Origin of the sequence: Effusibacillus lacus (genome assembly GCF_002335525.1) — a bacterium.
Classification (GTDB): Bacteria; Bacillota; Bacilli; order Tumebacillales; family Effusibacillaceae; genus Effusibacillus; species Effusibacillus lacus.
Window position 1 is genome coordinate 56,329 of the sequence record NZ_BDUF01000086.1, and the last position, 57,671, is coordinate 113,999.

The window sequence follows — 57,671 nt, forward strand, 5'->3', positions numbered from 1 at the left end:
GAGGCCAAGCAACGGAAAGTGTTCTTTATTGAACATTACAGCCGTCCCGTTCCACCCGCATTTGAACCGGTAGTCGTAAATGTCAACGGGTTGGATAATGAAGAATATGTCCGGAAGCGGAGGGAAACTTTGGCTCCGATCATGGGAGACAGCATTGAGCGGGGGGAGAAATGGTTTGCGTATTACGATCTGAATACGATATTTTCAGAACGCGGAAAAGAATATGTAATGAATTTTTTTGCTGAAGAAGCGGCCCGAGCAAGAGCGTATGGGATCACCGTTTTAGTATTGTGCAATTTTGCCGAAATCGGGGAAGCAACGGCTTCTTTCCTGGAACGGACATGCAGCGGGGTCATTCGTACATGGGTCGACGGTAACTATCAATACCTTCAGGTAACCAAATCGCCGAACGGCAGGATGTCCGAACCTTTTGTAGTGGAAAGCATACCTGAAAAACCGTTTATCCGGTTAGTATAAGGAAGGGGAAAAATGATGGACAATAATCAAATGTTTCCCCTGCGGATAGAGTGCACATTGTTCTTTCAAGAAAACCCGTATACTTTTGAGACGGCAGGGGGTCTTGCGTTGCGTTTGGGAAGAAAGCGGGAGCATATCGAACCGGTTTTGCAGCATCTTGTATCCCTTTCGATATTGGAAAAGATCGGTGAGGGGGAACAGGCCATTTATCGCTACATCCAGCCGGAAATTACAAGCGAGTTAGATACATCATGGCAAAAAGTTTAGATCTCTTGCAAGAATTGCAGGATGCCTATGCCTCTCTATGCAATATGACGATTACGATGTTCGATTCGGAAGGAAACTGGGTAACACATTTTTCCGGGATCAATTCGCTGACAAAGTTAATTTTGGAATATCAAAAACCCTCGCTGCAGGAGCGGGTTCGTAAAGTGATCGACATCTTTTCACAGATCACGAAACCCATAATGTATGAACACTCATTTCCGGGAATCAAGTTTATTTTGGCTCCCGTCAGAATCGGAGAAAAAACGGAGTATTTCATTTGGGCCGGAGTTATTGTGGAAGAACAAACCCGTGAATTGCTTCGAGAGTACTTTGATACCCACATGGAAGATCCTTCGCAGTGGATAAAAGCTCTTGCGACCGTGTCCGATACGACCGAAGAGGTGAAACAAGAGCTTCTGGACTCAATCGGAAACCTCGCCAAGATTGTGTCTGATTTCACGGCTCGTGACCGTATGGAAGCAGAACAGAAGCAAAAGTTTGACATCCTGCAAGAAGTGTCGGATCTTGTTGGGTCACCTGATTTGACTGTGCCCACGATTCTGGAGAGATTTCTGAAGGCAGCCCGGGGAATCGATTTTCTCGGAGCGGCGGAAAAAACAGACGAAGAATCTTTTTCTGTTACCCATATTCTCAGTACAACCGGCGGCCACCTGGCAGGAACCGCCTTTTCAACGGGCGAGGGCTTTCTGGGACAGGTGTCCGCCACGGGAACATTCGGATTCTGGGAAAATATTTCGCGGGATCCCAGAACTCTTTTTTTTACTCAAAAAAATCTTCATCCTCACAGCTTGTTCTGTTATCCGGTTCTCGAGCGGGAGGAAGTTATAGCGCTGTTGTTTGGAGGAAGTTTTTCCGACAACCGCTTAAAACAGGATGATATCGATCTCGGACGCATCATTGCACGGTTGCTGGCGATTCACAAGACTCAAGTATCATTGCAGCAGCGCATGAACGCTCAAATGCTGCGCCTGTCGGTATTGTTGGAAATCTGTCAGGTACTGAATGTGGTTCAAGACCTGAAAAGAATTCTTCTGATCCTTGTCGATATGAGCCTGAATCTGGTACAGGGACCGTTTTCATGCGTTTTGTTAAGAGAACGGGATGCAGATGGAACAACCAGGATTGTGTCGAGGGGATTGACAGCTGAACAGATTGACCAGTATCGCAAAGATTTGACGGAAAGATATTTTGCGACACAAAGCACGGACAATCCTCAATCCTGGGAAGCGGCTGTGCACGAAACCGGCTGGGGCACTCCGGTTGCTGAATGCCCGATTGTTTATGAAGGACAGATCCAGGGAATCTTAAGTGTCGGACTTGGCAGTAAAAAAGAAATGGCCGAATATCAAACCCTTCTGTCCGGTCTGTCCGTTATGGGAGGAGTTGCGATCCAGCATTTGCAGGACAGGAAGAACATGGACCAGATGGATCAACTTGTCGGCATCCTGCACCGGTCGATGGAACAGTGGGACTATGAAGCCTATAAATTGACGGCCGATGCAAAAGAGTTAGCCGTTTCGTTTGCAAAGTACTTTGGACTTTCCGTCGCGGAAATACGTAATCTGGCGCATGCTTGTTTACTATCCCGTTATGATTTTGATTTTCTGAAGGAAACCCTGCCGAGTCCTGAACTCCTCGCGATTTTGAAAGAGTATGAGGAATTGGTAAAAGAACCGGAAAAAGTGACAGCAGGCAGCACTTTCTACGGAAGCGTCTCCCAGATCGTCGCTCTCGTATTGACCTATTTGCTGCATAAGGAGTCAACGGAGATTCTGAGCGAATTGGTCTCCGTCAGTACTGTAATTCGCGAAAACTTTATTGTTTTTTTGGACACCCGAGAAGTGGCCAATCGTCAAATTTCCATTGACAAGCAGATATCGGAATGGCCGCTTACCTCACGTGAACAACAAGTAATGCATCTGGTTATTAAAGGGTTAAGCAATCGGGAAATCGCCGCAAAACTCTTCATCAGCGAACATACGGTCAAGAATCATATGTCCAATATTTTTCAGAAACTGGGAGTGTCTGATCGCACCCAATTAATTGCCAAGGCATACCGGAGCGGATATGCCCAGACACCGGATTCAAATATGTAACCTCTCTTCTGATCGAGCAGGAGGGAGGTTTCTTTTTTGTGCTGGGTTATAGTACTGGATTCCTATCCGGGTTCCTAACCAACGGAGACGAAAAATAGGAAGAGTCAGGGATAAAATTTTCATCCCCCATTCATCAGAATAGGTGAAGTGAGACATCATGAGAAGGCAAGAATGTGTTGAACGGGGGAAAACTGGAAATGCAATTTGATTTTTTTGATATTCCTGGGTCAATTATGCATTTTGCGATAAACGATCCATCGGCTTTCATCCTGGGGCGGCTAAAAGAACACCATTCCTATACTTACTTTCATTCACTTCGGGTAGCGCACTATAGTCTGGAACTTGCCAAAATGATGGGATTGTATAGACTTGAACAACAGGTACTGGTGAGGTCTGCATTGCTTCACGATGTGGGAAAACTGTTTGTAGCAAGAGAAATTCTTGATAAGAAAGAGCGGCTAAATGAAGAAGAATTGCGCATTCTACGACTGCACCCGCAATTCGGTTTTGAAATTGTACAAGAAATGGTCAACCCTGGCTTGGTCGATTTGGATGTCCTTCTTTATCATCATGAAAATCTTGACGGGACGGGTTATCCTTTTGGGTTGACCGGGAAATTTTTATCCCTTCCTGTCCGAATTGTGCGTCTGGCCGACAGCTTTGACGCCATGACAACCGTTCGCGCCTACAATCAGCCGAAAAGCTTGGAGCAAGCCATGAATGAGCTTGTTCGATGGAGCGGTGAGCATTTTGATCTGGAAGTGGTGAAAATTTTTGAACAATATATATATTACAGGAGTATGTGAGTTACAATGATCAATCCATTATTAAGTCAGGAGATCGATTCTCTTAGTATCCAGTACAATAAATTTCTACAAGCAGGGATATTTAGAAACAGCCGGTCCTTCTTAACGCAGGAATAACCGGCTGTTTTCTGTTTGAAGTAGTTACATTGAAAATTCCATTGAACATCGTGTAATTTAATCTCTAGAAACCATAATAAACAAACCGGAAATTGGGCAGATTGTACATTATTCGGGGAAGAATGAAAAGTTAGAAAGGCTATGTGGTGATTATCAAGTGAGGGTGCTTAGGGGTTATACATGTCGTACAAGACGGGTTGTTCGACATATTATTTCAAAAAACGACCAGAACCGACAAATAATTTTTCAACTTTTATTATACCTCAAAACATTACGATTGAATACGATTTTTATAATCTTGTCGTATTTAATTTCTAAAAGATATCCTTTAAGCAGTCTTCCACAAAATCGGGGGCCGCTTTTTTCATTTGTTCCACCGTATGCAGATAACGTTGGGTAGTTGTGATTTCTGAATGTCCAAGATTCTCTTGAACCTGTTGCAATGAAGCTCCATGAAGCAAGGCTAGTGTAGCGTTAGTATGCCGCAGCCAATGAGGAGTCACTTTTTTCTCCAGGTGGCTTTGTTCACGAGCTTTCTGAATAATTCGCTCGACTTGCCTTACGGAAATAGGGAAAAGTCGTTGATATGGATCTCGGTCTTTTCCTTGTTCTTGAGAGTTGACCGATAGTATACAGATTAAGTTCCACAATGTTTGAGGTACTTTGACTTCACGCTGTTTTCGTCCCTTGCCCTCCATCACCGTTAACCATACAGAAGTTTCCGCCGGATCGGTATGAAAATGTCCCCATTGAATAGACACCAACTCGGATACTCTTAATCCCAATAAAACAAGAGTTAGACCAATTAGGTAATCGCGTTGTCCTTGTTTTTTTAATTGATTCAATAGATGTGCAAGTTCTCGTTTGGTCAGATAGTGATTTTTGCTATTTATTGGCACTTTGGGAGTGTCTACAGAGGCGGTAGGATTGTGAGTAAAAATTCCAATATTTGGGTGGTTTCCCCATTTGTAAAGTGACCGTAATGGATCGATCAGACTGGCTACTGTTGCAGGAGCCAAAGACTTACGACTATTGCTGCAAAAACCTTGTTCCAAGGAAATTTTATACACCTGAATTTCACGCCATGTTACTTCCCGTAAAGGTTTGTAAGAAATGAACCGGCGAAATTGATCAATAGCTCGACTGTAATTTCGGCGAGTGTACTGGGAGCGATTAAATGTCGTCAAAAATATCTGGATGATTTGCTCATCCGAATATTCTCTTGGATACTCATTATAATTGGAGACCGGAAGCGACATGAGCCCTTGCTGTATCATCAATTCTTTTTCCTCCTTCTGAATGTCGAACAACCCGTCTTGTACGAACTCCATTTTACTCATCTTTCTTGACTAGTTAAATATGGAAACGAAGTAAAACGATCACCGAGCAAGTGATCGCAAAACAAGAGAGGAAATTAACGTGGATGATCAGGAAAATCTCAAACAACTGAAAAAGCGGATAGAAGCGACGCGCAGTCAACTTCATGTTGCTTTTCAAAACAAAAGGGCATTTTCTGATCCGGATGTGTATCGTCTAAGCCTGCATCTCGATGATCTGATTGTGGAGTACCAAATCCGTATCCGATCAGCTTATAGTCAGATGAAAACATTGAGGTGAGGCAATGAATAAAAACTCATTGAAAAATATTGAATTGTACCCTCTCTATCAACGGATTGTACGATTAACGGACCCTGCAACTGATTTTGCATATGAAGCTACAATTAGAGGAAGAAGAGCTAACGGAAAGGATCTTCCACCTTCCGTATTATTTCAACAACCTGAACAAAAACAGATGTTGTTAGATTACATAGCCCGGCATATCGCTGTTCGAGAGGCGGTTTCCTTCGTTAAAAACTCTCTCTTGTTTCTAAACGGTCACGCTCTGTCTTTACAAGCAGGATTTATTTTTGAAGATGTAACAAAGCTTGAAGTTCCGATTAATCAATTGGTATTAGAAATCACAGAACAAACACGCATTCATAGTGTCGAGTCATTGAAGCGGGAATTGGATACGTTACGAGCACAAGGGATGAAACTTGCACTTGATGATTTTGGTACAGGCTTTTCAAATTTTTGGTTAGTTGAAGCACTACAACCCGATTATATCAAGCTTGATCGATCTGTCATTGCTCGTGTAGATCAGTCCGATCAGGCTCGCAGGGTCATTGAAGGTATGGTAGCGTTTGCTGACAAAGTCAAAACCACCCTCATTGCAGAGGGCATTGAAAGAGAAGCACAGAGAGATATTTTAATAGAACTGGGCGTTCCGTATGGGCAGGGATTCTTTCTTGGACTTCCTTTCGCGCTTTCAAAAACAATGGCTCATATGCCAAAGAAACTTCGGGGGAAACCGTGATGCTGCCGCAAAACAGCGAAAGTTATACAGATGACGTGTGATACAAGACAAGTGAGAAAGTCCTCAGAAGCAGGGAATGCGTTCCGTGCTTCTTCCTTTTTTGTGGGGTAATTCAAGAGGGTGTGATGTCACATGGCGGGAAGTTGAAGTGTATAGGATTGCTTTGGAACAAGGATTTTGCAGCAAAAGTCGCAAATCTCTGGCTCCTGCCACAATCGCCAGTATGATTGCTCCGCTACGATCTCTATATAAATGGGGGAGTGATCCAAATGTTGGAATTTTTGCTCACAATCCGACAACCTCTTTACAAACCCCAAAAGTACCGGTAAATAGTAAAAATCACTATCTAACCAAACGAGAGGTTATTCAATTATTGAATCAATTAAGAAAACAAGGCTCCCGAGATTATCTCATTGGTATAACTCTCGTATTGCTGGGATTACGGGTGTCAGAATTGGTTTCAATTGAATGGAGACATTTTCATACCGACCCTTCAGAAACTTCTATTTGGTTAACGGTGATGGAAGGGAAGGGAGGAAAACAGCGAGAAGTCAAAGTGCCGCAAACTTTGTGGTATATGCTAAAACAACTTCCTCTTGACTCTCGGAAGCTAAAAAAACGCCAAGATCCAAACCAACGACTTTTCCCGTTTACAATAAGGCAAGTAGAACGCATTATTCAGCAAGCCCGTGAACAAAGCCACCTGGAGAAAAAAGTGACTCCTCATTGGCTGCGGCATACGAACGCTACACTAGCCTTGCTTCATGGAGCTTCATTGTAACAGGTTCAGGAGAATCTTGGACATTCACAAATTACTACAACCCAACGCTATCTGCATACGGTGGAACAAATGAAAAAAGCGGCCTCCGATTTTGTGGAAGATTGTCTTAAAGAAATATTTTAATCACTGAGTTTTAATAAATTTTTAAATGTCTTGTAAAGTTTTTCCTTTTAATCTATAATAAGAGTTGTTGGATCTGTCGAATTTGATAAAAAAATGTCGAACAACTCACATTGTACGAAATTTATTTTACTAACAGTTTTGATGACTAAAAAGAGGGGATATATATCAGACGACAACAGGTAGTAGTTTTTTGTCGTTGAACTATAGATCGGCCATGCGAAAGTGATCTATTGTTTTTGCTGAACGGAATATAATTTGGGCAAACCTGCCGAAAGGCAGGGACGCAAAGCTATGGGCCTAAAGTACCTTATCCGCTACGGTTGCCAAGCTGCACTTGAAAACCTTCTCTTGAGGCGGTCTTTGATTGCGCTTGACAGAGGGTTTTTATTTTTTTAAAAAAACAAGCCAGGAGGAGTTGTATGGGAATAACATTGGATGATTTTAAGACTGTCGTTTTCGGGTGGGAGACGAAGAATTTGGGTTACATATCAAGTAACACATGAATAAGTGAATGGGGCGGTATCGATGAAATTTACAATCGGCAAAAAATTGATTGGAGGATTCTTGACAGTTGCCGCTATTCTCGGAATTACAAGCGGTATCACCTACTACTCCATCAAAAAAGTGGACACTTCCTATTCGGAGCTTCTTGAGCGGCGTGCATCTGTCCTGGTTCAAGCAAAAGACATCCAGGTGAATGCTGTTCAACAGAATGCCAGTCTGCGTGGCTATCTTTTGACACAAGATCAAAATACATTAAAAAATTTACAAAACGCCAATGCCAAGCTAAATGACTTAGTGAACAAAACAATCAGTATGGTCAACAGTACCGAACAAAAGGAAGAGCTAGAAAAGCTAGGCGCTTTGAATCAAGAGTACAAGAAAAAGTCCGATCAGATCCTCGAATTGATGCAAACCAACCAAGCCGAAGCTAATAAACTGGCAAACACGGAAGTCGCCCAGTTGGGAAGAGACATGGGAACTCAGGCTGATGCGATTGCCGATCGCCAGCAGAAACTAATGGATGAAGGCAGACAGGCTAACACCGATCTGGTGCATTCCGTTACAATAACTGTTCTTGTCATCAGTGTAGTCGGGTTGGTTCTGGCAATCCTGATCGGATTCTTCATCTCCCGAATGATCTCCAAACCGATGGTTGCCATGGCAGGAATTGCCGAACTAATCGCATCCGGTGATTTGACCGCGGATGAGATCAAAGTCAAAAACCGGGATGAAATTGGTGATCTGGCCAATTCCTTTAATCAAATGGCAAGAAATCTCCGAAATTTGATCCGTCAAGTCGGGTCCAGTGCGGAACAGGTTGCTGCAGCATCAGAAGAGTTGACTGCCAGCGCCGAACAAACCAGCAAGGCAACCGAGCAAATTGCCTCCACTATTCAAGAAGTAGCGGTGGGTTCCGAGAAGCAAGTCCGCAGTGTAGACGAGAGTGCGAAAGCGATAAACGAGATGTCGGTTGGCGTGCAGCAGATTGCGGCAAATGCCCAAAATGTCTCTTCCACTGCCATTCAGGCTTCCGAAATCGCATCGGAAGGCAATCAAGCGATTCAGACAGTTGTCCGGCAAATGAATTCCATTAGCAGTACAGTCAATGGATTGGCAGATGCGGTGAAAGGGCTGGGTGAACGTTCCCAGGAAATCGGACAGATTGTGGAAGTGATTACTAGCATTGCCGCACAAACCAATCTGTTAGCCTTGAATGCAGCGATCGAAGCCGCAAGGGCTGGCGAACACGGACGTGGATTTGCTGTCGTAGCGGATGAAGTTCGTAAATTGGCTGAGCAATCGGCTCAATCTGCACAACAAATTGCGGATTTGATTACCAGTATCCAGGGTGAAACGAATAATGCTGTTCAAACCATGGAAACAGCGACTAAAGAAGTGGCTGACGGAATTAAAGTTGTAACCACAGCGGGTGAATCATTTAAAGAAATCCAGCGTTTCGTAAATGAAGTGGCAAGTCAGATTGAAGAAGTCTCAGCCTCTTCTCAACAAATGTCTGCAGGTACAGAGCAGGTTGTCAACTCCATTAATGTGATTACAGAAGCAGCGGAAACAGCGGCAGCTGGAACACAGAATGTATCGGCCGCCGCAGAAGAGCAGCTGGCATCGATGGAGGAAATCACTGCTTCCGCTTCTGCCCTGTCTAAAATGGCAGAAGAATTACAGACCCTTGTTGGAAAGTTTAAAGTATAAGATGTCCATCATTTTCTGATAAGCTGCGGGAACGAACATGCCCCTGAGAGCAATATTCGATTTCCAGGGGCATGTTTCCTTAGAAAATTAAAGCTCAAAACAAAGATAGCTCAATGTTCCAGCTTCATAACTTCGATGAATAACTTTCGCTTTTGTTTGCGAATCGCCACTTCCCATGGCAATCAAGAGTGGAACAAAGTGCTCCGGTCTTGGTACTGCCATTCGAGCATGGGGCGCCAATTTTTCATATTGGAAGATCGAATCCAAGTCCCTGTTTTGGATCTTGTCAATCAACCAATCATCAAATTCTACAGCCCATGGTTCCGGAGTGGTTTGTCCCCATTTGATGATTCGTAAATTATGAACCGTCACCCCGCTGCCGATGACTAAAATATCTTCCTTACCAAGACCTTGAAGGGATTGACCCATTTTAAATTGTTCGTTTGCGGAAAGATAAGGATTGACCGAAATCTGAATCACTGGAATATCTGCTTCCGGATACATGCGAGATAAAAGAGTCCAAGAACCATGATCCAAACCTCTGACTGAATCCTTTTTCACGTTAATTCCCTGGTTTTCAAATCTTTCTTCCAGAATCGAAGCGATTTGCGTTGATCCCTTTGCCGGATATTTGACGGTATACAGTTCGTCCGGAAAGCCATAGAAATCATAAATCGTTTCATATACATCGTCCCTCGAAGAAATTGTAAGGACTTCAGTTTCCCAATGAGCAGTAAAAATGACGATGGCTTTTGGTTTTATTCGTTGGCCAAGATTTGCAAGAAAATGAGTGTATTCATTGGTTTCAATGGCTAGCATAGGGGACCCATGCGCCAAAAATAAAGATGGAACCATATTTTTTCACCGCCACAGCAGAATTACTTACTTTTCGTAAGTTATTATATATAATTCTAAGCAAATAATCAAATGGGTCTTTTGGATGCGCTTTTTTCGGAAGCGCTTGGCTGGCAACGGAAAGCATTTTAACGAAAGTAGGAATTGCCAAGAGATACAATCTGAATGGAATTGCCCTCTGGCGGTTGGGGCTTCTTCCCGACGAAATGTGGAATTCCTTGCGGAGCACTGTTAAAACAACAGATTTCGGTAAGTGAAATGTAAGTCTTTTGTAAGAGGTTACTTAATATGATAAGGGTAGTCAGAATGTTTAGTTTGTGAAAATAAATCTTAGCTTGAATCTGAGGGAGGAATGTTCATGACACGAATAGACGAAATCGCCCCTGATATTTTTCGGATTTCTGTCTTCGTACCCCAAGCCGACATGCAGTTTAATCAGTTTCTGGTTCGAGACGAAGAGCCACTTTTGTACCATACTGGACGAAAAGGGCTCTTTCCGGAAATTCGGGAAGCTGTCGCCCGTCTTATCGACCCGACCCAACTGCGGTGGATCGGTTTCATCATAACGGTGACGTGGAACCTCTAACCGAAAACAGCATGGCTGAACGTTGCCGTGAGCTCCTGAAAAGCTACCAGCAAAGCCCGTTCGCCGACTATATCCCTTACAGCCCCGCCGCAGATCGAGTTCTACATGACCTTGCCGCTCTCCGTCCAAAAACTCTTGCCGTTATGCATGGTTCGTCTTTCTCGGGCGACGGTAAGAAGGCTATTGAAGAATTGGCTCACGTCTGGAAAGAAGTGCTGGGCTAAGAGAAACAAGTGGAAAACTTCGTTTTCAAGGACATGGAGATTTGTACTCCGTGTCTTTTTTGCTGTCGTTTTCAAAATTTATGTATAATAAAAAAATCTAATCAACGCCTGAAGAGAAAAAATGAGGTGCAATGGTTTATGGGGCATTTTTTGGTGTTCTTGTCGGCGACAGGATTCGGCCTATTGACTATCTTTGCGTCGTTTGCATATGAAAGCGGTGTAAGTGTAGCCACTCTTCTGTTTCTGCGTTTTGCATTCGCTTCCGTTATTTTCTTTGCCTATTTGTTTCTGAGAATCAAGAAATGGAGCATGACCAGAAAACAATTGCTGTCTCTGGTGTTCTTGGGATGCGTGCTTTACACTTTACAGTCCTCATTCTATTTCTTATCGGTCAAGTACATATCCACTGCTTTAGCCGCTTTGTTGCTTTACTTGTATCCTGTATTTGTTGCCGTTCTCTCTTTTTTTGTCAACAAAGAGAGGTTATCAGTGCCATTGGTGCTGTCCATAGTAATTTCGCTGTTTGGGATGGTGCTTGTACTCGGTTCTCCCGGCGGAAACAGTAATATAATTGGCGTTTTGTTAGCTCTTGGCGCTGCCGTTGTGTATTCGTTTTATATTGTGATTGGAAATCGGGTAGCGTTAAAGGTTCCTCCCATCATAACCAGCGCTTTTATCGCTTTATTTGCATCCGTGTCTTTTTTCATCTGGGGAGTATTTACAGATACGCTGAATTTTGAATTTGAAGCAAGCGGATGGCTGCCCATTCTGAGTATTGCGATATTTTCAACAGTGGTTTCCATGTTCTGTTTTTTTGCCGGAATGAATCTGACGGGCCCTACGAAAGCATCGATCCTAAGCATGATCGAACCTGTAGTTACCAGCGTTTTTTCCATTCTGCTGCTTCAGGAAAAAATGACATATCCCCAGATCTTTGGCGGGTTGATCGTTTTAACGGGAGCTATTCTGGTTGTTGTGGCCAGGGAAAAAGCCAAAAACGCAGAAACTGGGGAAAATTCACCCGTGAGAGCTGAATCCTGACGAAAGAGGTGTCGGGGATGGATGAAGAGCAACAAATCAAACAAAAAGTGAATGAGCAGTTCTCAAAGAACGCCGAGAAGTATGTCACAAGTGATTCCCACGCAAAGGGCGGTGACCTGTCTTTGCTGGTAGAGTGGCTGCAACCGGAACCGCATTGGATCGCTTTGGATATCGCGACTGGTGGCGGGCATGTTGCAAAAACTTTGTCCCCTCACGTTGCTCATGTTTTTTCAACAGATTTGACCAAACAAATGTTGGCAAATACTGCCAGGCACCTGAATCAATCCTGCAAAAACATCTGGTATGTACTGGCGGATGCCGAGTCACTGCCTTTTCTGGATCATACATTCGACATCGTAACGTGCCGCATAGCTCCGCATCATTTTCCAAATCCCCGAAAATTCGTTTCGGAAGTGGAGCGGGTTCTGAAACCACACGGCAAGTTTTTACTGATCGACAATGTTGTTCCCGACAAGCCTGAACTGGCAGAATTTATGAACACCCTGGAAAAATTGAGAGATGAAAGCCATGTTCGTTGTCTTTCCGTGAAAGAATGGAAAGACTTGTTCAACTTATCCAATTTGATCGAGATCAAATCGTTGATACGAAAAAAGACCTTCCAGTTTCCCGGCTGGGTGGAACGAACCGCCGGCAGTCGGGAGCAAATTGATCGGGTCAAGCAGTATATTTGCGATGCAAGTGAGGAGATCCATCAGTATTTTTCAGTAGTTATAGAGAACGAAGAGATCCAATCCCTGCAAGTGGATGAGTGGATGGTTCTATCCGAAAGACCGTAACACGCCGGCTTGCATCGTCTATACTGATAACAATAGGTGTCATTGTCTTGGGGATCTGGGGTTGAACCGGATGCCGACAGCCAGACAATCATGCCCCATTGGAATGATAAAAAAACGGTGGGACTGTCCACGTTCCCGTTTGCAGAGGAAGTGGAAACATCCAAATCAGAGAGAAAGATTCGTTTTGTCAGCGCCTGAGGATTGGAGATGCATGATGGATATTCTGGAAAAGATCGCAGAAGAGAAGATCCGGGAGGCCATCGAGAACGGGGAGTTCAAGAACCTGCCGGGCAAAGGAAAACCCCTGAATCTGGAGGACCTCTCTACCGTCCCTGAAGACCTTCGCATGGGCTATAAGATTATGAAAAACGCAGGGGTGGTTCCGGAAGAAATGCAGCTGCAGAAAGAGATTCTAAGTCTTCACGATCTGTTGAACTGCTGCCATGACGATCAAGAACGAGAGCTTCTCAAAAAGAAGTTGAGTGAGAAGATGCTTCGCTTCAACAGCCTGATGGAGAAAAGAAAGATGCCCGGCACCTCTGCGTTTCGGACTTATCAAAGCAAACTCTACGACAAATTCAATAGGTGAAAGGCTTCCCATCGGAATTCCAATCAAAATAGTCCTGCACACAATGGCCTCCTCTATACTATCCTCTGCTAACGTAGAAGGTAACACGCCCGCCTGACGGAATTGGCTTCCCGGCTTCCGGAACCTGCTTAAAGACTGTATTCTTTTGCTTGTCGGAAGCCTCAATGTAATACTCGTATCGAATGTTTAAACTCAGCAATAATTTTTCAGCATCCGGCAAAGTCATTCCTATAAGATTTGGAACTTCCCCTTTATTCACAGGTACTTCGGTTTGTTTGGCAGAGACTGTGGCAGCAGGTTGGGTAGACTGCGGAGGTGCTGCAGCCGTTGACGCATCTGTTTGCGGTTGTTTCAGCTTTTGCTCGGTAAGCTCGATCTTCCTCTGGACCTCAGGGCTTTTGGATTTGATGGTGGCCGCTTTTTTATAGAGTGACAATGCTTCTTCATAATGACCTGATGCAAATGCTTGATCAGCTTGCGCCAGCCATTGATTGGCCCGATCCGGGCTATCGGCTACCGTATAAAGCGCTCCCGCACCTATGCCTGTTAGGAATACGAGGATTGCTACCCAGATCCAACGTCGATTGTTCATTTGAATCTCCCCCTTACCAAAGAATATACGATAATCAATTTGATTGTTTGTCCGAGTTGGGGGGGAAGTTCGAAAGAATTCATGTTCGGTCGACAAGCCTTGACAATATTTGCATCCTCCTCCCGCTATAATAAAGTATTGGGGTAGGGACAAGGGGGTTGAAATGGCCATGGTCAATCCGGTTCGAATCTTCAAAATCAAGCAGGAATTATCGGAAAGAGATCGAATCCTCATGCCGATGATGGGGCGGGATGACATTTGCTTTTTCCGTTTTGTGGGCGGCAATTCCGGTGAAACAGAGAGATTGATGGAGCAACTGTACCGGTTAAAGTCAAGGGATGTACTCCTGGTGGGCATCTTCCGGTTTCCCTTTCGGTTTGAAGGAAAGAAGCGCCTGCAGAAAGCGATCAGCCAATATTACCAGATGAAAGAACTGTGTGACGCCATTACCTATCTCCACAGTGACGGAATGATGGAGATTCTTACCCCCGGCACCACCATCCAGGAAGCGAACCTGGTATTCGAACTTCTTGAGGAAGCCCCCATCCGCGCTATTGAGGAAATGATCCAGGTCACAGGTGAGATGAACATCGACGTCAAGGACATCCAAACTTTTTTGCGAAATGGCAGGGGGCCTGTTTACATCCGGACCTTTGAAGGGGATTCATTCGACGAACCTTTGAAATATGCCATTTCCACCCCCTATCTTCCACAGGATTACACGGAAGGAAAGCAAATGATCATCAACATTGGCTGCACCAAGGACGTCGACATGGTGTCCTTCCAGCAGATCAACCTGCGGTTGAATGATCTGTTCCATAAAACTGATTTGTTCAAGTTGGGAACCTATCTGATGGACGAGCCCGGTCCCCGCTTCAAGATCACTCTGATTGTCAACGGAATGAAAGATCCGTTCCCGCAACCGGAAAAAATGAAAAAGCTCATCACGCAACGTCTGTGGTTTAAGAAGAAGTGGGAACTTCTGACCGCGGCCACCCAGAAAACAGGCCAACTGCTGTCCAAGAAAACGCAGAAACAGGAAGCAGAACGCAAAACGATGGATGAAAGAAACGAGGGGCATACTACTGGAACTACTGCATAAGGACGAGGTGTACGGAATGCGAAAGCTTCTTTTGCTTGTAACGTTACTTGTCGGAATAGCCTTATCCAGTCCCACTTCACTGGCTCTGGCCGCAAACGTTGAAGTGTTTGACGTACAGGCAGGCAAAGTGGTGCATACCGTTCCCAATTCAGCGGAAATCCAGAAAGAGATTCGATTGTGTCTTGGCTCGATAACCGGTCTGTCTGAAAGAGTCAATGTCATGCCAAAAGAGGGAAGGGTCTGCAAGATTCCCATTGAACCCCCGGTGAAGGTTGAGAATGAGTGGGTCAACTTCCTGGTGGAGGAAGTGTATCTGATGGTAAGCGATTCAGAGAAGCCTTTGCTGCTTCTGTTTGATGACGAGAACAAGCCGTATTTGGTTGAATTCAGCCATGATATCGGAGTCTTGGTATCTCTTATGAATGCTTGGCCCCATACTTGGGGTGCTTGAAAGAGTTGATTGCGTATCAGGAATAGGCAGGATGTGGCCCGTTTGGAACGGGTCTTTATTGTGATTGTCTTCGGTTTCCCAAAGTTATGGAAAATCCGCTATCCCGACTTCCATTCATGAAGTACGGCAAGGACTCCGTGTCTATCAGTGGGCAAATCAGGTATACTTGTGTTGATAGGAAACGGAGGTTGTCTGGATGACGGAAATCTTGCTGGTTGCATCTGTGGCGCTAAATGTGATTGTGCTTTTGGTTCTGTTCCTGCGAAAGCAGTCGACCAACCTGTTGGATCCATTGCAAAACCAGTTGGTGCTGCTGGAAAAATCACAGGAAAAATTGGAAAAGGCTTTGCGCGACGAGATTGCCAAGAATCGGGAAGAGTCTGTCGTAACCGCCAAACTTGGCCGGGAAGAAATGGCCAATTCCATTACCGCCTTGGCTCAATCGCTGCTTACCAATATGAGCGAAATGTCCACTCAACAAAAGAACCTGCTGGACAGCTTCTCCAAGCAATTGAACGATCTGACGCAAATGAACGAACAGAAGCTGGAGAAAGTGCGGGAAACGGTCGAACGGAAGCTTACCCTGCTGCAGGAGGACAACAACAAGAAACTGGAGCAGATGCGGCAGACCGTTGACGAGAAACTGAACGAAACACTGGAAAAGCGTCTGGGTGAGTCCTTCAAACTGGTAAGCGAGCGGCTGGAATTGGTACATAAGGGCCTTGGGGAGATGCAAACCCTGGCAGCCGGAGTGGGTGACCTGAAGAAAGTGCTGACCAACGTCAAGACAAGAGGGACGCTTGGGGAAATCCAACTGGAGAACCTGCTGGAGCAGATCCTGAGCCCGGAGCAATACGAGAAAAACGTGGCGACCAGGAAAGGCAGCACGGAACGGGTGGAGTTTGCCATCAGACTCCCCGGCAAGGAAGACAGCCAGAAACATGTGCTGCTCCCCATTGACTCCAAGTTCCCGCTGGAAGATTATCAGAAGCTGTTGGATGCCCAAGAAGCCGGAGACCTGCAGGCGGCCCATGATGCAGCCAAATTGCTGGAAACAAAAATCAAGCAGGAAGCCAAGACCATTCAGGAGAAATACATCAATCCGCCCGACACCACTGATTTCGCCATTATGTTCCTGCCGATCGAGGGATTGTTTGCCGAAGTGCTCAGGCGTTCCGGACTGTGGGAAACTTTGCAGAGGGATTATCGTGTGATCATAACAGGACCCACCACCATCACAGCCTTGTTGAACAGCTTGCAAATGGGCTTCCGAACGCTCGCGATCCAGAAGCGATCGAGCGAAGTATGGCAGTTGTTGGGGGCAGTCAAAACCGAATTCGTCAGATTTGGCGACATTCTCGACAAGACCCAGAAGAAGCTGCAGGAAGCCAGCAACACCATCGAGACGGCCAGCAAGAAATCGCGCACGATCGAGCGGAAGCTCAGATCGGTGGAGGAACTGCCTGCCGGAGAAGCCAGTCTGCTGTTGGAAGATCTGGAATTGACGGTACCGGAATAAGAACGCAAATGAGCTGACGGGGAGCGAACAGACTTTGGATTACACAAACCACAGACTTGCGAGACAAATCGAATTTCTCATGGAGATTGATAAACTGAAGCAAATCTTTCGGCAATCGTTTCTGACGGACAAGACCCGAAACGAGAATGACGCCGAGCATTCCTGGCATTTGGCCATGATGGCCATTGTTCTTTCCGAATATGCCAATCAACCGGATCTGGATCTGCTGCGTGTGGTCAAGATGCTGCTGATCCATGACATTGTGGAAATTGATGCGGGCGACACCTTCGCCTATGATGTCAAAGGCTATGAAGACAAGGAAGAACGGGAACTGCAGGCAGCCGACCGGCTGTTTAACCTGCTGCCTCCTGACCAGGCCGAAGAAATTTTTGCTCTCTGGCGGGAATTTGAGGAGCGGAAAACACCTGAATCCAGCTACGCAAACGCTTTGGACAGACTCCAGCCCATGCTGCAGAATTACTTCAGTGAGGGTCAATCCTGGCGCAGGCATAACCTGACGAGCGACAGGGTGCTTGAGCGAAACAGCAGCATTCGGGAGGGATCCGAAACGCTTTGGGACTTCGCCCGGGAAATGATCCGCAGCGCGGTGGATAAGGGTTATTTGACAACTTGAAGCGCAGGGAGGGTATCTCAATTTGGCCATTTTAAAAAATGACTGGGCGCAGTTCCTGGAACCCGAGTTTGGAAAGCCCTACTATCTCAAACTGCGGCGGTTTCTGATTGAGGAGTACCGAACTCAGGTCGTTTACCCCGATAAATACGATATTTTTAACGCGTTGCACCTGACTCCTTTTTCCTCGGTTAAAGTGGTCATCCTGGGGCAGGACCCTTATCACGGACCTGGACAAGCTCACGGATTAAGTTTCTCTGTCAAACCCGGTATACAGCCGCCCCCATCCCTGCAAAACATTTTCAAGGAGCTGCAAACCGACCTCGGATGTCAGATCCCCAACAACGGGTATCTGGCCAAATGGGCTGAGCAGGGTGTACTTTTATTGAACACGGTTTTGACCGTGCGAAAGAACCAACCGAATTCGCATAAAGGCATAGGGTGGGAAATCTTTACCGACCAGGTGATACGGACGCTGAACGAACGGGAACGTCCGGTGGTCTTCCTGTTGTGGGGCAGCCACGCACAGAAAAAATCGGAACTGATCACATCGTCAAGGCACCCGATTCTGAAGGCGGCCCATCCAAGTCCTTTTTCTGCCAACAAGGGATTTTTCGGCTGCCGTCACTTTTCCCGCGCGAATGAATTGCTAAGGCAGATGGGGAGTTATGAGATTGACTGGCAGATTCCGAATCTGTAAAGGGTAAGGAGAAACGATATGCAGACCACTGTAGCGGAATCGCAGTTGATTTCCAGATACAAAGGATTGGCAATGGCTTTTCTGGGGGCCTCGTTGTGGGGACTTTCCGGAACGGCAGCACAATATCTGTTCCAACACGAAGGCATACGCCCGGGGTGGTTGGTGACAATTCGATTGATTATAGCCGGTGTGCTGCTACTCGCCCTGGGGTTGGCCCAAGTCAACAGGGATAACGTCTGGTCCGTATGGAAGAGCCGGCAGGACCGGATTCAGCTTATGATTTTTGGCCTTCTCGGGATGCTTGGGGTGCAATACACCTACTTTGCCGCGATTGAAGCCGGGAATGCTGCCACTGCCACGCTCCTGCAGTTTCTGGGACCCGTATTCATAACACTTTATCTGGCGCTCCGTTTCCGCCGGATTCCGGGGCTGCTTGAATTCCTTGCCTTGGGGCTGGCGCTTCTTGGGACCTTCTTGCTGGTGACAAACGGTTCCACGGAGGAACTTTCCATATCGGGAGCTGCTGTTGCCTGGGGACTTGGGGCTGCTGTAACAGCCGCTTTTTACACCTTATATCCTGTCAATCTGTTGAGAAAATGGGGTTCCCTGACAATTGTCGGGTGGGGAATGGCAATCGGCGGCATTGGGTTGTCACTGGTTAATCCGCCCTGGCAGATGGATGGCTTGCAATTGACCAGCCTTTCCTGGTCGTTGATTGGCTTCGTTATTCTGTTTGGAACTTTGATTCCCTTTTACCTGGTGCTTGAAAGTTTGCGTTATATATCCCCGGCGGAAGCGGGAATGCTGAACTCCGCCGAACCGCTTGCGGCGGTCCTTGCATCAGTTCTTTGGCTCAGCCTGTCTCTGGGTCTGTTTGAAGCCATCGGCGGGGTGTGCATTATCTTTACCGTGCTATTGCTGGCAATGGAGTCCAAAAAGAAGGAAAAGCGGCTCCTTGGAAAAGAGCCGCCCGTTACGAGTAAAAGCTTGGAGGGGTGAGAAAAGGATTTCACCCGTATAATTGAGAATGTGGCAGTCATCCGATTGACAGGGGGAGTTTCCATGAAAGCGATCCGTTTTCACCAGTATGGCAAGTCTGATGTGCTTACTCTGGAAGATATCGACAAGCCGGTGCCGCGTGCCAATGAAGTATTGATTGAAGTGAAAGCTTGCGGCATCAACTATGCGGATATTGCCCGCCGTTACGGGCGGTACGTGGTGCCGACCCCGCTTCCGTTTGTGCCCGGTGTCGAGATTGCAGGAATTGTCCGGGAAGTGGGTGAAGGTGTCGATGAAAAATGGGTGGGTCAGCCGGTCATTACCCTGCTGCATAAAGGAGGCGGCTATGCGGAATATGCGGTTGCGCACACCAACGGACTGATTCCCATTCCCTCCGGACTTGACTATACTCAAGCGGTGGCGATCCCGCTTCAAGGATTAACCGCCTATCATGTGCTGAAGACATCCGGCCAACTTCAGCCGGGAGAATCGGTGCTGGTACATGCGGCGGCAGGGGGCGTAGGCCTGTTGTCCGTACAACTGGCCAAGAAATTCGGTGCCGGATTGGTCATCGGGACGGCCAGTACAGCGGAAAAAAGGGATCTGGCAAAGCAAGCGGGTGCGGATATCACCATCGATTATACGCTGCCGGATTGGCCGCAGGAGGTGCTTGAGGCGACTGGCGGCAAAGGGGCGGATGTGATCCTGGAGATCGCAGGCGGTGATATGATCCAGCAGAATCTGAAGTGTCTTGCCGATTACGGACGGATGGTGGTTTTTGGCGCTGCCAGCGGAGAGCGCGGCACTTTGGTTCCTGTTCAGCTGATGGGCAAGAACCAGACGGTAACCGGATTTTTCCTCGGAAAGTTGATGGAACAACCGGATCGGTTCCTGCAAAGCCTGAAAGAATTGCTGACCTGGGCTGCCACCGGCCAGGTCAAGTTCCTCATCGGCGGCGTGTATCCATTGGCGGAAGCAGGTCTTGTTCAAGACCTGATGGAAGGCAGACAAACGATCGGCAAACTCGTACTGGTTCCGTGAGACGGACGAAAGACGGCCTTTGGGGCCGCTCTTTTCATAACTTGTTTTTTATGAAGACTCTGTTTAGTATAATAGGGAAGCCAAGTGCAGCTTCAAGATCGTTTTACCCCAGATAACGAAAGGGACTTTCATCCATGTTCATGATCATGCTGGCTGTGATTGTTTCGCTTGGGATTGACAACTTGGTGGTTTCCACCGCCATAGGACTCTCGGGTGCCCGCAACAAGTTTCGCACCGCTCTTGCCTTCTCGCTGTTTGAAGCGATTATGCCTTTATTTGGGTTCTTCCTCGGATCTTCGCTGGGGAATCTATTTGAGGAGTGGGCTTTTTACGCCGGTGTGGTTCTGCTCTTTGGAATCGGCGTCTATTTCCTGTTGGAAGACGAAGCAGAGGACGAGAGGTTGGTGCACAGGCTGGCTGGTGCCTTACGAGGTACCACTTTGCTCATTACAGGAATCCTGATCAGTCTGGATGAAATGTTCGTCGGATCTTCCTATGGGTTGATTGGTCTTCCCGTTCTTGAAACATCCATGATCCTGGGGGTTCAGGCGTTCTTCTTTACATGGCTGGGCATTTCATTCGCCCAAAAGATTCAACCCCTGCTTGGGAAGAAAGCGGAGAAAGTTCCCGGACTGATTCTGATTGTTCTGGCCGCAGGGTTGCTGATTGACCGATTTGTTTGAGGAGGGAACCACTATCATGTCTTTTGAGATGCTGAACTGGACCAGTCATATCATTGCATTGGTCCTGGTATTTCTGTTATGCTTGCCGACGTTTTGGATGGTCAAACTGCTTCGTCCGTTTGAAGTCCATAAAAAAATTGACGCTGCCAAAGTGAAAACCATTCGCGTATTTGAGAACAACACGGAACGGGAAGCCACCGGTCTTGAAAAACAGCAGTTGGTGGACTGGTACAACGAAGCCTCATTCATCCAAAAACGGGCATATGAAAATCCTCGCGTCGGCAAAGAAGGGATCGTACTGGAGTTGGATTCCGGCGATGAAATTTTGATCGTGCCAAGGGAAGAGGACTTCGACATCACGCAACGCCGGTCGAACCAGCAGGTCGTCACGTACTGGGCACGGCATTCCGAACTGGGGAGCTTCTTGGCAAAACTGGAAGGATAAAGTTTTTCATAAATAAACCTCCAACAAGAGGGTAACCATAATGCTGTATTCCATTTTTCTTTTGGGGTGCTTGCCGTTTTTTCTCAATTAGCATATAATGAATTGAGAATATAATCATTCTAAGTCAGGGTAATTCCAATCTAAGCCTGACTTCTTTCTTGGGAATATTCCTGACCAATTTACTCAGGAATTGGGAGGTGGATGGGTTGAAACTGTCTGCCCGTGGCCATTACGGACTGATTGCCATGGCATATCTTGCCCAGCGGGAGACTGATGGTCCGATACCGATCAGGACAATTGCGACCGCGGAACAGATTCCGGATCAGTTTCTGGAACAGATTCTGTTCGCCATGCGGAAAGCTGGCCTTGTGACTGCGGTTCGCGGTCCTCGGGGCGGGTACACGTTGTCACGTCCATCCGATCAGATAACGGCAGGAGAGGTTATCAAGGCATTGGAAGGGCCGATTGCTCCTGTTGATTGTCTGCATGCCGAAGTAGATGATGAATGCTGCAACAAATCGGAAACTTGCACAACCAAGTTTGTTTGGGAGAAATTGCGTGATACAATGGTTTCCGTGCTTGACAACATTACGCTTCGGGAAATTGTGGAACGGGGGAATCCCCTGATCCAATTGGAAAGCAAATAGAAATACCAAAGACTACAGTTGAAGGAAGGTTAGGGGGAAGCATCATGGCAGATTTGGTAGTCAAAGGCTTGCACGTGAACGTGGCAGGCAAGGAAGTATTAAAAGGATTCGACCTGACGGTGAAAGGCGGGGAAGTACACGCCATCATGGGACCTAACGGAACGGGCAAAACGACCCTTTCCATGACATTGGCAGGCCATCCCCGTTATGAAGTGACGAACGGCCAAGTGACCCTTGGCGGAAAAGACCTGCTGGAGATGGAAGTCGACGAGAGGGCGCGTGAAGGGTTGTTCCTCGCATTCCAATATCCTGCCGAGATTCCCGGAGTACCGGTGAAGAATTTCTTGCGGCAAGCCTACAATGCTGTCAAAGGTACTGAAATGGAAGTGTTCGAGTTCTACTCCATCATGCAGGAAAAGATGCAAATGATGAAGATGGATATGTCATTTGCGAACCGGAATCTCAATGAAGGATTCTCCGGCGGCGAGAAGAAGCGCCATGAAATTCTGCAGATGGCGCTGCTTGAACCAAAGATCGCCATTCTTGACGAGACCGACTCCGGTCTTGACATTGACGCTCTGAAAATTGTGGCAGACGGTGTCAACAAACTGCGCGGACCGGAATTGGGAGTGCTGATCATCACCCACTATCACCGTTTGCTTGAATACATCAAACCGGACTTCGTCCATGTAATGATGGACGGTCGTATCGTCCGTTCCGGCGGTCCCGAATTGGCCCTTGAGCTTGAAGAGAAAGGATACGACTGGATCAGAGGCCAAGTGTCCGTTGGCGGGGAGGTATAAAGCATGACGAAGGTCATCAGTTCTGAGATTGAGCCGGCTGTTCGCCAGTTGGCCGATCGTTTTCAGGAAACGGGTTGGGCCAAGGAACTTCGGTTGCAAGCACTGGAAGCTTACGATGTACTTGACCTTCCCAAACAGGACGAGGGATGGCGAAACCTTCGCCTGAAAGAGGTGCCGCTCGATTCTCTGATCCCGGTGGGCGGCAAGAAAGAAACACCGGAAGCGGTTTGCAGCCGGATTGATTCTGAAGCGGCCGGTGTAATTGTTCATTATAACAGTGATGTGACGGAGATCCGACTGAACCCGGAACTGGAAGCCAAAGGGGTCATTCTGACCAGCTTGCAGAATGCGATTGCTGAGTACCCGGAGAAAGTCGAGAAGTATCTCGGTAAACTTTACACCTATAAAGAAAGCAAATTTGCCGCACTGCATTACGCATTGCGGACCGGCGGGGCATTCCTCTATGTTCCGAAGAACGTAGTGATTGACGCTCCGTTCCAGGTATTTACCTACGGAGATATTCCGAATGTCGGGATTTTCAATCACACACTGATTGTTGCGGAAGCGTTCTCCCAAATAACCGTGCTGGAGTATTCCGGGTCTGATCTGCAGGGCGGAACCAATATCCATAGCGGTGCGGTTGAGATTTTCCCCCAGGACGGCGCAAAGATTACCTATATCTCACTGCAGAATTTCGATCTGGGAACTTACAGCTTCCATCCCCGTCGTGCCTTGCTGGGACGCGACTCGGAAGTGAAATGGGTTGCCAGTGAGTTTGGCGGAAAGATTGCCCGTTCCGAGAACACTTCCTATGTAGACGGAGACGGCGCCAATTCGGAAGCGGTGGTGGTGTTCTTTGGTTCCAACGAGCAGTCTCTTGACGTTTCCGCTTCGATGATTCACCAGGGGCGCAACACTACTTCTGATATTGTTGCAAAAGGTGTCATGAATGACAAAGCGAAGACGATCTGGCGGGGACTTGGCCACATTCTGCCGGGTTCGAAAGGATCTTCCACCTATCAGAAAGAGAACAGCCTGATTCTTTCGGAAAACGCAAAAGGAGATGCCATTCCAGGTCTCCTGATTGAGGAAACGGATGTGGCGGGAGCCGGCCACGCGGCAACGGTCGGTCGGATCGATGAAGCCCATCTGTTCTATCTCCAGAGTCGCGGAATCCCGTTGAAACAGGCGCAGAGAATGATTGTGGAAGGCTTTTTCGGCTCGGTCACGGAGCTGATTCCGCTTGAAAACGTACGTGCAGAGGTACAATCATTGGTTGATCGAAAGCTGGGGTGGTAACCCGTGTTGGATGTCAAACAGATTAAGCAGGATTTCCCGGTATTACAACAGAAAGTAAACGGAAAACCGATTGCCTATCTGGATTCTGCAGCAAGTGCGCAAATCCCGCGACAGGTTGTGGAAGCCATGTCTCAATATTATGCAACCAGCCATGCAAATGTTCACCGTGGTGTACACACCCTGGGGGAAAGAGCGACTTCAGCTTATGAAGAAGCGCGGGAGAAAGTTGCGCGATTTGTAAACGCTCCTGTTCCGCAGAACATTGTGTTTACACGGGGCACCACGGAAGCGATCAACCTGGTGGCGTACGCATACGGATTACACAATCTAAAGGAAGGCGACGGCATTGTTGTTACCCTGCTCGAGCACCACTCCAACCTGGTTCCCTGGCAGCAAATTGCCAAACTGACCAAAGCAAAGCTGTACATGGTGGAGTTGACTGCAGAAGGCCATCTTGACAGGGAGCAGTACCGTTCTTTCCTGAAACAGGGGAACATCAAGATTGTGGCTGTATCCTATGCTTCCAATGTGTTGGGAACCATTGTGCCTGTTAAAGACCTCATTGCGGAAGCACATGCGGTTGGCGCAGTTGTTATTGTCGATGCGGCCCAAAGTGCTCCCCATCTGAGAATTGACGTTCAGGATCTTGACGCTGACTTCCTTGCCGTATCTGGCCACAAGATGTTGGGACCGACTGGGATAGGGTTTCTCTACGGCAAAGGAAAGCTGTTGGACGTGATGGAACCTTTCCAGCTTGGCGGAAGCATGATAGGTCTGGTAGACTACTACGAATCCAACTGGGCGGAAGTTCCGGCAAGGTTTGAGGCAGGGACGCCCAACATTGTGGGAGCCGTAGGATTGGCTGCAGCCATCGGCTACTTGACCGATCTGGGAATGGACAATGTAAGAAAGCATGAAGAAGATCTGCTGGCTTATGCCTGGGATCGTCTGGATCAGGTGGAAGGCATCCAAATGTATGGTCCACGGGAACCGAGGACCGGACTGATTGCTTTCAACATTGACGACACACATCCGCATGATGTATCAACGGTCCTGGATGCGGAGGGAGTGGCGGTTCGGGCAGGTCACCACTGCGCGCAACCCCTTCACAAATGGTTACGCGTTGCCGCAACCAATCGGGCCAGTTTCTATATCTACAACGATGAACAAGACATTGACCGTCTTGTCACTTCCCTCCAAAAAGTGAAGGAGTTGTTCGGTTATGTCACTCGATAGCCTCTACCAGGATGTGATCCTGGATCATTACAAGAAGCCCCGCAATCAGGGGAAAATTGAAAATTACGACGTAGGTATGGAGTTGGCCAATCCGACTTGCGGAGATGTGATTGGGATCCATCTGAAACTGGATGAGACGGGGAAAGTGGCGGATGCGAAGTTTCACGGACACGGTTGCTCCATCAGCCAATCCAGTGCTTCAATGCTGACCGTGAAATTGAAGGGAAAGTCAATTGAGGAAGCTCGCCAGCTGATCGCAAGTTTCTACGACATGATGAAGGGCGTTGAGGGAAACTACAAAGACCTCGGCGAATTGCAAGCCCTGCAGGGAGTTTCAAAATATCCGGTGCGTATCAAATGCGCCACACTGGCTTGGAAAGCGCTGGAACAAGGCTTGGATAAAAAGGAGGGAATCCAAAATGGCTAAAACGCGAGAGGAAATTACCGAGAAGAATGCAGCGGTGGATATTGTCCAGGACTATAAATACGGCTTCTCAGACCCGGAAAATTATGTATTCAAGTCGGAGAAAGGGTTGAACCGTGAGATTGTCAAAAAGATCTCGGAAATGAAGAACGAGCCGGGCTGGATGACCGATTTCCGTCTCAAGAGCTACGACATCTTCTCCAAGATGCCGATGCCCTGGTGGACGAAGGATCTGGATGATCTGGATTTCGACGATATTCATTACTACGTTCGCCCGACTGACAAAGCGGTTCAAAGCTGGGAAGACGTCCCCGACACCGTAAAGCAGACCTTTGACAAACTGGGGATTCCGGAAGCGGAACGCAACTTCCTGGCAGGGGTTACCGCCCAGTACGAATCGGAAGTTGTGTACCACAGCATGCGCAAGGATTTGGAAGATCTGGGCGTGATCTTTACCGATATGGATACTGCGGTTCGCGAACATCCGGAGATTGTAAGGAAATATTTCAGCACGGTCATCCCGCCCTCAGACAACAAATTTGCGGCGTTGAACTCCGCAGTTTGGTCCGGCGGTTCCTTTATCTGGGTTCCAAAAGGCGTGCACGTGGAAATTCCGCTCCAAGCATACTTCCGAATCAATACAAAGAACGCAGGCCAATTTGAGCGGACGTTGATCATCGGGGAAGAAGGCTCTTTCGTCCATTATGTGGAGGGATGCTCCGCGCCGAAATATTCCAGCGATTCGCTGCACTCGGCGGTTGTGGAAATCGTTTGCCTGGCCGGATCCCGAGTCCGTTACACCACGATCCAGAACTGGTCGCCCAACGTATACAACCTGGTGACCAAGCGTGCCGTTGCTCATGAGAATGCGGTAATGGAGTGGATTGACGGCAACATCGGTTCCAAGTTGACGATGAAATATCCTGCTGTAATCCTGAAAGGGGAAGGCGCCCGCGCGGAAATCACATCCATTGCCTTTGCCGGTAAGGATCAGCATCAGGATGCCGGAACGAAGGTTTTCCACCTGGCACCCAATACTTCCAGCACCATTGTTTCCAAATCCATCTCCAAAGGCGGCGGGAAAACTACGTACCGCGGTTGGGTGAAGGTGGCGGACAACGCACAAGGCTCCAAAGTGAATGTCAAATGCGACGCGTTAATGTTTGATGACGGTTCGGTCTCTGACACGATTCCGTTTATGGAAATTAATGAAAACAACGTTTCCATTGAACATGAAGCTACTGTTTCGAAAGTATCGGAAGATATGCTGTTCTACCTGATGAGCCGTGGACTGTCGGAAGATCAGGCAACCAGCCTGATCGTATCCGGTTTCATTGAGCCATTCTCGAAAGAACTGCCTATGGAATATGCGGTGGAACTGAATCGTCTGATCGAGCTTGAGATGGAAGGTTCGGTGGGCTAATGAAAAAATGAAAGCACCCCTTATTTTACCAAGTGATAAGGGGTGTTTTTTTTATGTTATTCACCTCCTGCCTTAAGTCGTGATAGATCTATCACGACTTGTACCTGACTGTCACAAGGCGCCTGAACTTTCACGGTTGATTCTTTCGGCTGTTTTATATGCATCGTACATGCCCCAAATCCATAGAATTGGGGTCGTGATAAAGCCGATCAGGACAAACATCAGCAGTACGGATATGAAATAAGCAACGATAAAACCGATTCCTTTTCCGATCTGGCCGTTGTAGATCTGGCCAAGTCCCGCAAAAAAGAATGACAGCACAGCGGCAATACCCGGATTTTTCATGGAGATCCCCCTTTCTTCCTATCACTATATGGAAACGGCTTTTCCCTTATGACGGGGAGATATGGTACAATAAGCCGCGAGGTGATGGAAATGATCGATCCGGTCGCAGTTACGATAGGCCCGTTAAAGATCCATTGGTATGGGATCATTATGACGAGCGCTTTCGTATTCGGGGTTCTGCTGGCCCAATTTCATGCCAGAAAGTTCGGGATTGATCCGGAACATATTCTGAACATGGCCATGTATATAATTCCACTGGCCATAATTGGGGCCCGTGCATACTATGTGATATTCGAATGGGACAATTATAAGGACAACATATGGGAGGCATTCGCCATATGGCATGGCGGGCTTGCCATCCACGGAGGTCTGATTGGGGGAACCCTGGGCGGAATTTGGTATGTCAGCAGACACAAGATGCCCGTGTTGTTATTCGGTGATCTGATCATGCCAAGCGTGATTCTCGGACAGGCAATCGGACGATGGGGCAATTTCATCAATCAGGAAGCTCACGGGGGTGAAGTGCCCGAGGAATTTATGAACATGTTCCCGAATTTTATCAAGGAACAAATGTTTATCAACGGTGCGTACTATGAGCCGACGTTTCTGTACGAATCGTTATGGAACCTGCTGGTGTTTGGAATCCTGATGCTGCTCCTTCACAAGTTCAAGAAGTTTGACGGGCAGGTCATGTTCTCCTACCTGATCCTGTACTCGGTCGGACGGTACTTTATCGAGGGACTCAGAACCGACAGTCTGATGCTGGGACCGCTGCGTGTGGCGCAGCTGGTAAGCCTGATTCTGATCCTTGCAGGCATCGCGCTGCTCTATTGGGCATGGAAGAGAGATGCAGGAAGGAATGACTCGCAAGCGCAGGTTTAGTAAGTATTTTTCTATTGACTTGGTGTCTGTTCCTCCTGTAACATGATAATAACAAAAGCATATCCTCCAAAGGGGAGTAGCTGTACAGCAAAGTCGTCATTACGGGACTGCCGAACTCCGGTTGTCTCCGGCTTTGTTGGCAACGACACGTTGTTAGCAAGACCTTTGCCATAATTTGGTGAAGGTCTTTTTTCGTTCAAGGCGGCCTTCACCAAACTTGGAGTGAGGGTCGCTTTGTTTGAGGAGAAACCGGACAACTCTAAAGGGGGAAGATGCATGGAATTGTTTTCGGCCGCTTTCTTTTCGGCGCTCTTGGCTGTCATCATCATCAATCTGGTTCTTTCGGGTGACAATGCCATTGTAATTGGCATGGCTGCCCGGAATTTGCCAAAAGAGCAGCAAAAGAAAGTGATTTTGTGGGGGACCCTAGGTGCAATTGTGGTTCGTGCCCTGGCAACAGTCGCCGTGGTCTGGCTGTTGTTAATCCCGGGCCTGATGCTGATCGGAGGCCTGTTGCTGATATGGATTGCATACAAACTTCTGACGGACGACAATAAGCACGATGTGAAAGCCGCCCATTCCGTTATGGCAGCGGTTCAGACCGTCATCATTGCAGATGCGGTGATGGGAATCGACAATGTGTTAGCGATAGCTGGTGCGGCCCATGGAAGCTACCTGCTGGTGGTTTTGGGACTCTTGTTCAGTGTTCCCATAGTCATTTGGGGAAGTACACTGTTTATCAAGCTATTGAACCGTTACCCCGCCATTATTTATATTGGAGCCAGTGTGCTTGCCTGGACAGCCGCCAAGATGATTGCCGGTGAGAAGCTGCTTAAAGATTATTTTGCAAACCCCTTTTTGGAGTGGGGACTGGTAATTGGCATCGTTACAGGAGTGCTGCTGGCGGGCAAAGTCAAGCAATCCAAGCAATCCAAACAAAAACAGGTGGTCAGCAGTTAACCTCAGAAAAAATGTCACCGGTGATGCATCGGTGACATTTTTTTGTCTTAATGATATGATCTCATGGGGAGCAAGTCTGAACTGCTTTGATATTCTGAATGCCAATACCTAGTAAGCACGGAATAATAGGGAGGACTCTGAAATGGCAGGCCTCTTTACCAGAATCGACACAGTGATTCTCAGGGTGAAAAATATCAAGAAAGCGCGCAAGTGGTACGAGGAAGTGCTGGAGTTGACCCCGACCTTTGTCGGAGATGATGACTACCCGATTGTGATTTATAAGGTCGGCGGGGAGACACCACTGACTCTTTATCAGCTTGGATATGATGAAGTGCTGCCGGCCAAACGATTCTCCACTACCTACCCAATTTTTTTCGTTGAGAACATTGAAGAGGCACACTCCAAACTTCATGGCAGGGGCGTAGATGTGGAAGCGATTCAGGATGACGGGACTGTCCAGTATTTCGTCTTCCGGGATCCGGACGGAAACCGGATGGAAGCTTGCCATTGGGAATAAGACATACCTCAACAGAAAAGGTTGGTTTCACGAATGATTGATTTCAGGAGCGTTTCGAAAATCTATCCAAACGGAACTGTAGGATTGAAGGATATTAACCTTACCATCGGCAAAGGGGAGTTTGTCGTTATCGTAGGACTTTCCGGGGCAGGAAAATCCACCTTGCTTCGTTCCATCAACCGTCTGCATGACATAACCGAAGGTGAGATTCTGATTGATGGCAAATCAATCACCAAAGCGACCGGACAAGAATTGCGAAGGATCCGACGGGATATCGGGATGATCTTCCAAAACTTCAATCTCGTCAAGCGTTCTTCCGTAATCCGGAACGTATTGTCGGGACGTGTGGGTTACCATTCCACCCTGCGCACGTTGTTGGGACTATGGCCGAAAGAGGATAAGGAACTGGCGCTGAAAGCGTTGGAACGGGTTAACATTAAGGAAAAAGCCTATGCCCGTGCCGACGAACTGTCCGGCGGACAACAGCAGCGCGTATCCATTGCGAGAGCCTTGGCACAAGAGCCGAAGATCATCCTGGCGGACGAGCCTGTTGCATCGCTTGACCCGCTGACGACCAAACAAGTCATGGACGATTTGAAGCGTATTAACCAGGATTTGGGCATCACCACGGTTGTCAACCTTCACTTTATTGATTTGGCAAGGGAATATGCGACCCGAATCATCGGCCTTCGGGCGGGACAGGTTGTATTTGACGGTCCCGTTGCGGAAGCGACCGATGAACAATTTGCTGATATTTATGGCCGCCCGATCAAAAAGGACGAGTTGTTAGGGGTGGAGGCGTAATGAGTCAGGAAGCGTTAAAGCCGCCCGCCAAGACAAAATCGGTACTGACCGGGTTGCTTGTTTTGCTGCTGCTTTGGGGCAGTGCGGTCAAAACGGAAGCCAACTGGACCGAACTGGCAACCGGCATGCCTGAGATGTGGAAATTGCTGAAGGAGATGTTCCCGCCTGATTGGGGCTATCTGGACAAGATTTGGGTCCCGCTCGGGGAAACGATCCAGATGGCGGTGATTGGCACGACTTTTGGTGCCATCTTTGCAGTGCCTGTCTCTTTATTTGCTGCAAGCAACGTAACAAGGTCTCCATGGTTATACCATCCGGCCCGTTTTATCCTCAATCTGATCCGGACAATTCCGGACCTGCTGTTTGCAGCCGTCTTTGTGGCAATTTTTGGAATTGGCCCGGTAGCAGGTGTTTTGGCGCTTTCATTTTTTTCTTTTGGACTTATTTCAAAACTGCTGTATGAGTCGATTGAAGCGATTGACCCGGGACCGCTTGAGGCGATGACCGCAGTGGGAGCCAACAAGCTGCAGTGGATTCACTTTGGCGTGGTTCCGCAGGTGCTGGCGACATTCACCGCCTATTTTCTTTATACATTTGAAGTGAACGTGAGAGCGGCTGCCGTTTTGGGGTTGGTCGGTGCCGGTGGGATCGGTCTGTATCTGGACAGTACCCTTGGATTGTTCCGATATCAGCAAACCAACACTATCATTATTGCCACTTTGGCCGTTGTCCTGCTCATTGATTATGTCAGTACCAAAGCCCGGGAGAAACTGTTATGAAACGACTTCGCTATTGGATTGTTGCGCTGCTGGTTGTTGCTATCTACATCTGGTCCTTCACAGGCATTGAATTCACTGGAATCAAGGAAACTGCCGGCGAGATTACGGTAGCTATCCTGAAAGGCCTGTTCAACCCGGATTGGGGTTATGTGTATTTGCCTGAGGGCGAAGATTTGCTGCGAGGGTTGCTTGATACACTGGCCATCGCTTTTCTTGGGACATTTATCACAGCTGTCCTGACGGTTCCCTTTGCCTTCTGGGCGGCCAATAACATGAGCGGGCAATCATGGATATCCGGTTCCGGCAAGTTTGTCCTTACCTTGGTTCGTGTATTCCCCGAGATTGTGCTGGCCATCATGTTTATCAAGGCTGTGGGACCGGGTGCATTTGCGGGTGTTCTGGCTCTGGGGCTGCACTCCATCGGGATGCTTGGGAAACTGTTCTCCGAAGCCATCGAGAATATGGACCTTGGACCGACGGAGGCTTTGACTGCCACCGGCGCCAACCGTTTGCAGACATTGTGGTTTGCGGTTATCCCTCAAGTATTGCCCGAATTTATGTCCTTCACCTTGTACCGTTTTGAGATCAATGTTCGTTCCGCCGCCATCCTGGGGATTATCGGGGCAGGCGGCATCGGTACCCCTCTGATCTTTGCCCTGGAGGCAAGGTCCTGGGATCGGGTAGGCATTATTCTGCTGGGGATCATTGTAATGGTCACTTTGATCGATATCATTTCCGGGTACATTCGCAAAAAGCTTGTATAAACACAAAAATTAACCACGGGATCTATTGCCCCGTGGTTTGTCGCGTTTACTTTCCGACTTGTTTGGAGTATTCACGGACGATGTCGAAGTTTTTGTCGGAGGACTCTACATACCCTTCGTGGGTGTAAATATCCTTGATGATTCCCTTGCCTGCCGGATCCTTGCCGATTTCGATGAACGCTTTCTGGATCTTGGAGATCCATTCCTTGTCCATGTCGGAACGCACGCTGATGGTATCGTTCGGAATCTTGTCGGTGCGGTGGAGAACGGAAACTTTTTCGAATACGTCCGGTTTGTCTTTCTTCACGGTGTTGCGGGCATCTTCGAATACGAATGCGGCATCCGCGTCACCGTTCAGAACGGCCAGAATTCCTTTGTCATGTCCTTTTACTTTTACTGCCTGAATGTCCTTCTCAGGGTCAACACCGGCTTTCTTCAGTTCAACTGCCGGCCATACATAACCGGCGGAAGAGGTTACATCCTGTACAGCCACTTTCTTGCCCTTGAGGTCTTTCAGTTCTTTTATCGGGGAGCCGGCTTTTACAACAACCATCGCACGGTAGAAATCCACAAGATCGCTGCTGCTGGAACCATCCGGGTTCACGCCAAGGCGCTGGGCTTGCAAAATAACTTCGGCCGCGCCTTTTTCTTTTGCCAATACATAAGCGGTCGGCGGGAGGAATCCGACATCCACTTGCTTGGAAGCCATGGCTTCAATGATGGTGTTATAAGTAGTGGAGACGCTTACTTTTACCGGGATACCCAGTTTGTCCCCAAGCAGCTTCTCAAGCGGTTTTGCTTTTGCTTCCAGTGTTTCCGCATTCTGGGAAGGCACGAATTGAACCTTCAGTTCCTTTGGAACGTACCCTTTTGCGGCACTGCCGCCACCTTGCCCCTGATTCGGAGCGGTTTGATTCTTGCCGCCACCGCAACCTGCCAGCAGTCCTGCGGCCAGAACCATGGTCAAACCTGCCATTACCGCCTTTTTTAACATGACATAACCTCCGTTTTGTGCCTTTAAACGGTAGGCACTTTTTTACTAAATCCATTCCATACTATAGCATAACGCATAATTACTTTCATGTTAAACTTTAGTAAGATTTGTCGCAAAAATCGGCATTCGGTCAATCTATTGGGGCCGATCGTTGAGTTTCGACAGGAGTGTGTTACTATGGTAAAGCAAACAGGAACTGAGAGGAGGAACCGACTATGACAGATTCCGGCAGCGGTTCCATTACCATTGGCATCCTTGAAACGAGCGACGTTCACGGCAACATCTTGCCGATCAATTATGCCAACAATCAGGAAAGTGAACTGGGACTGGCCAAAATATCGACACTGATCCGCAGGGAGCGGGAAAGACACCCCAACCTGCTGGTCATTGACAACGGCGACTTGATTCAGGGAACTCCTTTGGCCTATTACCATGCGAGAATTGACAATGAACCGGTTGACCCGCTGGTAAAAGTGTTGAATTACCTCCAATATGACGCTGCGGTATTGGGAAACCATGAATTTAACTATGGACAGGACGTGCTGATGAAAGCGATCCGGGAATCGGATTTTCCCTGGATGTCCGCCAATATTGTAAAGTCCGGAACGACAGAGCCTTACTTCGGGAAACCCTACTTGATCAAAGAGTTTGCCGAAGGAGTGCGGGTGGGTGTTCTGGGCTTAACCACCCAGTATATCCCGAATTGGGAAAACCCCAGACATATTGAGGGGACGGAGTTTCTGGACGCTGTGGAATCGGCAAAAAAATGGGTTCCTGTTCTCCGCGACAAGGAACAGGCCGATCTGGTGGTTGTCTCCTACCACGGGGGTTTTGAACGGGATTTGGAAACAGGCACCAGGACTGAGCAATTGACGGGGGAGAATCAAGGATTCCAATTGTGTATGGAGGTTCCTGGTATTGATGTGCTGCTGACCGGCCATCAGCACCGGTCTATCGCAGGGATGACGGTAAATGGAGTAGCAGTTATACAGCCTGGACACCAAGCCAGAGCGCTTGGCAAAGTGACTGTTACTCTGGTGAAGCATGACGGACGATGGCGTGTTGTCAACAAGAAGTCGGACCTTCTTTCGGTTGAGAACATTGAGGCTGACCCGGTGATCCTTGAAATGGTCAGTGCTTATGAGGAGAAGACCCAGATCTGGCTGGACAAGCCCATTGGCAAAATCAAAGGGGACATGCGGGTTACCGACCCCATGGCCATTCGTCTGAGAGACAATCCGCTCATTGAATTCTTCAACAAAGTGCAAATGGAGTATGCACAAACGGATATCTCCAACACTGCATTGTTTGACAATCACTCGCCCGGGCTGGGCACTGATGTGACCATGCGCGACATCGTGGCCAATTACATATATCCGAACACACTACGTGTCCTGCGAATTACGGGGCAAGATATCAAAGACGCGCTTGAACAAAGCGCTTCCTATTTTGCAACCTATACAGGCGGGGATATTCAGGTCAATCCGGAATTTACCACACCGAAGCCCCAGCATTACAACTATGACATGTGGGAGGGAATCGAATACAGGATCAACATCTCCCGCCCCTTCGGGGAACGAGTTGAAAAATTAACTTACAAGGGACAACCGGTACAAATGGACCGACTGTATGAAGTGGTAATGAACAACTACAGGGCAGGCGGTGGTGGGAATTACTTCATGTTCCAGGGAAAAGAAGTGGTACGTGACGTTCCGACCGATGTGTCGGAGTTGATCGCCAACTATATCCTGGAACGGGGAACCATTGAAGCCACTTGCGATCATAACTGGGAAGTGGTTCACAACTGATTGGGCCATACAGGGGGGACGGTATGACGGAAACAGGATATGTATTGTCTTTCAGATTGGAGAATGAGACGAAAGTGGCGGCCGTATTTGAGTCGGAGAACGACCGGGATGGCTGCGAGATTTCCCTTGGAATGTACCGCTCCAATCTCGGACCCATTACAAGGGAAGTCTGGGAGCGGATGGTTGGCAAGTTCAACGGAAAGTGCCTTGAATAGGGCGCAGAACTCTGACAAACCCTAACCGGCAAAAGGAGGGTTTGCAAATATGCCCGACATGAACTACAACGCAAGCCTCCCGGGAACTCCCAAATCACTGTCCGGGTTTGACAACAAAGGGATGCAGCGGATGGACTGAACTGTCGTTTTGGCTGAAAAGGGCTGTCCCATCAGCTCTCGTAGGGACTTCCTCATAAATAATGTAACCGATGGGGAAATAGAACTGATTTTCAGCCCTATTTCTGACTTGTTGATTGTGATCTCCGGAATAGAACTGATTGTCAGTCTTATTGGGAAAATTTCGAGGTGAACAAGTAAAAAGTAGCATTTAGGACTGAAAACCAGTCCTCTATTGGGGGCTGCCTTTGATTCGATAAGAATAAGCCTGAAATACAGTCCAATTTTTTTCTTACCTCTGCAGATGGCAGCTTCTGTGTCGGACCTCGCGGCTTCAGATCCTTCAATTTGTTCCTATAAGGGGAATCGGGTGTGAAACTTGATTAGATAAATAATAAGGGGCAGCCCTCTTCGTATGCCCAATTACTAATTTCTCCCGGACCATCGAGAGTCGTTTCTCGAGCAGCTGAATCATTCGATGCGGTGTTGACGTCTGCATCCGGTTGGCCTACTATTCACATGTTGGATAAGTATTGGAAGCTAAGAAAGGGAGGAGCCGGTATATGAAGAGCAACGCGTTTCATGCATACGAAGAAGTGGAACAAGCCGTAATGGACAAGGTGAGGGAGCGGATTATCGAAGGTCCGTTCCTGACAGCCCTTCTGAACGGGGAATTCAGTGAACGGCAGATTGCGGAATTTGCCCTGCACTATAGTTATTACAGCCGAAATTTTCCAAGGGTGCTGGGGGCGGCGATTGCGGCTATGGAGCCGCTTGACAAATGGTGGGTCCCGATTGCGGACAATCTGTGGGATGAGGCGGGCAGGGGCAATCCAAAAGCATACCATTCCCGTATGTACCGGACTTTCCTGGAATCGGCCGCACCGGATATCGAAATCAATGAAGAACATGTGCCCAACTACCCGGATTCCCCGGCAGCCAAAAAAGCGGTGGATACCTTTATCCGTTTTCTGCAATCCGCCACTCCCCTGGAAGCCATGGCGGCCGTGGGGTTAGGTTCCGAACTGTTCGCGGGTGAAGTTATGGGGTTGATCGGGAAGGGGCTGAAGCATCCCAACTACAACAGGGACAGGAACCTGAACGTCACCTTCTGGATGGCACATGCCGATTCGCATGAACCACGCCACTACCAACTGTGCAAAGACATCCTGATTCAGCATACCGGTTCGGATGACCTGGAGACCATCTACCGGGCGGGCGTGAAGATCGCCATGTCGGAAGCCGATTTTTATGATGACATCTATCGTTCGATCGCATAAGACAGAAGAGAATTGGGAATCCTAGCGCTGGATAAGTAAGGTTTTCCCATCACCAGATCAAGGAGTGAACCCAGATGCCCTTTGGCGCACACGAAACGATGGAAGTTCATGAGATCCTGTCGGAGAAGAAGTGCATGATTGAACATTTTTCGATGTATGAAAGGCAGTGTCAGGACCCCACTTTACGGGAAATGCTCCACCGTCACATCCAGACGGCAACTCAATCCTACAATCAATTGGTATCGTATACACACGATTACCATACTGCCCAGACCAAGATGATGCCGATGCATACGGCCCATACTTATGATATCAAATACGGACTGCATAACCCTGCTCCGTCTGCTCCCCAGACGGATATGACCAAGATGAATGACCAATCGATAGCTTCCGCGATGCTGTTGGCACACAAGAATTCGGCAAAGAATCATATGGCGGCAGCTCTGGAGTGCGCAGACCCAAATGTTCGCCAAATGCTGGTTAACGGGTCGGTAATGTGTACCCATGAAGCTTACGAAACTTTTAATTATATGAATCATCGCGGCATGTACCAAGTGCCTACCATGAGTGATCATACCGCCAAGACCATGCTTCACCACTATCAGCCAATGGCCCAGGGCATGACCGGCAGTATGGAAGCAACCGGACAAGCGGCGTATGGAACTGGGCAGAACGGGATTCAGGACGCTCCCAAAATGTAAAGAATAAACCTCGGTCGGGAAGACCGAGGTTTATAATTATTATTACGTTTAAGGAACGATCCTCTCTCTGAACAGCAGAGTTGTACACCATATACCTGCCACACCAACAAGGGTATAGACCACCCGGGGCAACCAGGCAGCCGGGTTTCCTCCGCCAAGCACTGTTGCCACAAGATCAAATTGAAACAGTCCGACCAGCAACCAGTTCAGAGCTCCAATGATAACAAGTGTCAAGGCAAATTTGTTCATTTGCTTCCCTCCTTTCTCTACCTATTATGTCCACTGCCAGATATAGGTAAACACTATCTGGGCTTTGACACATAAGGGTTTCCGGCTATCCAATAGCGCCAGGGATACTCCCTTGCCTCTTCCGCATATTCAATTCCAATTCGTGGTCCCGATCTTATTTGGTCTGCCGAAAGCTTATTCCGACGCGGGAGAATGCGAAGAGATGAATCTTTCAATCCAAGACCGTATTGGTCTTTCGAAATGCCCATGGCCTGAGCCAGTTTGCCAGGTCCGTTGGTCAACAATTTCAACTTGTTTGTCGGCCAGGACCCGTCAGGCAACTGCCGGATGTCCAACCCCCTTCTTCGGATCATCAGAGGGATGCCTACGACCGGTTCCAATGCGCGAATCAGGATGGCTTCCGGAGCTGTCTCTTCGCCGCTTACCACATTAAAGCAATAATGCATCCCGTAGATCTGATACACATACGCGAAGCCGGGAGGTCCAAACATAACCCTTGTTCGCTCCGTAGGTATTCCGCCATAAGAATGGGCCGCTTTGTCCTCGGGACCGATATAGGCCTCTGTTTCCACAATGATTCCGGAAGTGGTTCCTTCCATAGTTTCATGCACAAGTATGGTTCCCAACAGTGCTTTCGCCAAATCCAAAGTGGGCAAATGAAAGAAGATCTCAGGCAAAAGTTGGGATTTCATCTTCATTCCTCCGTTTACTAATTTTTTATATTGAACTTAAATTTTAAAACTTATCAGACGCCCAATCTGATATAATAGCAGGCAGGGGTGTATTCTAAATTTGGGGTAGTAAAGAAGGGGACCTAAATTGAACCAGGTTGAGATGCGCATCACCAATCTGCTGTTTCGAATATTCATGAATACAAACCAGCTGGACTCTTTCCTGCAAAGGGTTGTACGGATCGGTACCGTAATGCTGAGCGCCGGTGGGGGCTGTTTCTATATGGTCGATAAACGTTCCGGTCAGTTGGTCATGTCCGGTGGCTCCGGAAAAACCTTAGCGACGGGTATTCCCCTGACCGGAAACGAACTTGTTGACGTCTGCAACCAGGATGGGAACCGCTGGGCACGATACGGGAACCACATCCTGATCCCTTTATACGTCAATGATACTGTACAGGCAATGATTTGTTTTTTTGATGCGGCTCGCCCTCCTGGCGGGGATATGACGGCTGCCGCCGACCGGATCCTGGACATGCTCGGCAAACTGTATGAACAGAAGACAACAACACTGATGAAAGAGCTTTACCACAAAGCTTTGATTGATATCTCACAGGTCATTACACAATCGGATGACTTTGATGACGTTATTACGACCTCCATGCGGATGGCATCCGAAGTGACAGGCGGTAGCTGTGCCATTATGCTTTTGACCAAGGACGAGCAGTACTTGATCCCGTCATACGCCCACAATATTGAGATGTCGGATTACAACAACATACCGATGATCCCCCAAATGGGGCTGGATCAAACCTCTTACGAGGCGATTCGTGAACGTAAAGCCGTTATCGTGGAGGACGTTCCCGCAGATCCCAGAGCCGATCAGGAGTTCTGCAAGAAGTACGGGATCCGGAGCTATCTGACCATGCCGCTGATTTTTCTTGACCGGCCTATCGGGGTCATGTTTGTCGACTACATTTACAAGCACCGTTTTACGGACATGGAACTCCGTTTTTTTTATGATCTCGGACATCAGATCAGCCATGTGATCACCACTCTTAAGACCCAATTGGAGTTGTTGGAGACCAAACACATCCAGGATCGTCTGATCGAGATGATGCGTGAAATGACAAACACCACAAGACTGAAGGACGTCTTGGATGACATGGTATCGAAGACCCATGACCTGCTGGAGGAAAAAGTGGGCGTTTCCGTCTGGCTGATCAATGAAACGTCTGATCGGATCGTTTTGTCGACTTGGAGGGGGGACAAAGTAAACCTGCTCCAAACGGAGTCAGTGACTTTCTCGTTGGAGGAACTGGGCAATGCGGCAGTGCTGCAGGATCTGTTTCTGGAAGTGGACAGCCATTCCACAATCGGTCAATTTTTCTTGCGATCCGGGGCCTTTTATTCAATGGGCACACCGCTCATGGCAGGCAAAGATCTGATCGGAATCCTGTTCTTGCACGCGTATGACGGTCATCAATGGACCGACCGGGAAAAATTAACCCTTTCCACTATCGGGATCCATGCCGGCCCCATCATTCGAAACACCCAATATATCCAATTGCTTGAAAAAGAATCCAAGCTGGACGGTCTAACCAAGGTCTTTAACCGCCATCACTTCGAGAAAACATTTCGGGACTACAGCAGGCAGCACGTCGAAAGCAACAAACCGTTCTCATTGCTGATGGTTGACATAGACAACTTTAAACAGATCAATGACCGATACGGGCACACAGTTGGAGACAGGGTCGTGAAAAATGTTGCCAGCCTGCTTCAGGAGACCACTCGCAGGGGAGACATGGTGTTCCGTTACGGAGGTGAGGAGTTCTGTTTGTTCTTGCCTTATACGTCAAAAGTGCAAGCGGAGCAGGTGGCCGAAAGAATCCGGGTTACCATCGCAGAGGCGGATGTGGAACCCAGGGTGACCGTATCGATTGGAGTTGCCACCTTCCCTGAATGTTCGAAAGATCCTCGCCTGGTGCTGGAAATGGCCGATCATGCACTGTACAAAGCGAAAAGAAACGGGAAAAATTGCGTAATATCTGCCGACTGAGAAGCGGGTCCGTTATAAAGGGCCCGTTTTTTGTGACAAGATTGTGATAAGATAGCAAAAAAAGCTTTTCACAACAGGAGATTGGATATATGGATTTTGAACAGCTCAAGCCAAAACTGAATGAGTTGGAAACAAAATTTGCGCAGGCTGGCGATAGCCAGAATGCCCGCAAGATCAATCAACTGATCAATAAACTTGAGAAAGGGACATTCATCATCGCGTTCTGCGGTCACTTCTCCGCAGGCAAATCTAGTATGATCAACCGTTTTATGGGACACCAGGTACTTCCATCAAGCCCCATCCCGACAAGCGCCAACGTGGTAACGATTGAGCGCGGACTATCCGGTGCAATGGTAACGCGCAGGGACGGTACCTCCTTTTCTATGGCCTTGTCAGAGCTGAACAAGTTGCGGGAATATGCAGCAGATGGCCAGGCAATCGAGACGATTCAGATTCAGCACGAATCGGATTTTTTGCCTGAAAGAGTTCAATTGATGGATACTCCCGGCATTGATTCCACTGATGACGCCCATAAAGTGGCTGCGGAAAGCGCGCTGCACCTGGCAGATCTGGTGCTGTACGTAATGGATTACAACCATGTGCAATCGGAGGTCAACTTTGGTTTCACGAAGACCTTGAAGGACCGCGGCAAGGCGGTTTGGCTGGTGGTCAACCAGATTGACAAACACAATGAGTTTGAGCTGCCTTTTGCCAGCTACGCAAAAAGTGTGAAAGAGTCTTATGCCGCTTGGGGAATTGAACCGGACGGGATCTTCTTCACATCTTTAAGGGAAACCGAACATCCGCACAACCGGTTTGGCGCCCTGCAAGAAGCGCTTCACAGCCTGTTTCCGGAGAAAGATTTGCTTTTGCGGAGCAGTATCATGCAGTCTGCGCTGCACCTGATCGAAGAGCATGTTCAGGCTCAGTCGGAACAACTGGAGCCGACAAGACAGGAATATCTGCAAGTTCTTGCGGAAACCGGAGGTGATGGGGAGTCTCCAGGGGAACTGGACGTAGAAGCTTTACGGGAACAGGTTATCCGGCTGGAGAAGACAATGGGGGAGAAACAGGCCCTCCCTGAGCGTCTGCGCGAAGATATGGAGCGGCAGCTGCAATCTTTGATCGAGAATGCCACCCTGACCCCGTTTCAAACAACGGAACTATGCGGCAAATATTTGGAAAGCAGAGGACCCAGGTTTCGGGTGGGGCTGTTCTTTGCCGGAAGCAAGACCGATAGGGAACGGGAACGCAGGCTGCAGGATCTCCACAACGATTTCACCGGCAAGGTGGCGGCAAATTTGGACTGGCATTTCAAGGATCTCCTGGTTACACTTCCCGAATCCTATGGGGTAAAGAATGAGGTCTATGCCAAATCTGTCTATGACATTACCATAGAGATTACACCGGAAATGTTGGGTGCCTGGGTGAAAGAAGGGGCATTGGCTTCAACGGAATACATGTATCAATATGCAAAGGACATCTCGGCGGAAGTCAAGGCGATGTACCGGCGAATCGCCGCCGAATTTGTTGAAAAGGCCGTAAAAATGGCTCAATCGTTTGGCAGCATGGAGGCAGAAGGGGACGCAATAAAACTCTCTACCCTAAAGAAACGCTTGCAGGCAGCCGTTGGGCTTGAGCATCTGGAGAGGAAGATTGCATCCTATAAGTCCGAACTGATGGATCTGTTCAAAGAGGAACAACATTTGTCTGAGCAAGTCAGTTTTTTGTACAGGAGAGGCTCCGGGGATCTGCACTTTATGCAGTCTACCGGTGTCGAAACGAACCGGGGACGATCCGGGGATACATTGGGAATGGCTGATGGGTATCCGCCATTAACCGTAACTGAAAGCGCAAGACCGGTCCACTTTAAAGCATCGCTGATCGATGCGGCAGGCAAACTCCGGCAAGCGGCCGAACGGATCCGGGACATTCCGGGCATGCAGGTGATGTCATCGCATATGCTGGCCCGGGCGGAACGGCTGGAACAGAACCTGTTTACAGTCGCTTTGTTTGGCGCGTTCTCCGCAGGCAAATCTTCCTTTGCCAACGCCATGATGGGAGAACTTGTACTGCCCGTCTCACCCAACCCGACTACGGCGACCATCAACAAAATTTTGCCTCCGACAAGTGATTGGCCCCATGGCAGCGTCCGGGTAAAACTTAAGACGAATGCCGATATTGCGGCTGACATTAGAGGATCTTTAGCGGTGTTGGGACATCACATGGAAGGTTCCTTGACGGATGCAGAGGACCCTGAAAACGCCAGGGACAGGTTTTTTGCAGAAGTGCTGCAATTGACGGCTGGATTGGAACCGGTAGAAGTTCCGCCCAACGCCAAACCTCATTTTTCATTCCTGAAAGCGGTCGAGATTGGATATGCTGCCATACAAGACCAGTTGGGCATGGAACTTCACGTGGACGTGGACACCTTCCGGGAGTATGTGGCACGGGAAGAGAAAGCTTGCTTTGTGGAATGGATTGAACTGTATTATGACTGCCCGCTGACCAGGGAAGGCATCGTGCTGATCGACACTCCCGGGGCCGATTCCATCAATGCCCGCCATACGAAAGTGGCTTTTGAATACATTAAGAACGCGGATGCTGTATTGTTTGTAACCTACTACAACCACGCTTTCTCAAATGCGGACAGGGAGTTCCTGATCCAGCTTGGCCGGGTGAAAGACACGTTTGAGATGGACAAGATGTTCTTTCTGGTCAATGCGGCCGATCTGGCTGCCGACGTAGAGGAATTGGCGGATGTGGTTTCTCATGTAAGAAAGAACTTGGTTTCCTGCGGAGTGTCCAAGCCCCGGATCTACCCTGTATCCAGCCAGATGGCGTTACTTGCAAGACTTGCTGAAAAAGGGGCCCTGCCTGCTTCTGCGGAACGGGTCTATCGGAAGTTGACCGGCACATGGAAACAGAATCTGGCGCCTTCTCCTGCTGAAATTGTGAATCGATCGGGCATACGAAAGTTTGAAGACGACTTTCTCTCTTTCACGATCGAAGAACTGACGGAAGTGGCGGTCCAAGCCGCGGAAGCTGAGATCCGCAGGGCGTCGGCAAGCCTTGGGGAATTGATCGAGAATGCACGGGCGGACGATTCGGTTCGTCGACAGAAAATTAAGGATCTGCAGGACTCGTTGAAGAGGGTGCGGCTTGAGGCGGAATCGGTAGAGTACGATTCGGAAATCCGGGCCATTGAAAAGGAAATTGACGAGTTGCTTTACTACGTCAGACAAAGGGTCTTCCTTCGCTATTATGATGCGTTCAACGAATCCTTCAGTTCGTCGGTTCTCCGGGATGACGCGAAGAATATCAAACGGGTGCTGGCCGGGTGCCTGGAAGAGCTGGTTCGTTTTCTGGCATTTGATCTGGGGCAGGAGATGCGAGCCACTTCCGTCCGGGTTGAGAAGCAGGTAAACCAGGGAGCGAGCCGTATTTATGACAAATGGGCTGCACTCGTACAAACCCATCTTCATGGCTGTCAGTGCGAACCCTACCAGAAGAGAAGTTTTCCCATACCTGAATTCGCGGCTGAATTGGCTGGAACAAGCAGCGACCGGTTTAGCGGCGCCCTTGCCATCTACAAGAACGCCAGGGATTTCTTCGAACGGGACGCCAAGTCAACGATGCGGGAGGAAATCGAAAAGTTGCTGCAAGAACCTGTTGCCGCTTATCTTGAGGAAGGTTCAAGGATCTTGAGAGATCAATACCTGGCGGCGTTTCATACGGTAGTTGCCGAAACGAAGCAGCAACTCATCGATGAGGCGACCGAATATGCGAAAGGTTTGTTGGCCGCATTGAGTCAGAACGTGGACATGGAAGCTTTGCTGCAAACCGAAAGATGGATAAGCCAGTTGGCAGGGAAAACTTCCGTACAAAGCGCTTGAAAGAAAAAACTCCGATGGGAGCCCTTTGGGACCGCCCACCGGAGTTTTTGTATGCTGCCATATGCCTCTACTTAAGATTACCTGGTACAGACTTGACGAGTTTGCCCTTATTGGCTGCAAGAACAGGCGATACAGGGGGACGTAATGTTTTCATTCGCTTCACCTCCCGGTCAAAGTATAGGTATGCCGGATCAGATCCAGTACTTTCCTGATATGACGTTTCTCATGAGGACAAGGACGCAATCCCGTTTTCATACGGTACAAAGGGCAATGGTTGCCTTGGCAGGCAGGCCGGAAAAAACAATTGCCACAGACAGGATCGGCATCATCCCCTGAACTGACCCAAACTGCCAGCTTGTCATGGTCCAACAGCAAAGACCCGTTCTCCGACAAGCTGCCGATTTGGTTGATTTCCTCGTCCAATGCACATGTGCATTTGTATAGCTTTCCGTTTGCTCCAATGACAAGAGAATGAGGTTTTGCCGCGTAGCACACGGAACAACCGGGCAACAGCGCATCCTCAATTACGGAAGCCAACGGGAGCCCCTGCTCCAACCCCAATCGGCTGAATTCCCATATGCTGTGCTCCGCCAGCTTTCTGTCACAGACGGGCAACCGCTCATCGTTCAAACCGCCCCACCGTCCAACAGGCCGGATAAAGAGTTGAAACCTTGTGTCACCCGCAAATCGATCTTTGAGTAGTCCGAGCAATTCGGGAACCGAATCCAGATTGTCCATGTCAATGTTCACACGCAAATGAATTTCGAAATCTCCATCCACCTGCTTGATCTTCTCCAGATTGGACAGAATCCGGGAAAAGGTATTTCCTCCGCCGCAAAGTGCTCTTCTCTTGTCGTGAACCGCTTCAGGTCCGTCAATCGTGATCATATAACGCCTGATTTCCCAGTTGAGCAGCCTTTTAAAAAGATCTTCCGTCATCAGGTACCCATTGGTGGAGATGTCGGCCGAATAATGAAATCCGTATTTTTGGGAGAGATTCAGGAAGGTGTTGGACAGATTCCCTATCATGTCGGACGCAAGCAAAGGTTCGCCGCCAAACCAACTGACCGACAGGCCATTCAGGAATCTCGATTTCTCTTCCGCCAATCGCCGGATCCCCGTTTGGATTCCAGCCGTCATGCCACCCTGGGGAAAAGTCTGATAACAATAGGTGCACCTGAAATTACAGGCTTCTGTTGGCAGAATGATCAAATGCAACAGATCGGTTCGATGTTGGGTCTGGTGCAAATACTTTGCCCGCAATTTTTCGTCAAGTTGATCCGGTACAAGAAACCCGGATTCAATCATTTGAAGTGCAGTCTTCGATGGGTTTCCACTCACGCCGGTTCTTTTGAGAGCGGCGAGAGCTTCTTCTTTTTCTGCAGGAGGTACCGATACAATGGCTCCCGTATAGCTGTTATACAGGATCAAGTCGCCCGAGTCTGCAGTAGAATACGCGTTGAAACGGGATGGAACCCATTTTTTGATTTGGTACGCCATAACACTCCCGCTTTCTTTGGTTTTATGTTCCAAATCTTAGAATAGGAGAGACAACTGCTTCTTACAATACTCATTGGCTGACCGTCACAAATTTGACATAACCCAAATTGATTATCAAGTAAAAATAAAATTGACCTACAACTTTTTCACTTTATCCGCTTGAAAGTCATATGAATATCCACAATTCCCCAAGGGAATAGTAACCAGAACAAACAATGGTTTTCCAACAATTTCGCAGGGGGAAGAAACATTGGACAGGATTACTTATCAACCTTCCGGATTTGAGGCCGGTTCATTTGCTTCAAAGGCTGCAAGGAACGCTTTTATTGCCTTGGTCATTCTCTTTTTGTCCGTCTACTTTGGTTCGGAGCGTTTCTATTACTACGATCCGGCTTTGTACGGATACCTTTGGGCAACTGTTGTCAGTATTTTGCTGATGGTCATCCGCATTACGGCCTGGACCCTTCGTCCCCCGGCCAGACGTTTGTGGCAGCAAGGGTTTCGGTTGATGAGGTCCGGAGAAGGACTCAAGTTTCTGTTTTCAACTTTTTGGAACAACATTTTTCAGCAGAAGTTTGTATTTAAACGGTCTTTGTGGCGGGGGATTCAGCATTTTCTGATCGCCTGGGGCGTGTTGTTGTCTCTTGCCATCACCTTTGCGCTTGTACTGGGCTGGATGCATTTCGAATTGGTTGACCCGAGAACCTACTCGGTAGTGTTCTTCGGTATTCCTTTGTTCCGGATGGGGGTAGACTCCTGGCTAGCGTTCATGATCTATCACGGCTTAAACTGGTCGGGGTTAATGGTGCTGGCAGGCTGCATCATGGCGCTGATTCGACGTGTTAAGGATAGCAAGGTATTAGTGGAACAAGGAAAAGAGCATGACATCTTTCCGCTACTTCTGTTGTTGGCGGTAACCGTGACCGGATCCCTGCTGACCGTATCCGCCATGTGGATGAAGGGTCACTTCTACCTTGGGATTGCAATAGCCCATCAGATTACAGTCATAGTCTTTCTGTTGTATCTTCCGTTCGGGAAGCTGTGGCACCTGCCCTTGAGGTTTTTGGCGTTGGTTGTGCCAATGTATCACGCAATGGAAAAGCAAAAACCATGTGCCCGGTGTGGCCAGACCTATGCGACTGCCACCCAGATTCAGGACGTGCAGTTTGCTTTAAGAAACCGGAATCTGTCAGTTCCGATTGAAAATACGGACTTTCATATGTCCGATCTATGCTCCGACTGCCGAAGGGTTGCCCATCGATTGGCAGCTTACGGAGCCAAGGTGGAATTGGGGCAATCTCAACTGGTTGTGAAAAACAACGGACGAAATGGCTTAACCTTGGCCCAGGAAGGAGGAAATGTTCATGCCACACCCACAGAACGCTGATTATTCCCAGCGAACTTACGCTGCAATTGAGAGGGAAGGGGAAGTGCTAATCCCCACTCACTGTTGCTTTTGCGGCATGCAGTGTGGAATGAACATTCGGGTCGATAAAGACAGCAACCAGGTCTTGGGAGTCGAACCGCGTTATGATTTTCCGATGAATGGCGGCAGGTTGTGTCCGAAAGGGGTGGCTGCCTATCGGCAGGCGATTCATCCGGAGCGGTTGCTTCGGCCGCTGATTCGGAAAAACGGACAGCTGGTTGAGTCCGCATGGGACGAAGCGATGGATTTGATCGTATCCAAAATTCGGGACATCCAAGGCAAATACGGAAAAGACGCCTTTGGCATTTATTCCGGATCCTCGATGACCAACGAAAAGTGTTATCTGGTAGGGAAATTTGCCCGCATTGGATTGGGTACCAAACATATTGATTACAACGGCCGGTACTGCATGTCCTCAGCGGCTGCGGGTTTCAATCAAACCCTGGGAATTGACCGCGGGGGGACCAATCCTTGGAGCGATATCAAATTTGCCGATGTGCTCCTGATTGCCGGTTCCAATACAGCTGAATGCCATCCTTTGTCGATGCCTTATGTCTGGGGGGCAAGGGACAACGGGGCGAAATTGATCGTGGTGGACCCGCGTCAAACCAAGACGGCACTGGTGGCCGACATTCACCTGAATTTGAAGCCCGGTACCGATCTGGCGTTGGTCAACGGGCTGATTCACGTTCTCATCAAGGAAGACATGATCAATCATGAATTTGTCAAAAACCATACGTCCGGGTTTGAAGATCTGAAAGCAATGGCGGAAAAGTACCCGCCTGAAGTCGCGGCCCGGATCACCGGACTGCCAAAAGAGCGAATCGTGGAAGCGGCAAGGATATTCGGTCAGGCCAAGAACGGAATGGTCTTGTTTGCGCGGGGTGTGGAACAGCATGCCAAAGGTTCTGACAGCGTATCCAATTACACCAATTTGTGCCTGATCACGGGGAAAATTGGCCGCAAAGGATCCGGGGTTGCCACCTTCACCGGTCAAGGCAACGGACAAGGCGGTCGTGAACACGGACAGAAAGCTGACCAACTCCCCGGATACCGTAAAATCACAGACCCGGAAGCCCGCAAATACATTGCCGGAGTTTGGGGTGTTGACGAGAGCGAGATCCCCGGTCCCGGCATATCCGCTTTCGAATTGTTAAAAGCTCTTGGCAAGGAGGTCAAGGGACTGCTTCTGATCTGCAGCAATCCAATGGTGTCGGCTCCCAGCCTCGGAGATGTGAAGCAATACCTTACAAGTCTGGAGTTTTTTGTGTGCATGGACTTCTTTCTCTCCGAGTCGGCCGAACTGGCGGATGTGGTTCTGCCCTCCACCGTCTGGATTGAAGACAACGGGACGACCACCAATGTGGAGGGGCGCGTCATTCGCATCAACGGTATTGACAAAACCCCGGGAGAAGCAAGACGCGATTGGGAAGTGTTGTGCGAGTTGGCGGATCGTTTGGGGAGAGGCCAATTCTTCCGGTACAATTCCCCGCAAGAAATCTTTGACGAGTTACGGGTGGCAAGTCGCGGCGGAATTGCCGATTATTTCGGCATCACGTATGAAAAAATCGAAAAAATGGATGGAGTGTTCTGGCCCTGTCCATCGGTGGAACACGAGGGAACACCGCGACTGTTTGAGGATCGGAAATTCAATTTTCCGGATGGCAAGGCACGTCTGCTGGCTTTTGAACATAAAGGCCCCAACGAGGATGTGGACCAGGAGTATCCCCTGCTTCTGACAACAGGACGAGTGGTGTACCACTATCTAAGCGGCAATCAAACACGCCGGATTGATTCCCTCCGGGACAAATGTCCCGACCCCTATGTGGAAATCCATCCCGAAACAGCAAAAAGGTATGGGATTGAGAACGGCCACTACGTCAAAATCAGCAGTCGACGGGGCTACATAGTGGTACCTGCAAAAATCACCAAAATCACCCGTCCGGACATGGTGTTTGTTCCTTACCATTGGGGCAAGACTCTGGCCATCAACAACCTGACAAATCCGGCCCTGGATCCGAAATCCAAAATTCCGGAATTCAAAGTGTGTGCGGTAAAGATAGAACCGACCAAGCAGCAGGAGGTGCGGCATGGCTAAGGTGCTCTATATCGATTTTGAGCGCTGCATCGGTTGTCGGGCCTGTATGCTTGGATGTGAGGAATGCAGCGGACACGATCACTTATCTCGAATGTTTGTCGATGAATTGAACCCCGGGGAAACAGTTGCGACTTCCCCCACCCCCTGCATGCACTGCGTTCAGCCCGCCTGCGCCGAATCCTGTCCGGTTCAGGCCATTCAGGTAACGGAAGATGGAGCGGTGCTCTCCGCATCCCACGAAAAATGCATCGCCTGCAAAAACTGCACCTACGCTTGTCCGTTTGGCATCCCTAGAGTGGATGAACAACGGAAAATCATGTATAAGTGTGATCTCTGTTACGACCGGACGTCCAAAGGAAGGCCGCCTATGTGCGTAAGCGTATGCCCGACCGATACCATACAGTTTCTGGACGAAGCGGAAGCAAAAGCAAAACTGGACAAACAGGTTCAGTTCAAGTGGGATTTTGGCGGAACGGTAATTGAAACCCGGACGGTCATCGGAATTCCTGACCTCCAAACCCACCGGTACGGCTATAACGAAGTGACGGAGGATGTGCTATGATCAAACGATTTGAGAAATACCTGCGTGATATATCGCTAAACATCAGACGGGAAACGGAACTGGACATGAACAGGCGGGGGTTCGTCGCCGCTTCCCTTGGACTGATCGCGGTTTTTTTCCTGAGTTCCATTCCCTTTGTTGCGCAAGCATACCGGAAGACAGTGGAGGAAAAGCCCGATCGCATCAAAATTGCCGGACCGGATGAACTCAGGGTGGGAGACAGCAAAACCTTTGCCTACCCCAATCCGAACGATCCCGCCATTCTGGTCAGAGTTTCGGAGAAAGAGTACAGGTCCTATCATATCAAATGCACTCATTTGCAGTGTCCGATCTATTGGGACAAAACATCGGGAAAACTGATGTGTCCCTGCCACAACGGGTTTTTTTCGGTGGAAGACGGTTCCGTATTGGCCGGGCCGCCTCAGCGGTCTCTCCCGTCCATTAAATTGTCGATTAAGAAAGACGGCATTTATGCGGTCGGTGTCATTCATGGAACTCACGGAGGGAAAACTGTATGAAAATGGCGTGGTGGGTTTTCATTTTTTATCTCATTGTCACAACCGTTTTGGTTCAGTATATGGTGGAAAGTTTTATGGCCCAGCATTATTCGGTTTTGCCCTATTACGGGGCTGCTTTGGCGTTTATGCTGGTGACTGCATGGCTTACCTACATGTTCTTTATGAACATGGAACAATCGAGGGAATAGTTCTTTCTTAGACAGGAGGATTATTATGGAAACAAAGGGTCGAGTATCGGCACTTGCCTTTTCAACGGTGGCCATGATCATGTCCTTTACGGTGTGGGCAGTGATTTCGCCTCTTGCCAACCAGCTTCAGGATATCTACGGGTTGACGGCGACGGAGAAAAGTATTTTGGTTGCCACACCGATATTGCTTGGGTCCCTGCTGAGAATACCCATGGGCATTCTGGCTGATCGCCTCGGGGGAAAGAAGCTTTACGCACTGACCATGCTGTTTCTTACGGTACCGTTGATTGGGGCCGGATTCTCAAAGTCATATGGGATGTTACTCTTCTGGTCCTTATTCATTGGTTTGGCGGGAACGACGTTTGCCATTGCCATTGCGTATGTTTCCCGGTGGTACCCTCCGGAGAAACAGGGATTGGTCCTGGGGATAACGGGAATGGGGAATTTCGGAACAGCTGTTGCGGGTTTCACAATTCCCACCATTGCCAATCTCTTCGGGATTTCTTGGGCGTTTTGGGGACTGGCGATTGCGATTGCGGTAACGGCAGCCCTATTCTGGACAGGTACCCGTGAATTGCCAAGGCCCAAAGTAGGGAAGACCTTCAGATCGGCTTTCTCCGTGATCCGGTATAAGAAAACCTGGGTATTGTCCCTGTTTTATTTTTTGACTTTCGGTGCATTCGTTTCGTTTGGCATCTATTTGCCCGTGCTGCTGCAAGATTTGTTCGGTTTAACATCGGTCGACGCCGGATTCCGGGCAGCCGGATTCGTGGTGGTGGCCACGCTGATGCGGCCCGTGGGTGGATACCTGGCTGATCGTCTGGGAGCGGGAAGGATCTTGATGTATGTGTTTACGGGTATCCTGGTGGGAGCTTTCCTCCTATCCTTTTTCGCAGACAACCTTTTCCTGTTTACTGTTGGATGCTTGGGAATAGCCTTGCTGGCTGGTGCCGGCAATGGAGCGATTTTCAAGCTGGTACCGGAAGTGGCTCCAGTCAACACCGGGGCTGTTACCGGAATCGTGGGTGCCGCCGGCGGCATCGGCGGCTTTTTTCCGCCCATTTTGCTGGGTGCTGTAAAAGATGTAACGGGTGCTTATTTCTTTGGTTTTTTACTGTTAGGAGCATACGCCCTTATCTGTCTGGTTGTAAACGCCGTTGAATTCCAGGGGCCTCAAATCAGAAGCATGAAGTGGACTGCAGGGCGAAAAAAGATTAAGGGAAAATAAGGTAAGCCGGAATGATCCATCGGATCATTCCGGTTTACTCTGCTTCTTCCTCTGTATTAATCATATGATGGGCAGTCTGTACCAGACGCTCCCAGACGTAGTCGCGAATCTCGCCTTCCAGTTTGATGTCATCCATCGCCTGCCGCATGCAGGACAACCAAGCTTCTGCCCGCTTTGGTGTTACAGGAAAGGGCATATGGCGGACCCGCAGCATCGGGTGTCCAAACTCCTGGCTGAAGAGAGGAGGTCCGCCGAGAAACTGGGTCAGAAACAGATACTGTTTTCGCTCCGTCTCTTTCCAATCCCCGGGAAAGATGGGAAAGAGGTCAGGGTGAACCCGGACACGGGCATAGAACGCTTTGACCAGTTGGCGAACCGTTTGTTCGCCGCCGATCATTTCGTACGGGCTAACGTTTGGGTCGTAGTTCATGGGGGTCTCCTTCACAAAAACATTTATGTATATCATTTCACCACATTCATTTTTTTATATCAATCCGATTTTCTGTAATATTACAGAATAGATTGCTTAATCCGCATACCTAATAGTATTATAGGGACGTATACCAACATAGAATGAGGGGGTCATTCAAGGCATGAACAAAAAGAAATGGCTTTTAGGGTTGGCATCTACTTTAACGTTGTCGCTTGCCCTTGCTGGTTGCGGCGGTGGCACCAACCAGGGGAATAATCAAGGGAATCAAGGCGGGGCCAAACCTGCTGAGAACAAACCTGCTGCCGGACAGCAAATGACTATTGCAACCGGTGGAACCGCAGGAACCTACTACCCGCTTGGCGGCGGTATCGCTCAAATTCTTAAGAACAAAGCGAATATTAATGCGAACGCTCAAACGACCGGTGCTTCTGTAGAAAATATGCGCCTGCTGAAAGACGGTTCCGTTGATATTGCTTTCACCCAAGGGGACATTGCTGAATATGCAGCCAAAGGAACCATGATGTTTGAAAAGGGTGGCGCCATCAAGAATTTCAAGGCTCTGGCTGCGTTGTATCCGGAAACCATTCAATTGGTCGTTCCTGCGAACAGCCCGATCAAAACGATCGCCGACCTGAAAGGCAAGAAGGTTTCCGTTGGCGCTCCGGGAAGCGGTACGGAAGCGAATGCCCAACAGATTCTTGAAGTTTACGGTTTGAAGTTTGAAGATCTGAAAGTTCAACGTTTGTCTTTTGCAGAGTCCACCAGCGGTTTGAAAGACGGAACACTGGATGCAGCTTTTGTAACCGCAGGTACACCGACCTCCGCTGTTTCCGAGCTTGGCGCAACCAAAGGCGTCCGGATCCTGGAAGTGGATGCAGACCATGCAAAGAAGCTCATTGACAAGTATCCTTATTATGCTGTACAAAAGATTCCCGGCAAGACCTATACCGGTCAGGATACAGATGTGAACACAGTAGCGGTCCAGTCCATGCTGGTTGTCCGTGCTGACCTTGATGAGAAGACCGTCTATGACGTAACAAAAGCTATCTTCGAAAATCTTGATCAGTTGGGCAATGTTCATGCTAAAGGGAAAGAAGTGAAGCTGGAGAAAGCGCTGAGCGGTGTAAGCATTGAAGTTCACCCAGGTGCGGCCAAGTACTACTCCGAAAAGGGAGTCAAGAAGTAAGACAACCGGGGGCCTGTCCCCCGGTACTTTTTCGTTTGACGGTATGATGGCTATGAAAGGCAGGCAATTCCTAATATGGCTTACTGGAATCATAGTAATTATATGGGCGTTGAACGTACCCTTCCTAACCTCATTGGCAATCAAAGACGGTAACAGTGGACAGGTGTTGCTGTCGCTGCCGATGAAACCTGATGACAGTTTTTCACTTCGTTACATTCATTCCATTCACCGGACCACCGTAATTGAAAAGTACTACATTGATGAACATTTGAATCTTGTTGTTGACGAGATGATATTTGATTCTTATGGTGTTGGAATTCCCTCCGAGCTTGAACCCGGACAGCAATTGGCAATGGAGAATGGAAAGTTTATCCTTCGGAACGTCAATCGAAAATTGCCTTATTTTGACCAGAGGATCGGGCAGGAGATTGCAAATCATGTTCTGATGGTGAAGGGAAGGGAAATTCCCTTGTCGTGGATCAGCCTGCCGGGTTCTTCTGTCCGTTTTCAGGCTATCAGGGAGACATCGCTGCAATATTTCGAAAGGGGGTTGTCGCAATGGCTGAACAAAAGGATCCTGAAACCATGAATCAAGCTGAAATCCAGAAATTGATCAGTGAATACGACCGGGAATCCTCATTTCGGGAAGTTTCGGGGGCGGTTCGCTGGTTTGTTACCCTATTTGCCATTGCCTTCACTTTGTACCAACTCAGTATTTCAACGTTTCTTCTGGTTCCGGACCAGATTGCCCGAGCCGTCCACTTAGCTTTCGGACTGGGTCTTATTTTCCTGCTGTTCCCTTTCCGGAAAGTTACCAGCCGGCATAGCATCCCGATTTGGGATTGGATCTTGGCGCTGCTCGGTGTGGGAGTAGGCCTGTACTGGTTGATTGAGTATGAAGGATTGGTCCAGCGAGTGGGCGATTATACCAACACGGACTTCATCATAGGCGGTTTGACCATTCTGCTGGTGATGGAAGCGGCCCGTCGGGTTGTAGGCTGGCCGATCGTTATTATTGCAGGCACATTTTTGCTGTATGCCTTGTATGGTAAATATCTTCCAGGCTTCTTTACGTACCGGGGAGTAACCATTGAACGTCTGATCAGCCATATGTATTACACCACCGAAGGGATTCTGGGGGTGCCGCTGGGGGTTTCCGCCAGCTTCATCTTCCTGTTCATCCTGTTCGGCGCATTTCTGGAAAAAACCGGTGTAGGGGATTATTTTAACGACCTGGCTTTGGCCATCGCCGGCAAGCGCATTGGCGGACCTGCAAAGGTCACCGTGTTTTCCAGTGCACTGCAGGGAACAATCAGTGGAAGTTCGGTTGCCAATGTGGTGCAGTCAGGTGCCTTTACCATTCCTTTGATGAAACGTCTGGGTTACCGTTCCGAGTTTGCCGCAGGTGTGGAAGCTTCCTCTTCAACAGGTGGACAGATCATGCCTCCGATTATGGGAGCGGCTGCCTTCCTGATGGCAGAATTTATCGGAGTTCCTTATTGGGACATTGCAAAAGCCGCGGCCATTCCTGCTATCCTGTTCTTTGCGGGCATCTGGATGATGGTGCATTTTGAAGCTCGCAAAACGGGATTGCGCGGACTTACCGAGGAGGAAATGCCAAACCGCAAAGAAGTATTCAAGAAAATCTATCTGCTGCTTCCGATTGTGGTCATCATTGTGGCTTCCAGCGTAGGCGTGACACCGATCCGCTCTGCATTATACGGTATTGTCTCGACGGTATTTGTGGGAGCTTTCCGGAAAGAAACCCGTATGTCGTTAAAGGATATCCTGATTGCTTTCGAAAACGGGGCCAAAGCGGCCCTCGGTGTTGTAGCTGCAACTGCATGTGCCGGTATAATCGTCGGTGTAGTTACGCTGACGGGGCTGGGACTCAAGTTTGCCAACGGACTGCTTGACCTTGCGGGCGGTTTGATCATTCCGACCCTGATCTTGACGATGATTGCATCGTTGATCTTGGGGATGGGGGTTCCAACCACCGCCAATTATATTATTACATCTACAATTGCGGCACCAGCCATCATCGCTTTGGGTTATCCTGCTTTGTCTGCCCACATGTTTACATTCTACTTCGGGATTGTGGCGGACATCACGCCGCCAGTGGCTTTGGCTGCCTTTGCCGCATCGGGCATCGCGCGAAGCAAGCCAATTCGGACAGGTGTCGAGTCAACCCGTCTGTCGATTTCAGCCTTTATCATTCCTTACATCTTCGTGTTTGCTCCGGAAATTCTGTTGGTTGACACGACCTTCGGAGAAGCGACATGGATGTTTGTGAAGGCATTCATCGGGATGCTGGGCGTCAGTGCCGGCTTAATCGGGTTTTGGTTGCGGCGTATGCCTGGATGGGAGCGAATTATTACAGTAGCAGCCGGTCTGCTGCTGATTGTTCCCGGCTTACTGACGGATATCATTGGTCTTGGCACCTTGGCTCTTGTGTTATTGGTGCAATATTTGCAGACGCGCAACAAAGAAGCAGGCATAAACAATTAGGAATTGTTCATATAATAGGAGGCCAGCAGGGCCTCCTTATTTTTTGCTATAATTGGAAATACCGCAATAAACCGAATGTGGCAGGAGGGTAAATGATATGTCAGATGCTGCAGCGATCAAAAGACTTCCCAAAAGAAACGAAATTCCTGATGAAATGAAGTGGAAACTTGAGGACCTTTATGCTTCCACTGAAGAATGGGAACGGGATTTCGAAGAAATCAGGAATCTGGTTGTAAAAATCAGGGGATTTGAGGGCAAGGTGGGGGAATCGGCGCACAATCTGCTGGATTGCCTCAAGACACAGGATCAATTGTCGGAAAAAATGGGGCGGCTTTATGCGTTTGCCCGCATGCGACGCGACGAAGACAACACCAATGCGGTGTACCAGGCTTTGACCGATCGGGCGGCCACCTTAAGTGTGCAGGCATCCAGCGCAACAGCTTTCATCATTCCGGAAATTCTGGATATACCTGCCGAGACGCTGGAACAATACATGCAGCAGGAGTCAGGTCTTGCTCTTTACCGGTTTGCCCTGCAGGAAATCCTGCGTACGAAGGAACATATCCTGTCACCCGCCGAAGAACAGCTGCTGGCGGAAACAGGGGAGTTGGCCCACGCACCGGGCACAATTTTCGGCATGCTGAACAATGCGGATATCAAATTTCCCTTTATTGTGGATGAGAACGGGCAGGAAGTGGAACTGACCAAAGGGAGCTACATCCAATTTCTTGAGAGCAAAGACCGCAGAGTGCGCAAGGATGCATTCGAAGCGCTATATGCCACATACAGCAAACAGAAAAACACCTTGGCGGCCATCCTGCACGCCAGCATCAAAAAAGACGCATTCTACGCCCGAGTCCGCAAGTATGAATCGGCACGTCACGCAGCGTTGGATTCGGACAATATTCCGATTGAAGTCTACGACAATCTGATTCAGGCAGTACACGAATATCTGCCGGAAATGTACCGCTATGTCCGTCTCCGCAAAAAACTGTTGGGCGTGGAAGACCTTCATATGTACGATCTGTTTGCCCCGATCGTAAAAGACGTGGAGTTTAAGATCCCTTATGAGAAAGCGAAGGACATGGTTGCCAAAGGACTGGCTCCGCTGGGAGAAGAATACGGCAGAATTCTGCAGGAAGGGTTTACCGCAGGATGGATTGACGTGTTCGAGAACGAAGGCAAGACCAGCGGCGCCTACTCCTGGGGTCCGTATGGGGCTCATCCCTTTGTGTTGATGAATTGGCAGGACAACATGAACAACATGTTCACCCTTGCCCACGAAATGGGACATGCGATCCACTCCTATTACACGAATACAACACAGCCTTACACATATTCGGATTACACGATCTTTGTGGCGGAAGTCGCATCCACCTGCAACGAGGCGCTGGTTCTTCACCACCTGCTGGAGACAACCACTGATCCCCGTGAACGGATGTATCTGATCAACCATCAGTTGGAGGCATTTCGCGGCACGGTCTTCCGGCAGACGATGTTTGCGGAGTTTGAGAAGATTACCCATGAGAAGGTGGAAGCGGGCGAACCGCTGACACCGGAACTGCTTTGCGAAGTGTACCGGGAACTGAATTTGAAATACTATGGACCCGACATGGTGGTGGATGAACAGATTGATAT

At 48.7% G+C, this 57,671-nt stretch carries 57 protein-coding genes, 1 pseudogene and 1 riboswitch (2 of these 59 only partly in view); of the genes and pseudogenes, 49 read left to right on the plus strand and 9 right to left on the minus strand.

Annotated features, from left to right (window positions below):
• The 4 genes from EFBL_RS15075 to EFBL_RS15090 all read left to right on the plus strand — a co-directional run.
• Positions 1–477, plus strand: the 3' portion of a protein-coding gene (locus EFBL_RS15075; protein WP_096183049.1) for an RAD55 family ATPase. 951 nt of this gene lie to the left of the window's left edge; 477 of the gene's 1,428 nt are visible here — the last part of the coding sequence; its start codon lies beyond the left edge, outside the window; its stop codon occupies positions 475–477.
• Between the two features lie 108 nt (positions 478–585).
• Entirely contained in the window at positions 586–744 is a 159-nt protein-coding gene (locus EFBL_RS21405) for a hypothetical protein (protein WP_231705824.1), read from the plus strand.
• Positions 729–2,861 carry a LuxR C-terminal-related transcriptional regulator gene (locus EFBL_RS21700; protein ID WP_096182909.1) on the plus strand — a complete coding sequence of 711 codons (2,133 nt, stop codon included), beginning with the start codon at positions 729–731 and terminating at the stop codon, positions 2,859–2,861. Before EFBL_RS21405 ends, EFBL_RS21700 begins: the two co-directional genes overlap by 16 nt.
• Before the next feature lie 173 nt (positions 2,862–3,034).
• Complete coding sequence (locus tag EFBL_RS15090; protein ID WP_096182910.1) at positions 3,035–3,667, plus strand: HD-GYP domain-containing protein; 633 nt, start codon at positions 3,035–3,037, stop codon at positions 3,665–3,667.
• Positions 3,668–4,098: 431 nt separating this feature from the next.
• Here the strand turns inward: EFBL_RS15090 and EFBL_RS15095 are convergent, their stop codons facing one another.
• Positions 4,099–5,061 (minus strand): tyrosine-type recombinase/integrase, encoded by a 963-nt coding sequence (locus EFBL_RS15095; protein WP_165912430.1) that lies wholly within the window; start codon positions 5,059–5,061, stop codon positions 4,099–4,101.
• Positions 5,062–5,203: 142 nt separating this feature from the next.
• On the opposite strand from EFBL_RS15095, the gene EFBL_RS15100 reads away from it, so the two are divergent.
• The 4 genes and pseudogenes from EFBL_RS15100 to EFBL_RS15115 all read left to right on the plus strand — a co-directional run bounded on the left by EFBL_RS15100 (position 5,204) and on the right by EFBL_RS15115 (position 9,258).
• The gene (locus tag EFBL_RS15100) at positions 5,204–5,401 is read left to right on the plus strand and encodes an aspartyl-phosphate phosphatase Spo0E family protein (RefSeq protein WP_165912416.1); all 198 of its coding nucleotides are present in this window, start codon (positions 5,204–5,206) and stop codon (positions 5,399–5,401) included.
• 4 nt (positions 5,402–5,405) lie between these two features.
• Positions 5,406–6,140, plus strand: a complete 735-nt coding sequence (locus EFBL_RS15105) for an EAL domain-containing protein (RefSeq protein ID WP_096182913.1) — start codon at positions 5,406–5,408, stop codon at positions 6,138–6,140.
• Positions 6,141–6,264: 124 nt separating this feature from the next.
• Positions 6,265–7,044: pseudogene (locus EFBL_RS15110) on the plus strand (tyrosine-type recombinase/integrase); the annotation flags it as partial.
• Between the two features lie 248 nt (positions 7,045–7,292).
• Positions 7,293–7,380: riboswitch (cyclic di-GMP riboswitch) on the plus strand.
• 189 nt (positions 7,381–7,569) lie between these two features.
• Positions 7,570–9,258, plus strand: coding sequence for a methyl-accepting chemotaxis protein (locus EFBL_RS15115; protein WP_096182914.1), 1,689 nt, complete (start codon positions 7,570–7,572; stop codon positions 9,256–9,258).
• A gap of 87 nt (positions 9,259–9,345) precedes the next feature.
• On the opposite strand, the gene EFBL_RS15120 is transcribed toward EFBL_RS15115, so the two are convergent.
• Positions 9,346–10,113: a DODA-type extradiol aromatic ring-opening family dioxygenase gene (locus tag EFBL_RS15120; RefSeq protein WP_096182915.1), complete on the minus strand. Its 768-nt coding sequence runs from the start codon at positions 10,111–10,113 to the stop codon at positions 9,346–9,348.
• A 358-nt stretch (positions 10,114–10,471) separates the two neighbouring features.
• Between EFBL_RS15120 and EFBL_RS20960 the strand changes: the two genes are divergently transcribed.
• The 4 genes from EFBL_RS20960 to EFBL_RS15140 all read left to right on the plus strand — a co-directional run bounded on the left by EFBL_RS20960 (position 10,472) and on the right by EFBL_RS15140 (position 13,350).
• A complete protein-coding gene (locus EFBL_RS20960) occupies positions 10,472–10,699 on the plus strand; it encodes an MBL fold metallo-hydrolase (protein WP_207907549.1) in 228 nt (75 codons plus the stop codon).
• Between the two features lie 362 nt (positions 10,700–11,061).
• Positions 11,062–11,964 carry a DMT family transporter gene (locus EFBL_RS15130; protein ID WP_172899721.1) on the plus strand — a complete coding sequence of 301 codons (903 nt, stop codon included), beginning with the start codon at positions 11,062–11,064 and terminating at the stop codon, positions 11,962–11,964.
• Positions 11,965–11,981: 17 nt separating this feature from the next.
• Complete coding sequence (locus EFBL_RS15135; protein WP_096182916.1) at positions 11,982–12,761, plus strand: class I SAM-dependent methyltransferase; 780 nt, start codon at positions 11,982–11,984, stop codon at positions 12,759–12,761.
• Between the two features lie 214 nt (positions 12,762–12,975).
• On the plus strand, positions 12,976–13,350 hold the full coding sequence (locus EFBL_RS15140; RefSeq protein ID WP_096182917.1) for a DnaJ family domain-containing protein: 375 nt from the start codon (positions 12,976–12,978) through the stop codon (positions 13,348–13,350).
• A 58-nt stretch (positions 13,351–13,408) separates the two neighbouring features.
• Here the strand turns inward: EFBL_RS15140 and EFBL_RS15145 are convergent, their stop codons facing one another.
• Positions 13,409–13,942 carry a PASTA domain-containing protein gene (locus EFBL_RS15145; RefSeq protein WP_165912417.1) on the minus strand — a complete coding sequence of 178 codons (534 nt, stop codon included), beginning with the start codon at positions 13,940–13,942 and terminating at the stop codon, positions 13,409–13,411.
• Positions 13,943–14,105: 163 nt separating this feature from the next.
• Between EFBL_RS15145 and EFBL_RS15150 the strand changes: the two genes are divergently transcribed.
• The 15 genes from EFBL_RS15150 to sufB all read left to right on the plus strand — a co-directional run bounded on the left by EFBL_RS15150 (position 14,106) and on the right by sufB (position 27,345).
• Positions 14,106–15,044, plus strand: coding sequence for an FtsZ/tubulin family protein (locus EFBL_RS15150; RefSeq protein WP_207907550.1), 939 nt, complete (start codon positions 14,106–14,108; stop codon positions 15,042–15,044).
• 16 nt (positions 15,045–15,060) lie between these two features.
• Positions 15,061–15,495, plus strand: coding sequence for a hypothetical protein (locus EFBL_RS15155; protein ID WP_096182918.1), 435 nt, complete (start codon positions 15,061–15,063; stop codon positions 15,493–15,495).
• A gap of 196 nt (positions 15,496–15,691) precedes the next feature.
• A complete protein-coding gene (locus tag EFBL_RS15160; protein WP_096182919.1) occupies positions 15,692–17,014 on the plus strand; it encodes a DNA recombination protein RmuC in 1,323 nt (440 codons plus the stop codon).
• Positions 17,015–17,093: 79 nt separating this feature from the next.
• Positions 17,094–17,648 carry an HD domain-containing protein gene (locus EFBL_RS15165; protein WP_096183052.1) on the plus strand — a complete coding sequence of 185 codons (555 nt, stop codon included), beginning with the start codon at positions 17,094–17,096 and terminating at the stop codon, positions 17,646–17,648.
• A gap of 22 nt (positions 17,649–17,670) precedes the next feature.
• The gene (locus tag EFBL_RS15170; RefSeq protein ID WP_096182920.1) at positions 17,671–18,345 is read left to right on the plus strand and encodes a uracil-DNA glycosylase; all 675 of its coding nucleotides are present in this window, start codon (positions 17,671–17,673) and stop codon (positions 18,343–18,345) included.
• Between the two features lie 18 nt (positions 18,346–18,363).
• Positions 18,364–19,344, plus strand: coding sequence for an EamA family transporter (locus tag EFBL_RS15175; RefSeq protein ID WP_096182921.1), 981 nt, complete (start codon positions 18,364–18,366; stop codon positions 19,342–19,344).
• 63 nt (positions 19,345–19,407) lie between these two features.
• Complete coding sequence (locus EFBL_RS15180) at positions 19,408–20,385, plus strand: quinone oxidoreductase family protein (RefSeq protein ID WP_096182922.1); 978 nt, start codon at positions 19,408–19,410, stop codon at positions 20,383–20,385.
• Between the two features lie 134 nt (positions 20,386–20,519).
• Positions 20,520–21,068, plus strand: coding sequence for a manganese efflux pump MntP (locus EFBL_RS15185; protein WP_096182923.1), 549 nt, complete (start codon positions 20,520–20,522; stop codon positions 21,066–21,068).
• 16 nt (positions 21,069–21,084) lie between these two features.
• A complete protein-coding gene (locus EFBL_RS15190) occupies positions 21,085–21,513 on the plus strand; it encodes a YfmQ family protein (RefSeq protein ID WP_096182924.1) in 429 nt (142 codons plus the stop codon).
• A 197-nt stretch (positions 21,514–21,710) separates the two neighbouring features.
• Positions 21,711–22,160: an RrF2 family transcriptional regulator gene (locus EFBL_RS15195; protein WP_231705826.1), complete on the plus strand. Its 450-nt coding sequence runs from the start codon at positions 21,711–21,713 to the stop codon at positions 22,158–22,160.
• 44 nt (positions 22,161–22,204) lie between these two features.
• Positions 22,205–22,963 carry a Fe-S cluster assembly ATPase SufC gene (gene sufC / locus EFBL_RS15200; RefSeq protein ID WP_096182926.1) on the plus strand — a complete coding sequence of 253 codons (759 nt, stop codon included), beginning with the start codon at positions 22,205–22,207 and terminating at the stop codon, positions 22,961–22,963.
• Positions 22,964–22,966: 3 nt separating this feature from the next.
• Entirely contained in the window at positions 22,967–24,262 is a 1,296-nt protein-coding gene (sufD, locus tag EFBL_RS15205; protein WP_096182927.1) for a Fe-S cluster assembly protein SufD, read from the plus strand.
• Between the two features lie 6 nt (positions 24,263–24,268).
• The gene (locus EFBL_RS15210; protein WP_096183053.1) at positions 24,269–25,498 is read left to right on the plus strand and encodes a cysteine desulfurase; all 1,230 of its coding nucleotides are present in this window, start codon (positions 24,269–24,271) and stop codon (positions 25,496–25,498) included.
• Complete coding sequence (gene sufU / locus EFBL_RS15215; protein WP_096182928.1) at positions 25,485–25,925, plus strand: Fe-S cluster assembly sulfur transfer protein SufU; 441 nt, start codon at positions 25,485–25,487, stop codon at positions 25,923–25,925. The genes EFBL_RS15210 and sufU overlap by 14 nt, the downstream gene beginning before the upstream one ends.
• Positions 25,918–27,345 (plus strand): Fe-S cluster assembly protein SufB, encoded by a 1,428-nt coding sequence (gene sufB, locus EFBL_RS15220; protein WP_096182929.1) that lies wholly within the window; start codon positions 25,918–25,920, stop codon positions 27,343–27,345. Before sufU ends, sufB begins: the two co-directional genes overlap by 8 nt.
• 111 nt (positions 27,346–27,456) lie before the next feature.
• On the opposite strand, the gene EFBL_RS15225 is transcribed toward sufB, so the two are convergent.
• Positions 27,457–27,690: a DUF5683 domain-containing protein gene (locus tag EFBL_RS15225; protein WP_096182930.1), complete on the minus strand. Its 234-nt coding sequence runs from the start codon at positions 27,688–27,690 to the stop codon at positions 27,457–27,459.
• A gap of 90 nt (positions 27,691–27,780) precedes the next feature.
• On the opposite strand from EFBL_RS15225, the gene lgt reads away from it, so the two are divergent.
• The 6 genes from lgt (at position 27,781) to phnE (EFBL_RS15255) (ending at position 32,396) form a co-directional block, all read left to right on the plus strand.
• Positions 27,781–28,572, plus strand: coding sequence for a prolipoprotein diacylglyceryl transferase (gene lgt / locus EFBL_RS15230; protein ID WP_096182931.1), 792 nt, complete (start codon positions 27,781–27,783; stop codon positions 28,570–28,572).
• 276 nt (positions 28,573–28,848) lie between these two features.
• Entirely contained in the window at positions 28,849–29,532 is a 684-nt protein-coding gene (locus tag EFBL_RS15235) for a TerC family protein (protein ID WP_096182932.1), read from the plus strand.
• Between the two features lie 142 nt (positions 29,533–29,674).
• Positions 29,675–30,049 carry a VOC family protein gene (locus EFBL_RS15240; protein ID WP_096182933.1) on the plus strand — a complete coding sequence of 125 codons (375 nt, stop codon included), beginning with the start codon at positions 29,675–29,677 and terminating at the stop codon, positions 30,047–30,049.
• 33 nt (positions 30,050–30,082) lie between these two features.
• Positions 30,083–30,853 (plus strand): phosphonate ABC transporter ATP-binding protein, encoded by a 771-nt coding sequence (gene phnC, locus EFBL_RS15245; RefSeq protein WP_096182934.1) that lies wholly within the window; start codon positions 30,083–30,085, stop codon positions 30,851–30,853.
• Positions 30,853–31,632 (plus strand): phosphonate ABC transporter, permease protein PhnE, encoded by a 780-nt coding sequence (gene phnE / locus EFBL_RS15250; RefSeq protein ID WP_096182935.1) that lies wholly within the window; start codon positions 30,853–30,855, stop codon positions 31,630–31,632. Before phnC ends, phnE (EFBL_RS15250) begins: the two co-directional genes overlap by 1 nt.
• Positions 31,629–32,396 carry a phosphonate ABC transporter, permease protein PhnE gene (gene phnE, locus EFBL_RS15255; RefSeq protein WP_096182936.1) on the plus strand — a complete coding sequence of 256 codons (768 nt, stop codon included), beginning with the start codon at positions 31,629–31,631 and terminating at the stop codon, positions 32,394–32,396. Before phnE (EFBL_RS15250) ends, phnE (EFBL_RS15255) begins: the two co-directional genes overlap by 4 nt.
• Positions 32,397–32,442: 46 nt before the next feature.
• On the opposite strand, the gene EFBL_RS15260 is transcribed toward phnE (EFBL_RS15255), so the two are convergent.
• The gene (locus tag EFBL_RS15260; RefSeq protein WP_096182937.1) at positions 32,443–33,390 is read right to left on the minus strand and encodes a phosphate/phosphite/phosphonate ABC transporter substrate-binding protein; all 948 of its coding nucleotides are present in this window, start codon (positions 33,388–33,390) and stop codon (positions 32,443–32,445) included.
• Between the two features lie 215 nt (positions 33,391–33,605).
• Between EFBL_RS15260 and EFBL_RS15265 the strand changes: the two genes are divergently transcribed.
• From EFBL_RS15265 to EFBL_RS15280, 4 genes are all read left to right on the plus strand, one after another.
• Complete coding sequence (locus EFBL_RS15265; protein ID WP_096182938.1) at positions 33,606–35,198, plus strand: bifunctional metallophosphatase/5'-nucleotidase; 1,593 nt, start codon at positions 33,606–33,608, stop codon at positions 35,196–35,198.
• 23 nt (positions 35,199–35,221) lie between these two features.
• On the plus strand, positions 35,222–35,413 hold the full coding sequence (locus EFBL_RS15270; protein ID WP_096182939.1) for a hypothetical protein: 192 nt from the start codon (positions 35,222–35,224) through the stop codon (positions 35,411–35,413).
• Between the two features lie 680 nt (positions 35,414–36,093).
• Positions 36,094–36,810, plus strand: a complete 717-nt coding sequence (locus EFBL_RS15275; RefSeq protein ID WP_096182940.1) for an iron-containing redox enzyme family protein — start codon at positions 36,094–36,096, stop codon at positions 36,808–36,810.
• Between the two features lie 74 nt (positions 36,811–36,884).
• Positions 36,885–37,511, plus strand: a complete 627-nt coding sequence (locus tag EFBL_RS15280) for a spore coat protein (protein WP_096182941.1) — start codon at positions 36,885–36,887, stop codon at positions 37,509–37,511.
• A 48-nt stretch (positions 37,512–37,559) separates the two neighbouring features.
• Here EFBL_RS15280 and EFBL_RS15285 read toward each other — a convergent pair whose 3' ends face one another.
• Together EFBL_RS15285 and EFBL_RS15290 are read right to left on the minus strand one after the other, a co-directional pair.
• Entirely contained in the window at positions 37,560–37,760 is a 201-nt protein-coding gene (locus EFBL_RS15285; protein WP_096182942.1) for a DUF378 domain-containing protein, read from the minus strand.
• A gap of 53 nt (positions 37,761–37,813) precedes the next feature.
• Positions 37,814–38,452, minus strand: coding sequence for a DNA-3-methyladenine glycosylase (locus EFBL_RS15290; protein WP_096182943.1), 639 nt, complete (start codon positions 38,450–38,452; stop codon positions 37,814–37,816).
• A 127-nt stretch (positions 38,453–38,579) separates the two neighbouring features.
• On the opposite strand from EFBL_RS15290, the gene EFBL_RS15295 reads away from it, so the two are divergent.
• Positions 38,580–40,490: a sensor domain-containing diguanylate cyclase gene (locus EFBL_RS15295; RefSeq protein WP_096182944.1), complete on the plus strand. Its 1,911-nt coding sequence runs from the start codon at positions 38,580–38,582 to the stop codon at positions 40,488–40,490.
• 89 nt (positions 40,491–40,579) lie between these two features.
• On the plus strand, positions 40,580–44,386 hold the full coding sequence (locus tag EFBL_RS15300) for a dynamin family protein (protein WP_096182945.1): 3,807 nt from the start codon (positions 40,580–40,582) through the stop codon (positions 44,384–44,386).
• Positions 44,387–44,545: 159 nt separating this feature from the next.
• Here EFBL_RS15300 and EFBL_RS15305 read toward each other — a convergent pair whose 3' ends face one another.
• A complete protein-coding gene (locus EFBL_RS15305) occupies positions 44,546–45,886 on the minus strand; it encodes a radical SAM/SPASM domain-containing protein (RefSeq protein ID WP_096182946.1) in 1,341 nt (446 codons plus the stop codon).
• 250 nt (positions 45,887–46,136) lie between these two features.
• Between EFBL_RS15305 and EFBL_RS15310 the strand changes: the two genes are divergently transcribed.
• The 6 genes from EFBL_RS15310 to EFBL_RS15335 are packed head-to-tail and all read left to right on the plus strand — an operon-like array spanning position 46,137 to position 51,906.
• Positions 46,137–47,273 carry an MFS transporter gene (locus EFBL_RS15310; RefSeq protein WP_096182947.1) on the plus strand — a complete coding sequence of 379 codons (1,137 nt, stop codon included), beginning with the start codon at positions 46,137–46,139 and terminating at the stop codon, positions 47,271–47,273.
• Positions 47,251–49,410 (plus strand): formate dehydrogenase subunit alpha, encoded by a 2,160-nt coding sequence (fdhF, locus tag EFBL_RS15315; protein ID WP_096182948.1) that lies wholly within the window; start codon positions 47,251–47,253, stop codon positions 49,408–49,410. Before EFBL_RS15310 ends, fdhF begins: the two co-directional genes overlap by 23 nt.
• Complete coding sequence (locus EFBL_RS15320) at positions 49,403–49,972, plus strand: 4Fe-4S dicluster domain-containing protein (RefSeq protein WP_096182949.1); 570 nt, start codon at positions 49,403–49,405, stop codon at positions 49,970–49,972. The genes fdhF and EFBL_RS15320 overlap by 8 nt, the downstream gene beginning before the upstream one ends.
• Positions 49,969–50,490, plus strand: coding sequence for a QcrA and Rieske domain-containing protein (locus EFBL_RS15325; protein WP_096182950.1), 522 nt, complete (start codon positions 49,969–49,971; stop codon positions 50,488–50,490). Before EFBL_RS15320 ends, EFBL_RS15325 begins: the two co-directional genes overlap by 4 nt.
• Complete coding sequence (locus EFBL_RS15330) at positions 50,487–50,678, plus strand: hypothetical protein (RefSeq protein WP_096182951.1); 192 nt, start codon at positions 50,487–50,489, stop codon at positions 50,676–50,678. The genes EFBL_RS15325 and EFBL_RS15330 overlap by 4 nt, the downstream gene beginning before the upstream one ends.
• Before the next feature lie 25 nt (positions 50,679–50,703).
• The gene (locus EFBL_RS15335; RefSeq protein ID WP_096182952.1) at positions 50,704–51,906 is read left to right on the plus strand and encodes an MFS transporter; all 1,203 of its coding nucleotides are present in this window, start codon (positions 50,704–50,706) and stop codon (positions 51,904–51,906) included.
• Between the two features lie 34 nt (positions 51,907–51,940).
• Here the strand turns inward: EFBL_RS15335 and EFBL_RS15340 are convergent, their stop codons facing one another.
• A complete protein-coding gene (locus EFBL_RS15340; RefSeq protein ID WP_096182953.1) occupies positions 51,941–52,336 on the minus strand; it encodes a globin domain-containing protein in 396 nt (131 codons plus the stop codon).
• 163 nt (positions 52,337–52,499) lie between these two features.
• Between EFBL_RS15340 and EFBL_RS15345 the strand changes: the two genes are divergently transcribed.
• The 4 genes from EFBL_RS15345 to pepF form a co-directional block, all read left to right on the plus strand.
• Positions 52,500–53,525, plus strand: a complete 1,026-nt coding sequence (locus tag EFBL_RS15345) for a TAXI family TRAP transporter solute-binding subunit (protein WP_096182954.1) — start codon at positions 52,500–52,502, stop codon at positions 53,523–53,525.
• A gap of 52 nt (positions 53,526–53,577) precedes the next feature.
• Complete coding sequence (locus EFBL_RS15350; protein ID WP_165912418.1) at positions 53,578–54,114, plus strand: DUF1850 domain-containing protein; 537 nt, start codon at positions 53,578–53,580, stop codon at positions 54,112–54,114.
• On the plus strand, positions 54,084–56,033 hold the full coding sequence (locus EFBL_RS15355; protein WP_096182956.1) for a TRAP transporter permease: 1,950 nt from the start codon (positions 54,084–54,086) through the stop codon (positions 56,031–56,033). Before EFBL_RS15350 ends, EFBL_RS15355 begins: the two co-directional genes overlap by 31 nt.
• Positions 56,034–56,130: 97 nt before the next feature.
• A protein-coding gene (gene pepF / locus EFBL_RS15360; RefSeq protein ID WP_096182957.1) for an oligoendopeptidase F crosses the window boundary here: on the plus strand, positions 56,131–57,671 show its 5' portion. It continues 280 nt past the right edge of the window; the window shows 1,541 of its 1,821 coding nt (coding positions 1–1,541); the start codon lies at positions 56,131–56,133; its stop codon lies beyond the right edge, outside the window.

Coding starts and splice junctions, on each gene's coding strand:
- EFBL_RS21700 (WP_096182909.1), top strand. CDS start 729: ATGGCAAAAAGTTTAGATCTCTTGCAAGAATTGCAGGATGCCTATGCC.
- EFBL_RS15095 (WP_165912430.1), bottom strand. CDS start 5,061: ATGATACAGCAAGGGCTCATGTCGCTTCCGGTCTCCAATTATAATGAG.
- EFBL_RS15105 (WP_096182913.1), top strand. CDS start 5,406: ATGAATAAAAACTCATTGAAAAATATTGAATTGTACCCTCTCTATCAA.
- EFBL_RS15115 (WP_096182914.1), top strand. CDS start 7,570: ATGAAATTTACAATCGGCAAAAAATTGATTGGAGGATTCTTGACAGTT.
- EFBL_RS15120 (WP_096182915.1), bottom strand. CDS start 10,113: ATGGTTCCATCTTTATTTTTGGCGCATGGGTCCCCTATGCTAGCCATT.
- EFBL_RS20960 (WP_207907549.1), top strand. CDS start 10,472: ATGACACGAATAGACGAAATCGCCCCTGATATTTTTCGGATTTCTGTC.
- EFBL_RS15130 (WP_172899721.1), top strand. CDS start 11,062: ATGGGGCATTTTTTGGTGTTCTTGTCGGCGACAGGATTCGGCCTATTG.
- EFBL_RS15135 (WP_096182916.1), top strand. CDS start 11,982: ATGGATGAAGAGCAACAAATCAAACAAAAAGTGAATGAGCAGTTCTCA.
- EFBL_RS15140 (WP_096182917.1), top strand. CDS start 12,976: ATGGATATTCTGGAAAAGATCGCAGAAGAGAAGATCCGGGAGGCCATC.
- EFBL_RS15145 (WP_165912417.1), bottom strand. CDS start 13,942: ATGAACAATCGACGTTGGATCTGGGTAGCAATCCTCGTATTCCTAACA.
- EFBL_RS15150 (WP_207907550.1), top strand. CDS start 14,106: ATGGCCATGGTCAATCCGGTTCGAATCTTCAAAATCAAGCAGGAATTA.
- EFBL_RS15155 (WP_096182918.1), top strand. CDS start 15,061: ATGCGAAAGCTTCTTTTGCTTGTAACGTTACTTGTCGGAATAGCCTTA.
- EFBL_RS15160 (WP_096182919.1), top strand. CDS start 15,692: ATGACGGAAATCTTGCTGGTTGCATCTGTGGCGCTAAATGTGATTGTG.
- EFBL_RS15165 (WP_096183052.1), top strand. CDS start 17,094: ATGGAGATTGATAAACTGAAGCAAATCTTTCGGCAATCGTTTCTGACG.
- EFBL_RS15175 (WP_096182921.1), top strand. CDS start 18,364: ATGCAGACCACTGTAGCGGAATCGCAGTTGATTTCCAGATACAAAGGA.
- EFBL_RS15180 (WP_096182922.1), top strand. CDS start 19,408: ATGAAAGCGATCCGTTTTCACCAGTATGGCAAGTCTGATGTGCTTACT.
- EFBL_RS15185 (WP_096182923.1), top strand. CDS start 20,520: ATGTTCATGATCATGCTGGCTGTGATTGTTTCGCTTGGGATTGACAAC.
- EFBL_RS15190 (WP_096182924.1), top strand. CDS start 21,085: ATGTCTTTTGAGATGCTGAACTGGACCAGTCATATCATTGCATTGGTC.
- sufC (WP_096182926.1), top strand. CDS start 22,205: ATGGCAGATTTGGTAGTCAAAGGCTTGCACGTGAACGTGGCAGGCAAG.
- sufD (WP_096182927.1), top strand. CDS start 22,967: ATGACGAAGGTCATCAGTTCTGAGATTGAGCCGGCTGTTCGCCAGTTG.
- sufU (WP_096182928.1), top strand. CDS start 25,485: ATGTCACTCGATAGCCTCTACCAGGATGTGATCCTGGATCATTACAAG.
- sufB (WP_096182929.1), top strand. CDS start 25,918: ATGGCTAAAACGCGAGAGGAAATTACCGAGAAGAATGCAGCGGTGGAT.
- EFBL_RS15225 (WP_096182930.1), bottom strand. CDS start 27,690: ATGAAAAATCCGGGTATTGCCGCTGTGCTGTCATTCTTTTTTGCGGGA.
- lgt (WP_096182931.1), top strand. CDS start 27,781: ATGATCGATCCGGTCGCAGTTACGATAGGCCCGTTAAAGATCCATTGG.
- EFBL_RS15235 (WP_096182932.1), top strand. CDS start 28,849: ATGGAATTGTTTTCGGCCGCTTTCTTTTCGGCGCTCTTGGCTGTCATC.
- EFBL_RS15240 (WP_096182933.1), top strand. CDS start 29,675: ATGGCAGGCCTCTTTACCAGAATCGACACAGTGATTCTCAGGGTGAAA.
- phnC (WP_096182934.1), top strand. CDS start 30,083: ATGATTGATTTCAGGAGCGTTTCGAAAATCTATCCAAACGGAACTGTA.
- phnE (WP_096182935.1), top strand. CDS start 30,853: ATGAGTCAGGAAGCGTTAAAGCCGCCCGCCAAGACAAAATCGGTACTG.
- phnE (WP_096182936.1), top strand. CDS start 31,629: ATGAAACGACTTCGCTATTGGATTGTTGCGCTGCTGGTTGTTGCTATC.
- EFBL_RS15260 (WP_096182937.1), bottom strand. CDS start 33,390: ATGTTAAAAAAGGCGGTAATGGCAGGTTTGACCATGGTTCTGGCCGCA.
- EFBL_RS15265 (WP_096182938.1), top strand. CDS start 33,606: ATGACAGATTCCGGCAGCGGTTCCATTACCATTGGCATCCTTGAAACG.
- EFBL_RS15270 (WP_096182939.1), top strand. CDS start 35,222: ATGACGGAAACAGGATATGTATTGTCTTTCAGATTGGAGAATGAGACG.
- EFBL_RS15275 (WP_096182940.1), top strand. CDS start 36,094: ATGAAGAGCAACGCGTTTCATGCATACGAAGAAGTGGAACAAGCCGTA.
- EFBL_RS15280 (WP_096182941.1), top strand. CDS start 36,885: ATGCCCTTTGGCGCACACGAAACGATGGAAGTTCATGAGATCCTGTCG.
- EFBL_RS15285 (WP_096182942.1), bottom strand. CDS start 37,760: ATGAACAAATTTGCCTTGACACTTGTTATCATTGGAGCTCTGAACTGG.
- EFBL_RS15290 (WP_096182943.1), bottom strand. CDS start 38,452: ATGAAATCCCAACTTTTGCCTGAGATCTTCTTTCATTTGCCCACTTTG.
- EFBL_RS15300 (WP_096182945.1), top strand. CDS start 40,580: ATGGATTTTGAACAGCTCAAGCCAAAACTGAATGAGTTGGAAACAAAA.
- EFBL_RS15305 (WP_096182946.1), bottom strand. CDS start 45,886: ATGGCGTACCAAATCAAAAAATGGGTTCCATCCCGTTTCAACGCGTAT.
- fdhF (WP_096182948.1), top strand. CDS start 47,251: ATGCCACACCCACAGAACGCTGATTATTCCCAGCGAACTTACGCTGCA.
- EFBL_RS15320 (WP_096182949.1), top strand. CDS start 49,403: ATGGCTAAGGTGCTCTATATCGATTTTGAGCGCTGCATCGGTTGTCGG.
- EFBL_RS15325 (WP_096182950.1), top strand. CDS start 49,969: ATGATCAAACGATTTGAGAAATACCTGCGTGATATATCGCTAAACATC.
- EFBL_RS15330 (WP_096182951.1), top strand. CDS start 50,487: ATGAAAATGGCGTGGTGGGTTTTCATTTTTTATCTCATTGTCACAACC.
- EFBL_RS15335 (WP_096182952.1), top strand. CDS start 50,704: ATGGAAACAAAGGGTCGAGTATCGGCACTTGCCTTTTCAACGGTGGCC.
- EFBL_RS15340 (WP_096182953.1), bottom strand. CDS start 52,336: ATGAACTACGACCCAAACGTTAGCCCGTACGAAATGATCGGCGGCGAA.
- EFBL_RS15345 (WP_096182954.1), top strand. CDS start 52,500: ATGAACAAAAAGAAATGGCTTTTAGGGTTGGCATCTACTTTAACGTTG.
- EFBL_RS15350 (WP_165912418.1), top strand. CDS start 53,578: ATGAAAGGCAGGCAATTCCTAATATGGCTTACTGGAATCATAGTAATT.
- EFBL_RS15355 (WP_096182956.1), top strand. CDS start 54,084: ATGGCTGAACAAAAGGATCCTGAAACCATGAATCAAGCTGAAATCCAG.